This window comes from Virgisporangium aliadipatigenens, from assembly GCF_016863615.1.
GTDB lineage: Bacteria > Actinomycetota > Actinomycetes > Mycobacteriales > Micromonosporaceae > Virgisporangium > Virgisporangium aliadipatigenens.
On the sequence record NZ_BOPF01000019.1, the window covers coordinates 112,374 to 170,044 of the forward strand.

50 protein-coding genes are annotated in these 57,671 nt (G+C 71.7%); 29 read left to right on the top strand and 21 right to left on the bottom strand.

The features are described 5' to 3' along the window. The first annotated feature begins 111 nt into the window (after positions 1-111). The 8 genes from Val02_RS25095 to Val02_RS25130 all read left to right on the top strand — a co-directional run bounded on the left by Val02_RS25095 (position 112) and on the right by Val02_RS25130 (position 11,089). Entirely contained in the window at positions 112-960 is an 849-nt protein-coding gene (locus tag Val02_RS25095) for a universal stress protein (RefSeq protein WP_203901650.1), read from the top strand. A gap of 29 nt (positions 961-989) precedes the next feature. Beyond that, positions 990-3,245, top strand: coding sequence for a formate C-acetyltransferase (pflB, locus tag Val02_RS25100; protein ID WP_203901651.1), 2,256 nt, complete (start codon positions 990-992; stop codon positions 3,243-3,245). Beyond that, positions 3,242-3,988 carry a pyruvate formate-lyase-activating protein gene (gene pflA / locus Val02_RS25105; protein ID WP_203901652.1) on the top strand — a complete coding sequence of 249 codons (747 nt, stop codon included), beginning with the start codon at positions 3,242-3,244 and terminating at the stop codon, positions 3,986-3,988. The genes pflB and pflA overlap by 4 nt, the downstream gene beginning before the upstream one ends. 158 nt (positions 3,989-4,146) lie before the next feature. Further along, on the top strand, positions 4,147-5,544 hold the full coding sequence (locus Val02_RS25110) for a cytochrome ubiquinol oxidase subunit I (protein ID WP_203901653.1): 1,398 nt from the start codon (positions 4,147-4,149) through the stop codon (positions 5,542-5,544). A 12-nt stretch (positions 5,545-5,556) separates the two neighbouring features. Further along, positions 5,557-6,561 (top strand): cytochrome d ubiquinol oxidase subunit II, encoded by a 1,005-nt coding sequence (gene cydB, locus Val02_RS25115; RefSeq protein ID WP_203901654.1) that lies wholly within the window; start codon positions 5,557-5,559, stop codon positions 6,559-6,561. After that, positions 6,558-8,198 carry a thiol reductant ABC exporter subunit CydD gene (gene cydD, locus Val02_RS25120; RefSeq protein WP_203901655.1) on the top strand — a complete coding sequence of 547 codons (1,641 nt, stop codon included), beginning with the start codon at positions 6,558-6,560 and terminating at the stop codon, positions 8,196-8,198. The genes cydB and cydD overlap by 4 nt, the downstream gene beginning before the upstream one ends. Next, positions 8,195-10,063: a thiol reductant ABC exporter subunit CydC gene (gene cydC, locus Val02_RS25125; RefSeq protein WP_239153314.1), complete on the top strand. Its 1,869-nt coding sequence runs from the start codon at positions 8,195-8,197 to the stop codon at positions 10,061-10,063. The genes cydD and cydC overlap by 4 nt, the downstream gene beginning before the upstream one ends. 63 nt (positions 10,064-10,126) lie before the next feature. Then, positions 10,127-11,089: a hypothetical protein gene (locus Val02_RS25130; protein ID WP_203901656.1), complete on the top strand. Its 963-nt coding sequence runs from the start codon at positions 10,127-10,129 to the stop codon at positions 11,087-11,089. A 12-nt stretch (positions 11,090-11,101) separates the two neighbouring features. Here Val02_RS25130 and Val02_RS25135 read toward each other — a convergent pair whose 3' ends face one another. After that, positions 11,102-11,491, bottom strand: coding sequence for a MerR family transcriptional regulator (locus tag Val02_RS25135; protein ID WP_203901657.1), 390 nt, complete (start codon positions 11,489-11,491; stop codon positions 11,102-11,104). Between the two features lie 59 nt (positions 11,492-11,550). Here Val02_RS25135 and Val02_RS25140 point away from each other — a divergent pair, with 59 nt between their 5' ends. Further along, the gene (locus Val02_RS25140) at positions 11,551-12,465 is read left to right on the top strand and encodes an NAD(P)-dependent oxidoreductase (RefSeq protein WP_203901658.1); all 915 of its coding nucleotides are present in this window, start codon (positions 11,551-11,553) and stop codon (positions 12,463-12,465) included. 183 nt (positions 12,466-12,648) lie between these two features. On the opposite strand, the gene Val02_RS25145 is transcribed toward Val02_RS25140, so the two are convergent. Next, entirely contained in the window at positions 12,649-16,425 is a 3,777-nt protein-coding gene (locus Val02_RS25145; RefSeq protein ID WP_203901659.1) for a S8 family serine peptidase, read from the bottom strand. A 397-nt stretch (positions 16,426-16,822) separates the two neighbouring features. Between Val02_RS25145 and Val02_RS25150 the strand changes: the two genes are divergently transcribed. Next, a complete protein-coding gene (locus Val02_RS25150) occupies positions 16,823-17,113 on the top strand; it encodes a peptidoglycan-binding protein (RefSeq protein ID WP_203901660.1) in 291 nt (96 codons plus the stop codon). Positions 17,114-17,218: 105 nt separating this feature from the next. Here Val02_RS25150 and Val02_RS25155 read toward each other — a convergent pair whose 3' ends face one another. Beyond that, complete coding sequence (locus tag Val02_RS25155) at positions 17,219-17,908, bottom strand: hypothetical protein (protein WP_203901661.1); 690 nt, start codon at positions 17,906-17,908, stop codon at positions 17,219-17,221. 95 nt (positions 17,909-18,003) lie between these two features. Here Val02_RS25155 and Val02_RS25160 point away from each other — a divergent pair, with 95 nt between their 5' ends. Continuing rightward, positions 18,004-18,870: a GNAT family N-acetyltransferase gene (locus tag Val02_RS25160; protein WP_203901662.1), complete on the top strand. Its 867-nt coding sequence runs from the start codon at positions 18,004-18,006 to the stop codon at positions 18,868-18,870. A 3-nt stretch (positions 18,871-18,873) separates the two neighbouring features. Here Val02_RS25160 and Val02_RS25165 read toward each other — a convergent pair whose 3' ends face one another. Together Val02_RS25165 and Val02_RS25170 are read right to left on the bottom strand one after the other, a co-directional pair. Next, positions 18,874-19,743, bottom strand: a complete 870-nt coding sequence (locus tag Val02_RS25165) for a chitosanase (protein ID WP_203901663.1) — start codon at positions 19,741-19,743, stop codon at positions 18,874-18,876. 64 nt (positions 19,744-19,807) lie between these two features. Then, positions 19,808-21,232 (bottom strand): MFS transporter, encoded by a 1,425-nt coding sequence (locus Val02_RS25170; RefSeq protein WP_203901664.1) that lies wholly within the window; start codon positions 21,230-21,232, stop codon positions 19,808-19,810. Between the two features lie 67 nt (positions 21,233-21,299). On the opposite strand from Val02_RS25170, the gene Val02_RS25175 reads away from it, so the two are divergent. Then, entirely contained in the window at positions 21,300-21,914 is a 615-nt protein-coding gene (locus Val02_RS25175; RefSeq protein WP_203901665.1) for a TetR/AcrR family transcriptional regulator, read from the top strand. A gap of 7 nt (positions 21,915-21,921) precedes the next feature. On the opposite strand, the gene Val02_RS25180 is transcribed toward Val02_RS25175, so the two are convergent. The 4 genes from Val02_RS25180 to Val02_RS25190 are packed head-to-tail and all read right to left on the bottom strand — an operon-like array spanning position 21,922 to position 25,025. Next, a complete protein-coding gene (locus Val02_RS25180; protein WP_203901666.1) occupies positions 21,922-23,088 on the bottom strand; it encodes a methyl-accepting chemotaxis protein in 1,167 nt (388 codons plus the stop codon). 33 nt (positions 23,089-23,121) lie between these two features. Then, positions 23,122-23,583: a ribonuclease E activity regulator RraA gene (gene rraA / locus Val02_RS25185; protein WP_239153315.1), complete on the bottom strand. Its 462-nt coding sequence runs from the start codon at positions 23,581-23,583 to the stop codon at positions 23,122-23,124. After that, complete coding sequence (locus Val02_RS47580) at positions 23,580-23,771, bottom strand: hypothetical protein (protein WP_239153316.1); 192 nt, start codon at positions 23,769-23,771, stop codon at positions 23,580-23,582. Before Val02_RS47580 ends, rraA begins: the two co-directional genes overlap by 4 nt. 21 nt (positions 23,772-23,792) lie before the next feature. Next, positions 23,793-25,025 carry an MFS transporter gene (locus Val02_RS25190; RefSeq protein WP_203901668.1) on the bottom strand — a complete coding sequence of 411 codons (1,233 nt, stop codon included), beginning with the start codon at positions 25,023-25,025 and terminating at the stop codon, positions 23,793-23,795. Positions 25,026-25,076: 51 nt separating this feature from the next. On the opposite strand from Val02_RS25190, the gene Val02_RS25195 reads away from it, so the two are divergent. Further along, on the top strand, positions 25,077-25,631 hold the full coding sequence (locus tag Val02_RS25195; RefSeq protein WP_203901669.1) for a TetR/AcrR family transcriptional regulator: 555 nt from the start codon (positions 25,077-25,079) through the stop codon (positions 25,629-25,631). An 11-nt stretch (positions 25,632-25,642) separates the two neighbouring features. On the opposite strand, the gene Val02_RS25200 is transcribed toward Val02_RS25195, so the two are convergent. From Val02_RS25200 to Val02_RS25220, 5 genes are all read right to left on the bottom strand, one after another. Continuing rightward, positions 25,643-26,011, bottom strand: a complete 369-nt coding sequence (locus Val02_RS25200) for an STAS domain-containing protein (RefSeq protein WP_203901670.1) — start codon at positions 26,009-26,011, stop codon at positions 25,643-25,645. Further along, positions 26,008-27,060, bottom strand: coding sequence for a cobalamin B12-binding domain-containing protein (locus tag Val02_RS25205; protein ID WP_203901671.1), 1,053 nt, complete (start codon positions 27,058-27,060; stop codon positions 26,008-26,010). Before Val02_RS25205 ends, Val02_RS25200 begins: the two co-directional genes overlap by 4 nt. Then, positions 27,053-28,771 (bottom strand): PP2C family protein-serine/threonine phosphatase, encoded by a 1,719-nt coding sequence (locus Val02_RS25210; protein ID WP_203901672.1) that lies wholly within the window; start codon positions 28,769-28,771, stop codon positions 27,053-27,055. Before Val02_RS25210 ends, Val02_RS25205 begins: the two co-directional genes overlap by 8 nt. A 134-nt stretch (positions 28,772-28,905) precedes the next feature. Continuing rightward, entirely contained in the window at positions 28,906-30,303 is a 1,398-nt protein-coding gene (locus Val02_RS25215; protein ID WP_203901673.1) for an SMI1/KNR4 family protein, read from the bottom strand. A 16-nt stretch (positions 30,304-30,319) separates the two neighbouring features. Then, the gene (locus tag Val02_RS25220) at positions 30,320-32,371 is read right to left on the bottom strand and encodes an MMPL family transporter (RefSeq protein ID WP_203901674.1); all 2,052 of its coding nucleotides are present in this window, start codon (positions 32,369-32,371) and stop codon (positions 30,320-30,322) included. Between the two features lie 53 nt (positions 32,372-32,424). Here Val02_RS25220 and Val02_RS25225 point away from each other — a divergent pair, with 53 nt between their 5' ends. Together Val02_RS25225 and Val02_RS25230 are read left to right on the top strand one after the other, a co-directional pair. Continuing rightward, entirely contained in the window at positions 32,425-32,913 is a 489-nt protein-coding gene (locus Val02_RS25225) for a MarR family winged helix-turn-helix transcriptional regulator (RefSeq protein WP_203901675.1), read from the top strand. 106 nt (positions 32,914-33,019) lie between these two features. Next, positions 33,020-33,784 carry a response regulator transcription factor gene (locus Val02_RS25230; protein ID WP_203901676.1) on the top strand — a complete coding sequence of 255 codons (765 nt, stop codon included), beginning with the start codon at positions 33,020-33,022 and terminating at the stop codon, positions 33,782-33,784. Here Val02_RS25230 and Val02_RS25235 read toward each other — a convergent pair. After that, entirely contained in the window at positions 33,742-34,320 is a 579-nt protein-coding gene (locus Val02_RS25235) for a sigma-70 family RNA polymerase sigma factor (protein ID WP_239153317.1), read from the bottom strand. The two genes, Val02_RS25230 and Val02_RS25235, sit on opposite strands and share 43 nt — an antisense overlap. A gap of 313 nt (positions 34,321-34,633) precedes the next feature. Between Val02_RS25235 and Val02_RS25240 the strand changes: the two genes are divergently transcribed. Further along, the gene (locus tag Val02_RS25240) at positions 34,634-36,118 is read left to right on the top strand and encodes a S8 family serine peptidase (protein WP_203901677.1); all 1,485 of its coding nucleotides are present in this window, start codon (positions 34,634-34,636) and stop codon (positions 36,116-36,118) included. A 44-nt stretch (positions 36,119-36,162) separates the two neighbouring features. On the opposite strand, the gene Val02_RS25245 is transcribed toward Val02_RS25240, so the two are convergent. After that, positions 36,163-36,852 carry a transglycosylase SLT domain-containing protein gene (locus tag Val02_RS25245; protein ID WP_203901678.1) on the bottom strand — a complete coding sequence of 230 codons (690 nt, stop codon included), beginning with the start codon at positions 36,850-36,852 and terminating at the stop codon, positions 36,163-36,165. A 325-nt stretch (positions 36,853-37,177) separates the two neighbouring features. On the opposite strand from Val02_RS25245, the gene Val02_RS25250 reads away from it, so the two are divergent. The 10 genes from Val02_RS25250 to Val02_RS25295 all read left to right on the top strand — a co-directional run bounded on the left by Val02_RS25250 (position 37,178) and on the right by Val02_RS25295 (position 46,965). After that, the gene (locus Val02_RS25250) at positions 37,178-37,822 is read left to right on the top strand and encodes a DUF6668 family protein (protein WP_203901679.1); all 645 of its coding nucleotides are present in this window, start codon (positions 37,178-37,180) and stop codon (positions 37,820-37,822) included. Between the two features lie 2 nt (positions 37,823-37,824). Then, on the top strand, positions 37,825-38,121 hold the full coding sequence (locus tag Val02_RS25255; protein ID WP_203901680.1) for a hypothetical protein: 297 nt from the start codon (positions 37,825-37,827) through the stop codon (positions 38,119-38,121). 39 nt (positions 38,122-38,160) lie between these two features. Further along, positions 38,161-38,481: a hypothetical protein gene (locus Val02_RS25260; protein ID WP_203901681.1), complete on the top strand. Its 321-nt coding sequence runs from the start codon at positions 38,161-38,163 to the stop codon at positions 38,479-38,481. Positions 38,482-38,554: 73 nt separating this feature from the next. Continuing rightward, positions 38,555-38,872 carry a hypothetical protein gene (locus tag Val02_RS25265; RefSeq protein WP_203901682.1) on the top strand — a complete coding sequence of 106 codons (318 nt, stop codon included), beginning with the start codon at positions 38,555-38,557 and terminating at the stop codon, positions 38,870-38,872. A 10-nt stretch (positions 38,873-38,882) separates the two neighbouring features. Continuing rightward, the gene (locus Val02_RS25270; protein ID WP_203901683.1) at positions 38,883-39,653 is read left to right on the top strand and encodes a DUF8175 domain-containg protein; all 771 of its coding nucleotides are present in this window, start codon (positions 38,883-38,885) and stop codon (positions 39,651-39,653) included. Position 39,654: 1 nt separating this feature from the next. Next, positions 39,655-40,815, top strand: coding sequence for a hypothetical protein (locus Val02_RS25275; RefSeq protein WP_203901684.1), 1,161 nt, complete (start codon positions 39,655-39,657; stop codon positions 40,813-40,815). A 37-nt stretch (positions 40,816-40,852) separates the two neighbouring features. Next, a complete protein-coding gene (locus Val02_RS25280; RefSeq protein ID WP_203901685.1) occupies positions 40,853-42,346 on the top strand; it encodes an SCO6880 family protein in 1,494 nt (497 codons plus the stop codon). Continuing rightward, on the top strand, positions 42,343-44,181 hold the full coding sequence (locus tag Val02_RS25285; RefSeq protein WP_239153318.1) for a putative type IV secretion/conjugal transfer ATPase: 1,839 nt from the start codon (positions 42,343-42,345) through the stop codon (positions 44,179-44,181). Before Val02_RS25280 ends, Val02_RS25285 begins: the two co-directional genes overlap by 4 nt. Beyond that, positions 44,178-45,938: a type IV secretory system conjugative DNA transfer family protein gene (locus tag Val02_RS25290; RefSeq protein ID WP_203901686.1), complete on the top strand. Its 1,761-nt coding sequence runs from the start codon at positions 44,178-44,180 to the stop codon at positions 45,936-45,938. The genes Val02_RS25285 and Val02_RS25290 overlap by 4 nt, the downstream gene beginning before the upstream one ends. Positions 45,939-46,032: 94 nt before the next feature. After that, complete coding sequence (locus Val02_RS25295) at positions 46,033-46,965, top strand: hypothetical protein (protein ID WP_203901687.1); 933 nt, start codon at positions 46,033-46,035, stop codon at positions 46,963-46,965. An 80-nt stretch (positions 46,966-47,045) separates the two neighbouring features. On the opposite strand, the gene Val02_RS25300 is transcribed toward Val02_RS25295, so the two are convergent. Beyond that, positions 47,046-47,411, bottom strand: a complete 366-nt coding sequence (locus Val02_RS25300) for a DUF4913 domain-containing protein (RefSeq protein WP_239153319.1) — start codon at positions 47,409-47,411, stop codon at positions 47,046-47,048. A 182-nt stretch (positions 47,412-47,593) separates the two neighbouring features. Here Val02_RS25300 and Val02_RS25305 point away from each other — a divergent pair, with 182 nt between their 5' ends. Both Val02_RS25305 and Val02_RS25310 read left to right on the top strand, forming a co-directional pair. Beyond that, positions 47,594-48,850: a hypothetical protein gene (locus Val02_RS25305; RefSeq protein WP_203901688.1), complete on the top strand. Its 1,257-nt coding sequence runs from the start codon at positions 47,594-47,596 to the stop codon at positions 48,848-48,850. Positions 48,851-48,905: 55 nt separating this feature from the next. After that, complete coding sequence (locus Val02_RS25310) at positions 48,906-50,399, top strand: RICIN domain-containing protein (RefSeq protein WP_203901689.1); 1,494 nt, start codon at positions 48,906-48,908, stop codon at positions 50,397-50,399. A 3-nt stretch (positions 50,400-50,402) separates the two neighbouring features. Here the strand turns inward: Val02_RS25310 and Val02_RS25315 are convergent, their stop codons facing one another. The 3 genes from Val02_RS25315 to Val02_RS25325 all read right to left on the bottom strand — a co-directional run bounded on the left by Val02_RS25315 (position 50,403) and on the right by Val02_RS25325 (position 52,618). After that, complete coding sequence (locus Val02_RS25315; protein WP_203901690.1) at positions 50,403-50,954, bottom strand: SigE family RNA polymerase sigma factor; 552 nt, start codon at positions 50,952-50,954, stop codon at positions 50,403-50,405. Positions 50,955-51,050: 96 nt separating this feature from the next. After that, entirely contained in the window at positions 51,051-51,638 is a 588-nt protein-coding gene (locus tag Val02_RS25320) for a DUF305 domain-containing protein (RefSeq protein ID WP_203901691.1), read from the bottom strand. Next, entirely contained in the window at positions 51,620-52,618 is a 999-nt protein-coding gene (locus tag Val02_RS25325; RefSeq protein WP_239153320.1) for a carbohydrate-binding protein, read from the bottom strand. The genes Val02_RS25320 and Val02_RS25325 overlap by 19 nt, the downstream gene beginning before the upstream one ends. A 205-nt stretch (positions 52,619-52,823) precedes the next feature. Here Val02_RS25325 and Val02_RS25330 point away from each other — a divergent pair, with 205 nt between their 5' ends. Then, positions 52,824-54,365, top strand: a complete 1,542-nt coding sequence (locus tag Val02_RS25330; RefSeq protein WP_239153321.1) for a ricin-type beta-trefoil lectin domain protein — start codon at positions 52,824-52,826, stop codon at positions 54,363-54,365. A gap of 352 nt (positions 54,366-54,717) precedes the next feature. Here Val02_RS25330 and Val02_RS25335 read toward each other — a convergent pair whose 3' ends face one another. Continuing rightward, the gene (locus Val02_RS25335; RefSeq protein WP_203901693.1) at positions 54,718-57,585 is read right to left on the bottom strand and encodes an AfsR/SARP family transcriptional regulator; all 2,868 of its coding nucleotides are present in this window, start codon (positions 57,583-57,585) and stop codon (positions 54,718-54,720) included. Positions 57,586-57,671 lie beyond the last annotated feature (86 nt).

The window sequence follows — 57,671 nt, forward strand, 5'->3', positions numbered from 1 at the left end:
TGATCGGGTTCGGGTCCAAAGTCCCCCCGCCCGATGGCGGTCGGCCCTGCGGGGATCGACGCCGCCGGATCAGGCTGGAGGCGAAGAGCGCGAGTCCCGAGGGAGGACGCCATGGAGCGCAACGAGATCGTCGTCGGGGTGGACGGTTCCACCCAGAGCCGCGCCGCACTGCGCTTCGCGGCCGCCGAGGCCGCCCGTCACGACGCGGCGCTGCGCATCGTCGCGGCGTACGAGACGGACGTCCGGGCGGCCCGGTTCGGTGGGGCGGAACGGCTGGAGCAGGTCGTCCGCGAGCTCTCCGAGGAGATCGTCGCCGAGGCCGTGGCGGAGGTCCGCACCGCAACGGCCACCGGCGCCGCGATCGCGGGAACGCCCGGGCACGTGCTCCTGGACGCCTCGCGCGGCGCGCGCCTGCTGGTCGTCGGCAACCGCGGCCACGGCGGCTTCGGCAGCCTGCTGCTCGGCTCGGTGAGCCAGCACGTGGCGCTGAACGCACAGGTGCCGGTCGTCGTGGTGCGCGGCAACGCCGAACCGGCCGGCCGTCCGGTCATCGCCGGCGTGGACACGCTCGAGCGCGCCGACGCCGTCCTGGGCGTCGCCTTCGCGGAGGCTGCCGCGCGCGGCACGGGTGTCGTGGCGGTGCACGCCTACCGGGTGCCGGTGCCGGCGTGGACCATCACGTACGCGCCGATCCCGGGCGAGGCCGAGGCGATCCGCCAGGCGGCAGCCGAGGACCTGGACACCGCGCTGGCGTCGTGGCGGGAGAAGTACCCGAGCGTGCCGGTGGAGGCGTTGGTGGGCCGGGGCAGCGCCGCCCGCATGCTGGTCGACATCTCGCACAGCGGCGCCCTGGTCGTGGTCGGCTCGCGCGGCCACAACGCGACCGTCGGTGCCCTGCTGGGCTCGGTCGCGACGCAGCTGCTGCACCACTCCGACAGCCCCGTGCTGATCGCGCACTGACCCTCCACTGTGGATAGAAGGGCTGACCGATGACCGAGACCGTGACCACCGTCGCACCCACCGCCTGGCGCGGGTTCCAGGGCGGCCGCTGGCGGGACCGCGTCGACGTGGCCGACTTCGTGCGCGCCAACGTGCGCCCGTACAGCGGCGACGCGGCTTTCCTGGCCGGGCCGACCGGCCGCACGAGCGCGCTGTGGAACGCCCTCACGGCGATGTTCCCCGTCGAGCGCGAACGCGGTGTGTACGACGTGGACGCCACGACCCCGGCGGCCATCACCGCGCACGCGCCCGGCTACATCGACCGGGACAACGAGCTCATCGTCGGCCTGCAGACCGACGCGCCGCTGAAGCGGGCCATCATGCCGTTCGGCGGGCTGCGCATGGTCGAGTCGTCGCTGGCCGCCTACGGCTACGAACTGGACCCGACGCTGCGGCGCGTCTTCACCGAGTACCGCAAGACGCACAACGCCGGCGTGTTCGACGCCTACACGCCGCAGATCCTGGCCGCGCGCAAGGCCGGCATCGTCACCGGCCTGCCGGACGCCTACGGCCGGGGTCGCATCATCGGCGACTACCGGCGGGTGGCGCTGTACGGCGTGGACTTCCTCGTCGAGGCGAAGCGGCTGGAGAAGTCGGGGCTGGACGAGCGCCCGGCCATCGCCGACGTGATCCGTGACCGCGAGGAGCTGTCCGAGCAGATCCGCGCATTGGGCGAACTGAAGCAGATGGCCGCCTCGTACGGGTTCGACATCTCCGGGCCGGCGCGCACCGCGCACGAGGCGGTGCAGTGGCTGTACTTCGCCTACCTCGCGGCGACCAAGGAGCAGAACGGCGCGGCCATGTCGCTCGGCCGCACGGCGACGTTCCTCGACTGCTACCTCGAACGGGACATCGCCGAGGGGCGCCTCACCGAGGAACGCGCGCAGGAGCTCATCGACGACCTCGTCATCAAGCTGCGCATCATCCGGTTCCTGCGCACGCCCGAGTACGACCAGCTCTTCTCCGGCGATCCCACGTGGGTCACCGAGTCGCTGGGCGGCATGTCGGACGACGGCCGCACGCTGGTGACCCGCACGTCGTTCCGCTATCTGCAGACGCTCTACAACCTGGGGCCGGCTCCGGAGCCGAACCTGACCGTGCTGTGGTCGCCCTCGCTGCCGGCCGGCTTCAAGCGGTTCTGCGCCCAGGTGTCGCTGGACACCAGCGCCATCCAGTACGAGAACGACGAACTGCTGCGCCCCTACCTCGGCGACGACGCGGCGATCGCCTGCTGCGTCTCGGGCATGCGCGTCGGGCGGGACATGCAGTTCTTCGGCGCCCGGGTGAACGCGGCCAAGGCGCTGCTGTACGCGGTCAACGGCGGGCGCGACGAGGTGAGCGGCGCACAGGTGGCCCCGCCGAGCGCACCGTTGACCGGTGACGTGCTCGAATACGACGCGGTGCTGGCCGCCTACGACCGCACGCTCGACTGGCTCGCCGCGACGTATGTCGACGCCCTCAACACCATCCACTACATGCACGACAGGTACGACTACGAACGCCTCGAGATGGCGCTGCACGACTACCCCGTGCGCCGCTTCCTGGCGTGCGGCATCGCCGGCCTCTCCGTCGCGGTCGACAGCCTCTCGGCCATCCGCTACGCGACGGTCACGCCGGTGCGCGACGCGGCCAGCGGCCTCGTCGTCGACTACGTGGTCGACGGGGAGTTCCCGACGTACGGCAACGACGACGACCGCGCGGACGACATCGCGGTGTGGCTGGTGCAGGCGTTCATGGACAAGGTGCGCAGCCGCCCCACCTACCGGGACGCCATCCACACCCAGTCGGTGCTGACCATCACGTCGAACGTCGTCTACGGCCGGCACACCGGCAACACGCCCGACGGCCGGCGGGCCGGCGAGCCGTTCGCCCCGGGCGCCAACCCGATGAACGGCCGCGACCGCCACGGGCTCGTCGCCAGCGCCGTGTCGGTGGCGAAGCTGCCGTTCGAGAGCGCGCGCGACGGCATCTCGCTGACGAGCACCATCACCCCGGACGGCCTCGGCCGCACCCGGGACGAGCGGATCACCAACCTGGTCGGCGTGCTCGACGGCTACACCACCGCCGGCGGCTTCCACATGAACGTCAACGTGCTCGACCGGGAGACCCTGCTCGACGCGATGGCCCATCCGGAGAAGTACCCCCAGCTGACCGTGCGCGTCTCCGGCTACGCCGTCAACTTCGTGCGCCTCACCCCGGAACAGCAGCGCGACGTCATCAACCGCACGTTCCACGACAAGTCATGACCGCACGCACGTGGCGCGAGGTCCCGGGAGTGCTGCACTCCTGGGACCTCTCCACCGGCGTCGACGGGCCGGGCACCAGGTTCGTGGCGTTCCTCGCCGGGTGCCCGTTGCGCTGCCTCTACTGCCAGAACCCGGACACGTGGCACATCCGCGACGGCGATGCCACCAACGCCGGTCAGGTCATCGACCGCGCCGCCCGCTACGGCCCGTTCACGACCCGGGGCGGCGGGCTCACGCTCAGCGGCGGCGAACCGCTGCGCCAGCCGGAGTTCGCCGGGGCGCTGCTGACCGGCGCGAAGGAGGCCGGCCTGCACACCGCCCTGGACACCTCCGGCTTCCTCGGCGCGCGGGCGAGCGACGCTCTTCTCTCGCACACGGATCTGGTGCTGCTGGACATCAAGTCCTGGAATCCCGTCACCTACAAACGGGTCACCGGCGTCGAACTCGAACCCACGCTCGCCTTCGCCGAACGCGTCGCCGGCCTGGGTGTGCCGATGTGGATCCGGTTCGTCCTCGTGCCGGGGCTCACCGACGCGCCGGAGAACGTCGCCGGGCTCGCCCGCTTCGCCGCCGGACTGTCCACAGTGGAACGCGTGGACGTGTTGCCGTTCCACCGGATGGGCGCCGCCAAGTACGAACGCCTCGGAATACCGTTTCCACTCGAGGACGTGGCGCCTCCCCGTTCCGAGCTGATCGCCCGCGTGCGCGAACAGTTCGCCGCGGCGGGGCTCGTCGTCAGCTGACCGGGTCGCCAACCGGATCACATCAGTGACAGGCCGCGGCAGCCCCTTCGGAGGTCGCGGTCGACAGCACGGCGGTCCGTGGCGGACGGGACCTTGGTCCCGCGCCCTCGGTGCGGGTGACTCTGGGGACGGCCGCGGTCGTTGTTGATCCTGATCGGGTGGATGCCTTGGACCTGGCGCGGTGGCAGTTCGGCATCACCACCGTGTACCACTTCATTTTCGTGCCGATCACCATCGGACTGTCGGCGCTCGTCGCCGGCCTGCAGACCGCGTGGGTGCGGACCGGGAAGGTCGAGTACCTGCGGGCGACGAAGTTCTGGGGGAAGCTGTTCCTGATCAACTTCGCCATGGGCGTAGTGACGGGCATCGTGCAGGAGTTCCAGTTCGGGATGAACTGGTCCGCCTACTCGCGCTTCGTCGGCGACATCTTCGGCGCGCCGCTGGCGATCGAGGGGCTGCTGGCGTTCTTCCTCGAGTCGACGTTCCTCGGATTGTGGATCTTCGGGTGGGACCGGCTGCCCAAGAGGCTGCACCTCGCGGCGATCTGGCTCGCCTCGATCGGCACCCTGCTGTCGGCGTACTTCATCCTCGCGGCGAATTCCTGGATGCAGCACCCGGTCGGGTACCGCTTCAACGCCGACACCGGCCGCGCCGAACTGACCGACTTCTGGGCCGTCCTGACGAATTCCACCACGCTGGTCACGTTCCCGCACACCGTCACCGCGTGTTTCCTGACGGCCGGCGCGCTGATGCTGGCCGTGAGCGCGTGGCACCTGCGGCGCGGCCGGCAGCCGGAGGTGTTCCGCCCGGGGCTGCGCCTCGGCGCCTGGGTCGTCATCGTGGCGGCGATCGGCGTCTTCGTCACCGGTGACCTGCAGGCGCGCATCATGACCGAACAGCAGCCGATGAAGATGGCCGCCGCGGAGGCGCTCTACGAGACGGACAAACCGGCGAGCTTCTCCATCTTCACGATCGGCTCGCTGGACGGGCGCGAGGAGGTCGCGAGCGTGCGCATCCCGTCGCTGTTGTCGTTCATGGCGACCGGGTCGCCGTCCGGCGAGGTCGAGGGCATCAACGACATCCAGGCGCAGTACGCGGCGCGGTACGGCGAGGGTGACTACGTGCCCTACGTTCCCGTCACGTACTGGTCGTTCCGGCTGATGATCGGGTTCGGGGCGTTGGCCGCGCTGATCGCCGCGCTGGCGCTGTGGCGGACCCGACGCGGACGGGTCCACAGTGGACGATGGCTGTGGATCGCGGCGACGTGGGCCGTGTCGTTGCCGCTGCTGGCCAACTCCTTCGGCTGGATCTTCACGGAGATGGGCCGCCAGCCGTGGTCGGTGTTCGGGGTGTTCAGGACCGCGGACGGGGTGTCGCCGAGCGTCTCCCCCGGCGAGGCCGCCACGTCGCTGACCGTGCTGACGCTGCTCTACGGGGTCCTGGCCGTCGTGGAGTTCGGGCTGCTGCTGCGCTACTCGCGCGCGGGCGCGCCCGAGATCGAATCCCCGGCGGAGTCGGACGACGAGGCCGACCGTCCCCTCGCGTTCGCGTACTGAGGAGCCTTTGCGATGGAACTGACAACCGTCTGGTTCGCCCTCATCGGGGTGCTGTGGGCCGGGTACTTCGTGCTCGAGGGGTTCGACTTCGGGGTGGGCATGCTGCTGCCCCTGCTCGGCCGCGACGAGACCCGCCGGCGCGTGCTCATCAACACGATCGGCCCGGTCTGGGACGGCAACGAGGTGTGGGTGCTGGTGGCCGGCGGTGCCACCTTCGCGGCGTTCCCCGAGTGGTACGCCACCCTCTTCTCCGGCTTCTACCTGCCGCTGCTGCTCATCCTGGTGGCGCTGATCCTGCGCGGCGTCGCCTTCGAGTACCGCGGCAAGGTGGACAGTCCACAGTGGAGACGGCGCTGGGACGCGTGCATCATCGGCGGGAGCCTCGTGCCGGCCCTGCTGTGGGGTGTGGCGTTCGGCAACATCCTGCGCGGAGTCCGGCTCGACGCGCGGCACGAGTACGTCGGCGGCTTCTTCGACCTCCTCAACCCCTATGCGCTGCTCGGCGGTGCCACGACGTTGACGCTGTTCCTCTTGCACGGCACCGTCTTCGTGGCGTTGAAGACCGACGGGCCGATCCGCCGGGACGCCGCGCGCCTCGCCGTCCGCCTGGCCGGCCCGACCGTGGTGATCGCCGCCGGGTTCCTGCTCTGGACGCAGCTGCGCGACGACGACACCGGCGGCTGGATCCTCTCCGGCCTCGCGGCGCTCGTCCTGCTCGCGGCCGTCGCCGCGATCCTGCGCGAACGCGAGGGGCTCGCCTTCGTCGGCACCGCCCTGACGATCGTGCTCGCCACGGCGGCGCTGTTCGTCACCCTGTTCCCCCAAGTGATGCCGACGACGCTGCCCGGCGGCGAAGGGCTGACGGTGACCAACGCGGCCTCGACGCCCTACACCCTCACGATCATGACCTGGGTCGCGATCGTCTTCACCCCGCTCGTGCTGTGCTACCAGGCGTGGACGTACTGGGTGTTCCGCAAGCGGATCACCGTCGAGCAGATCCCGCCGGTGCACGCGTGAAGCCCCTCGACCCCCGGCTGTTGCGCCACGCCGGGGCGAGCCGCGGATTCCTGATCCTGTCGGTCGTGCTCGGCGTGACGCTCGCCGGACTCGTGGTGGCCCAGGCGAGCCTGCTCGCCACCGGCATCACCGCCGTCTTCCTGGACGGGGCGCAGGTGTCCGCTCTCGGTCCCGTGCTCGCCGGCCTCGCCGCCGTCGTCGTCGCCCGCGCGGCGGTGGCGTGGGCGCAGGAGGTCGCGGCGGTCCGGGCGAGCGCGGCGGTCAAGAGCCAACTGCGGCGGGCGTTGCTGGCGCGGCTCGTCGCGGACGGGCCGGCCGGCAGCGGTCGCAGCGGCGAACTGGCCACGCTCGCCGTGCGCGGCCTCGACGCGCTCGACGGCTACTTCGCGCGTTACCTGCCGCAGCTCGTGCTCGCCCTCGCGGTGCCGGCCGTCGTGCTCACCCGCATCGCGCCGGCCGACCTGCTCGCCGCCGCCACGATCGTGCTGACGCTGCCGCTGATCCCGCTGTTCATGGCGCTCGTCGGCATGCACACCGAGGCGACGAACCGGCGGCAGTTCCGGACTCTGGCCCGGCTGTCGCACCACTTCCTCGACGTGGTCGCGGGCCTGCCGACGCTGCGCGTCTTCGGCCGGGCCCGGGCCCAGGAGGCGACCATCCGCGAGGCCGGCGAGCAGTACCGGCGGCTGACCGTGCGCACGTTGCGGGTCGCGTTCCTGTCGGCTCTGGTGCTGGAGCTGCTCGCCACCCTTTCCGTCGCGCTCGTCGCGGTCGGCATCGGGTTGCGGTTGGTATCGGGGGAACTGACGTTGCACACCGCGCTCGTCGTGCTGATCCTGGCGCCCGAGGCGTACCTGCCGCTGCGGCAGGTCGGGGCCCAGTTCCACGCGAGCGCGGAGGGCCTGGCGGCGGCGAACGACGTCTTCGCGGTCCTCGACGCGCCCCCCGCACCCTCCGGCACCGCGCCAGCATCCTTCGGCGCAATCCGCTTCGACTGCGTCACGGTCGAACGCGCCGGGCGGGACCGGCCGGGCCTGCCACCGTTCAGCGCCACGGTGCTCCCCGGTGAGTTCGTGGCGCTGACCGGGCCGAGCGGCTGCGGCAAGTCCACGGTGCTCGACGTGCTGCTCGGCTTCACCGCGCCGAGCGATGGCGCCGTGACCGTCGACGGACGACCACTGTCCGAAGTGGACACCGCTGCCTGGCGCCGGACGGTCGCGTGGCTCCCCCAGCGTCCCACCCTCTTCGCCGGGACGATCCGCGACAACATCCGCCTCGGCGACCCGCACGCCGCCCCGCGACAGGTCCGCACCGCGGCCGCGTCGGCCGGTGCGCTGGAGTTCGTCTCCGCCCTGCCGAACGGCTTCGACACGGTGCTCGCCGACGACGGGGCGGGGCTGTCGGCCGGGCAGCGCCAGCGGATCGCGCTCGCAAGGGTGTTCCTGCGTGACGCCCCGCTGGTGCTGCTCGACGAGCCGACCGCGAACCTCGACGCCGAGACCGCCGCCGTCGTGCGCGACGGCATCCGCCGGCTCGCGGTCGGGCGTACCGTCATCATGGCCGCACACCGGCCGGACCTGATCGCGCTTGCCGACCGGGAACTCCGCGTCGGCGCGGTCGCGGAGCCGGCCCGATGACCCGACCCGTGGCTCCGCGGCAGGCGGCTGCCACCGCCGCCACGACCACTGCCCCCGACCCGGCCGGCAAGGCGAGCCCGGCGCACACGCCCGACGAGATGACAGCGAGCGGGGCAACGGCTGACCCGAGCGGGGCGACCACGGACATGAGCCCGCCGACGGTTGACGCGAGCGGGGTGACCGCGGGCGCGAGCGGGGTGACGCGTGTCGCCGGCGGGTGGGCCGGTGTGCTCCTGACCGCCGCGCGGCCGGCCGGGCCGATGCTCGTGCTCGCCGTCGTCGCGGGGGTGGGCGCGGCGGGTGCCGCGATCGGGCTCATCGCCACATCCGCGTGGCTCATCTCGCGCGCCGCGCTGCACCCGCCGGTGCTGCACCTGATGGTGGCGATCGTGGCCGTGCGGGCGTTCGGGATCTCCCGGGGCGTACTGCGCTACCTGGAACGACTCGTCGGGCACGACGCGGCGCTGCGCACACTGACCGAGCTGCGGGTGCGGGTGTTCAGGGCGCTGGCCGAGCGCGCGCCGGCCGGGCTGGCGGCGTTCCGGCGGGCGGATCTGGTGCAGCGCCTCGTCGCCGATGTCGACGCCGTCGTGGACGTCCTGGTGCGGGTGCTGCTGCCGGTGACGATCGCCGCCGTCGTCGGTGCCGGTTCGGTGCTGCTGGTGGGCTCGATGCTGCCGGCCGCCGGGGTCGCGCTGGCCGTGGGGCTGCTCGTCGTGTGCGTCGGGGTGCCGCTGCTCCAGGGGCTGGTCGCGCGGCGCGCCGACGGCCTGCTGGCGCCGCTGCGCGCCGAACTTTCCACCGGCGTCGTGGACCTGCTGCACGGCCTGCCCGACCTGATCGCCCACGGCGCGGCCGGGGCCCGGCTGGCGGCGGTGGCGGACACCGACGCGCGGCTGCGCGCCGCCGAACGCCGCTCGGCCGCGGCCACCGGCGTCGGCGCGGCGGTGACCGTGCTGAGTTCCGGGATCGGCATGCTCGTCGGGCTGGTCGCCGGCGCGGTGGCCGTGCGTGCCGGGCGGCTCGACGGCGAACTACTCGCCGTCGTCGTGCTCACGCCGCCTGCCGTGTTCGAGGCGGTCTCCGGTGTGCCCGCCGCCGCGCAGCGCCTCGCCGGGGCACGGGAGGCGTTGCGCCGCATCGCCGCCGTCTTTGCCGCACCACTGCCCGCGACCGAACCCGCCGACCCCGCGCCGCTGCCGACCGGTCCGCACACCCTGCGGCTGGCGGGGGTGCACGCCGGCTGGTCCGCCGACCGGCCGGTGCTGCGCGGGTTCGACCTGACGCTCGAACCCGGGCAGCGGATCGCGCTCGTCGGGCCGAGCGGAGCCGGCAAGAGCACCGTGGCTGCGCTGCTCGTGCGCTTCCTCGACCCGACCGCCGGCCGGATCACCCTCGACGGCGTGGACCTGCGCGACCTGCGCGGCGATGACGTGCGCCAGGTGATCGGATATCTCGGCGAGGACGCCTATCTCTTCGACACCACGGTCGAACGCAACCTGCGCGTCGCGCGCGCCGACGCCACCACGGCCGAGTTGGAGGAGGCGCTACGCGCCGCGCGGCTGCTCGACTGGGCGCGTGCGCTCCCGCAGGGCCTCGGCACCCCGGTCGGCGAGCACGGCGTGCTGCTGTCCGGCGGCGAACAGCGGCGGCTCGCACTGGCCCGTGCGCTGCTGATGCCGTTCCCCATCATGATCTTGGACGAGCCGACGGAACACCTCGACGAACGGACGGCGGCCGAACTGACCGCGGACCTGTTGAGGGCCACGCGCGGGCGGACCGTGCTGCTCATCACCCACCGTACCGAGGGTCTGTCCGATGTGGACAGTGTGGTCCACGTCGGACGGGGATGCGCGCCGAGGTAGTGCGATCACCCGACGACACGGGTCCACGTGGCGTTTCTCCGCCGCGCGGCCTACAGTTCCCGGATGCTCGACCGGCTCGGACTGACCGACCTGCAGGAACGGCTCTACCGTTCGCTGCTCGACGAACCGTCCTCAGTGGACGCTCTGGCGCGCAGGCTGGCCGTCACACCGGCGGACGTGACGAACGCCGCCGAAACCCTGCAGGACCACGGACTGATCACCCTCGACGACGGGTTCGCCCGGGCGGCTCCGCCCGACCTCGCCATCGACTCGCTGATCCTGCACCGCATGCACACGTTGCAGGAGGCCCGCGTCGAACTGCGCCGCTGGGCCGAACAGCACACCAGCATCCGCATCAGCGAGCCGGGCCTGCAGGCGGTGGTCGGCGGCCCGGCGATCCTGCGGGCGTTCGAACGGTTCCAGCGTTCGACCCGCACCGAGATGCTCGGCTTCGACCGGCCGCCGTACGCCGCGAAGCAGTACGACAACCCGATCCAGCACGAACTGCTCTCCCGCGGCGTCGTGTACCGCATCGTCTACGACCGGCGCGCGCTGGAACAGCCCGACGCCGCTACGAAGATCGGCCGCCTCGTCGCCCTCGGCGAGCAGGCCCGCGCCGCGCTCGACGTACCCTGCAAACTCGCCGTCTCCGACCGCCGCTCGGCGCTGCTGTCGTTCCCCCGGCCCGGCGCGGGCGGCGAGCCGTGGGCGCTGCAGGTGCAGGGTGACGCCTGGGTCGAGGTGCTCGTCGCACTCTTCACCCAGGTGTGGGAGCGGGCCAGCCCGCTGCGCCTGGCGCCCGCCGGCGACGCCGTCGAGGACCTGGACCGCTGGGCGGTGCCGACGCCGATGGACCGGCGCGTCCTGTCGCTGCTGATGACCGGCCTGCCGGACAAGGCGGTCGCGTCGCAGTTGGGGATGTCGCTGCGGACCGTGCAGCGCCGCCTGCGCCAGCTGATGGACGTCACCGGCAGCGCCACGCGCATGCAGCTGGGCTGGTACGTGGCGAAGAACGACTGGCTCTAGGTGGACAACTGCTCAGGCCGGCTGGCAGGCGTCGACGCGGCGGGCGGCCGGACTGCCCGCGCCGGCGATGATGGCGTCCAACACGCGGCGGGCGGCCTGAAGGTCGTCGATGGCCTCGGTCAGCCGCTCGCGGTCCTGGAGCAGGACGGTCGACAGCTCGGGGCAGGCGGGGACGAGCGCCTCGCCGTCCGTCACCATGCACGGCAACACCTCGCCGATCGTGACGGTGTTGAGCCCGGCGGCCAGCAGGGTCCGGATGTTGCGCACGGTACGCACATCGGTCTCCACGTACTCCCGGTAGCCGCTGGGCCGCCGCGCCGGGCGCAGGAGATCCTGCTCCTCGTAGTAGCGCAGGGCCCGTTCGGTCGTGCCGGTACGGCGGGCGAGTTCACCGATTCGCATGTGACCCCCAACACTGCTGATTGACTCTGACGTCCACGTGAAACTCTACGTTCACGGCCATGACCGAACCTTCCCGCTCCGGCGATGACCGTTCAGCCGTCACGATTCTCGGCCTCGGCCGGATGGGCACGGCCCTTGCCGGCGCTCTGCTGTCCGCCGGGTACCGGACGACCGTGTGGAACCGTACCCCCGGCCGCTCCGCCGACCTTGTGGCCCGCGGCGCCGCCGAGGCCGAATCCGCCACGGCCGCCGTACTCGCCAGCCCGTTGGTACTCGTCACGCTGCTGGATTACGACGGCGTCGCCGAACTCCTCACGCGCACCGCGCAGGCGCTTCCCGGCCGCACCGTCGTCAACCTCACGACCGGCACCCCGGACCAGGCACGGGCCATGGCAGCACGGTGGGAAGAGCGGGGCGCACGGTACGTCGACGGTGCGATGATGGCCGTGCCGCAGACCGTGGCCACACCCGAAGCATTCTTCCTCTACAGCGGCAGCCGGGAAGGCTTCGAATCGCACCGGCACGTGTTGGACCGCTTGGCCGCCGGCCACTACCTGGGCCCCGACCCCGCCGCCGCCGAACTGTGGGACACGGCGTTGCTCGGCAGCGGCTACGCCGCCCTCACCGGATTCCTGCACGGCGCCGCCCTGCTCGACACCGTCGGCGTCCCGGCGGCACGCTTCGTCCCGCTCGTCACGCAATGGCTCGAGGGAATCGCCGCGTTCATGACCGACCTGGCGACCGAGATCGACTCGGGCGCCTACGCGGAGAGTTTCTCGCCGGTCGGAATGAACCGGATCGCGGTGGCCAACATCGTCGGAGTCAGCCGGAGCCAGGGCGTCGACGCGGAGGTGCACGCCCCGCTGCGCGCGCTGCTTGACCGGCGCGTCGCCGACGGCCACGGTGACGACAGCTTCGCCAGCCTGTTCGAGCTGTTGCGCAGTCGGGCTGCGCCGTGGTCGGGCGGTGCATGAGATTCCCGCCGCAGCCGTGTCCACAGTGGATGGTCGGGCGGGGCGTCTCCCCAGACCGCCCCGCCCGCTTCCCCACCACCCCCTGGTGTACGGCCGGGGCGGGGCGGCCTCCCCAGACCGCCTCGCCCCGCCCCGGCCCGATGCGGCCGTCCGGGTGGCGGGGCCCGGACGGACGCCGTTCCATCAGGTCATGCGCGAACCCACCACCACCGTGATCGTGATCGGGGTGGCCGGCGTGCGTGGCGTGTCGTTGCCGACCATCACCACCGCGGTGTACGTGCCCGGTGCGAGGCCAGTGGTGTCGACCGTCAGGGTCAGGTCGGCGTGGCCGTCGGCGGGTACCGTGCCGGCGTTCCGGCCGAGGGTCAGCCAGGGGACGTCGCTGTAGGCGGGCGTGGCGCCGTCGATGCGGTACACGCTGCCGGTTTCCAGTGCGGTGCGGCGGCCGGCGAGCCAGATGTTCCCGGACGGGTCGAGGTCCATGCCGGCGGCGCTGCGGTCCGCGGGGTCCGGGTCGGCCACCGAGCCCTGCACCGCGCAGGTGTCCGGGTCCAGCGCCCAGATGCGTTCCTTGTCGGGGTCGACGTCCTGGTTGTTGGCCCACAGGAGGTGCTTGTCGGCGTTGTAGGCCAGGCCGCGCACCTCCTGCACGCCGGCCGGTTTGCAGGAGGAGAGGACCGCCCCCGGTTCGGGGTGGGACAGGCCCGCGATGCGAAGGATTGTCTGCTGCGAGGAGTCCGCGAGGTAGAACGTGTCGTCCGCCGCCCGGTACGCCAGCCCGAAGTTGAAGTCGCCGCCCCAGTCGCCGTCGAGCGTGGACACGAGTTCCAGCGTCTCCGGATTGAAGCACTGGATCGGGAACCGGAACTCGATGGTCTGGTTCACCCCGCACATCAGGTCCCGCCCCGGCACGTACGCCAGGTCGCCGAGCTTCGCCTCGAACCCGGTCTGCCCGATGCCGATGAGCTTCCCGTCGAGCGTGTACCGGCCGATGCGCCGCCACACGAACGAGTCCGGGATCCACAGTTCGCCGTTGCGGTAGGCGACGCCGCCCGCGCGCTCGATGGCCGGCACCGGCATCGTCTGCAACACCTTGCCGGGCTCGGTGGCCGGCGGCACCGGTGCGTTGATCTCCTGTGCGGTCCAGGCGGTCGGCATGCCGCCCCGGTTGTTGAGACCCACGGTGCGGGTGCGCGTCTTCCCGGCCGGAACGGTCATCGTGACGTCGGAGCCGGCGACCTTGAGCGTGCCGGCGAGCAGCGGGAGCTTCTCCTCGCGCAGCGCACCGGCCGGCACGTCGAGCGTTCGGGACAGGGTGCCGTAGCCCCGGTGGCCGGCGACCAACTGCGCCGCCCCGGCGGCAAGCCGCACCTGGAAGAAGCCCGTCCCGTCGGCCACGACCGACGACGTGGGCCCACCGGAGGAGAACGCCACGATCGCCCCGCCCACCGGCTGCCGGTCGTTCGCGTCGAGCACGGTGCCGCGCAGCAGCCCGGTGCCGGGGATGGCGAACGAGACCGCGACGTCGTCGGAGAGCACCGGCTCGTCGGCCGAGTACGTCAGCGGCCCGAACGCCGCACCGCCGCCGATCCCCACGAGCGCGCTCCCGCCCGCACCGGCACCGGTGCCCAATCCCTTGTACTGCAGGGTGATCCGGCCGTTCTCCCCGAGGATCGCCTGGATGTCGACCCGGGCCCCGGACGCCTTGACCAGCACACGGCTCCACGTGACCACGAACCGGCGGTCGGTGCCGGAGCCGACCGTACGGGTGCGTACGGACGACTTGGCGTCGAGTTTCAGCTCGTCGCGGAAGGCGTAGACGGCCGGATCGGTGTCGGCGGACGGCCCGAAGGTGAGGTAGCCGTCGGTGTGCACGGTCACCGACCGGTACGTGCCGGCGTAGAAGCTCACCGGGAACGGCAGCGCGACCGGTTCGGCGGTCGAGGAGAGCTCGATGCCGCCGCCGATCCAGTCGGCCGGCTCGACCGAAGCCGTGTAGCCGTACGGGTTCGTCTTGGCGAGAAGTGCGACCTCGACGTTCTCCGGCCCGTCGACGGTCACGTCCACCACGCGGTCGGCGAGCCAGCGCCCGTACGACACGCGCAGCGCGTGCTCCGCCTCCGGCAGCCAGATCGCGAACGCCCCCTGCGCGTCGGTGACGGCGCTGACCTCCGGATGTTCGACGGCGGCGACGGTGGCGCCGGCGACCGGCCGGCCGGCGGGGTCGCGCACCACGCCGCGCACCTGCTGCCAGGGCGCCGTCGCGGTCAGGTCGAAGGCGAGGGTGGCCGCGCCGTCGCGCCCCACGGTGACGTTCTGCCGGGCGGTGACCCGGCCGAAGAGGCTCGCCACGACCGTGTAGTCGCCGGCCGGCACGCGCCCGAGTTCGACCCGGCCGGCGGCGTCGGTGCGGCCGCCGCGGGTCACCCGCTCACCGCGCAGCGCCACCTTCACCCCTTCGAGCGGGGCGCCCGCGCCGGTCACCGTCGCGACGACCCCGTCGGGTCCGACGCTCGGCGCGCTCGCGATGAGGTCGAACGCGTTGAGCCTGCCCTCCCCGAACACCGGATTGTCCGCAGGCGTGCCGCCGCACGTGAGGTCCGCCGCGTCCGTGGCGCTGGCGTCCAGCAGCTTCCGGGTGGTCTCGACGTCGCGGCGCAGGTTCGGGACGGCCGACCACAGCAGCGCGATCGTGCCGGCGACGTGCGGGGCGGCCATCGAGGTGCCGTCCATCAGCGCGTACACGCCGCCCGGGTAGGCGGACGGGATGTTCACGCCGGGCGCGGCGATGTCCGGGCGGGTGCTGCCGTCGCGACCCGGCCCGCGCGAGGAGAACGCGGCGATCGCGCCGGTGGAGTCGTAGGCGCCCACGCCGTAGGCGAGGAGGCTGCTGCCCGGGTAGCCGGCGGTGCGGCAGCCGTTCTCGCCGTCGTTGCCGGCCGCGAAGACCGGGAAGATGCCGGCCGCGCGCCAGGTGTCGATCATCTCGTCGAACCAGGGGTTGCCCTCGTCGGGGCCGCCCCACGAGTTGTTCACGACGTGCGGGGCGAGGTCGGGGCGGGGGTTGCGGCCGTTGAGGTCGGTCGGGGCCAGCATCCACTGCCCCGCCTTGAGCAGGGCCGGGTCGCTGCACGAACGCGCCTCGCAGCCCTTCGCCGCGATCCACTTGGCGCCGGGCGCCACCCCGGGAACCGCCGCGGCGCCGTCGTCGCCGACCATGGTGCCGATGGTGTGCGTGCCGTGGCCGTTGTTGTCGCAGGGTTTCAGCGACGGGTTCCCGCACACCTTCGACGGGTCGTACCAGTTGTAGTTGTGGTCGAACGTGCCGTTGCCGAGGTTGCCCCGGTACTGGCGCACCAGCGCCTGATGGTCGAACTGCGCGCCGGAGTCGATGCTGCCGACGACGATCTCCTCGCCCCGCACACCGAAGTCGTGCCAGACCCGGTCGGCGCCGATCTGGGTCAGGTTCCACGGCAGGTCGACGTCCGATGCGCCGGCCGCCGCCACCCGCTGCGGCTCGGCGGTCATCACGTGACCCACCGGGTCGATCCGGCTCACCTCCGGCCGCGCCGCCACCTCCCGCAGCAGCGCGGCGTCGCCGGTGACCTCGATGACGTTGGCGATCCAGAACGGCGTGTACGTCGCGCCGCGCGCGTCCAGCAGCCGCCGCACGTCCCGCTGGGTCCGCTCGGCGTGGTCGACCTTCGCGCGGTACACGGAAGACGTTCGACCGGAACGCTCCGCGATGCTCGAGGCGGCACCCAGGTCCGCCTCGCCGGCGACGGTGACCAGGACGGTGGCCGTGCCCGTGGCGGCGAGATCGCGGTCGACCTCGCCCGCGACCTTGGCGGCCGGCGAGCCCTGCGGATCCTCGACGGCCGGCTCGGCACGCGCCGGCGCCGGCGCGAGAACGGCCACGGCGAGCGCGGTGACGGCGGCCGTCAGACGGCGACGCAACATGTGTATTCCTCTCCGGACGGCCGCAATGGGCACGGTCGTCGATGCGATTCTGCGGCCGGCCGCCACCGACGGCAGTACCCGGGCGCTGGCGGAACGAGGACATGGCGGCAGCGCGCCACTTTTGCTACGTGCGCGTTTCCGCCGGCGCCCTGGGCCTACTCGTAGGAAATGGCGCGCAGCACGTCCGTGCGGGCGGCGCGGACGCCAGCGTCGTGACGCCGTTGCCCCGCAACGCCCGCACCGCGGCCGCCGGTCGGCCGGAGCCTAGGAACCGGACACAACCGCCCACGCCTTGGCGGGACCCTGAGAGGTGGATCTCAGGGGACGCTCATAGGTTTCCCTGAGGTACCGCCACGCTGCGCCGACCAGACTCGGGTCAGGAAGCGAGGAGGTCGCCATGTCCGTTCGTCGCACACTCAGCGTGGTCGGTGCCGTGCTGGCCGGCACGGTCAGCGCGTCCGAGGGCGCCGCCCCGCCGGCCGATCCGGCCACCGTTCGGGCGCTGCTCAGTGAGATCGGCATGCTGCGGCGCGACGCCCGGGAGGCGGAGGTGACGGCAGCGCTGCGCCGGTTCCAGGCCGGGGTGGGGCTGACCGTCGACGGCACCGCCGGGCCGCAGACCTGCCAGGCGCTGGCCCGCTACGCCCGCGAGGCACGCGAGCTGCACGACCTTGGCCTGGCCGCGTAGCAGTACCCGGTGGTGAAGCCGAGCGCGACGACGACCGTCGCCCAGGCGACCCACCACTTCCACATGGACCGTAGTATCGGCGCCCGTCGCTGACCGCGCTGCCCCTCAGGCCCGCGCGGCGTCGTACCTGCGCAGGACGACGATGACGACGACGAGGTTCAGCACCAGGAAGCCGACCGCCGCCGCGGCCGGGACGGCGGTCAGCTCACGCCAGCCGGCCGCATCGCCGATGATGGCGAGGCTCGCGGTGATGACGCCGCCCGCCTGCACGAGGGCCAGCACGGTCGGGTTCAGCAGCCGGCCGCGGTCCAGGCAGCCGAACGCCAGCGCCACCAGCGGACCCACGGCTACCACCGGTTGGACGGCGTCCTTCATCGGCACCAGGTCGAGCCAGGTGTCGAGGACGAGGCTGCCGACCCCGAGGGCGACTGTGACACCGGCCGTCAGCATCGCCACCAGCAGCCAGTCGAAGCCGCGTCCCGGCGCCGCTTGCTTCTCCGGCGGGTCGACGGGCTCCGGGGCCGGTGCCGGCTGCTCTGCGGTGCCGGTGATGCCGAACAGCTCGACGGCGCAGGAGGCGAACGTCTCGCGCGCGGCTTCCAGCTGCGCCGTCGCGTCATCGAGCCGGCGGCACAGGTCGTCGAGCCCGTCGGCGATGCCCCGCGCGCCCAGGCCGGCGATCCCCGTGTGCAGTTCCGTCGCGTGCGAACGGGCGGTCGACGCCGCCTCGAGCACGCGTGTGAGTTCTGCCGCGGTGTCCGTCAGATCGGTCCGCAGCGTCTTCGCCGAAATCATTCGTTCTCCCCGTGATCGGACTACAAGATCGTCGATCGGCCGCCGTTCGTCAAACTCGGGTGCGCGCGGTCGGCCCGTGGTGTCTGATCGGGGGCATGTCGATCGACCGCACCGCGCCCGGTGTCGACGGGCTGCCCGACGTCGTTGATGCGATGCGCGAGTGGCAGGACGACGCGGCGCCGTTCCAGCCGCATCCGGGGGACCTGGGCTGGCTGTGGCGCTTCGGCGCGGAGGCGACGGCCGCCGCCGTGCGCACGTGGAGCCGCGCCGGCCGGATTCTGGCCGCCGGCATGCTGGACGGCTCGGCGATGCTGCGCCTGGCCGTCGCGCCGGATGTTCAGGGGGACGAGGAGCTGGCGCGGGCGCTGGTCGAGGATCTGACCCGGCCGGAACGCGGTGTGCTGGCCGCCGGCAAGGCCAACGTGGAGGCGCCGGCGGGTGCGCTGATCCGGGACCTGCTGGGTGCGCGGGGCTGGGGCGTCGACGAGCCGTGGCAGCCGCTGCGCTACGACCTCGCCGAGCCGGTGCCGGATCCGGGTGTGCGGGTCGAGGCGATCGGGCCGGATCGGGTGCACCTGCGCACCGCCGTGCAGCGGGCGGCGTTCGACAACTCGACGTTCAGCGACGAGCGCTGGCGTGCCATGGCCGCCGGGCCGGCCTATGCCGACGCGCGCTGCCTGGTCGCCTTCGACGAGCGGGGCGACGCGGTGGCGGCGGTGACCGTGTGGTCCGCCGGACCGGGCCGGCCCGGGCTGCTGGAGCCGATGGGCGTGCACCGCGAGCATCGCGGTCGGGGCTACGGCCGGGCGATCTCGGTCGCGGCGGCGGGTGCGCTGCGGGAGTTCGGCGCGTCGAGCGCGCTGGTGTGCACGCCGTCGTCCAACGTCGGGGGCGTCGCCACGTACCGCTCGGCCGGGTTCCGGCCGCTGACCGAGGTCCGCGACCGCTGCCGGCTCGCCTGACCGCTACGGGCCGGTGCCCGGTTCGATGAGGAACGGGTCGCCGTAGACCGTGAAGCGCAGCGGCGGGACCAGGGCCAGGTTTCCCTCCTCGAGGAACGCCCGCTGCACGCCGTCGACGCGGGAGGTGTCCCGCTGCTCGCCGCGATTGCGCTTCATCTGCGCCACCCGTTCGTCGAGGAACGCGCGCAGCCACTCGGCCTCGTCGCCGCCCCGGGAGGGCGGGGTCGCCCGCTGCAGCGTCGCCGCCCGGATGGTGCGCATCCCCGTCGGGCCGTGCTGCACGGCGGCGTCGTAGTAGGCGAACTGGCCCAGTGCCCGCATCCCGTCGGCCTTCGCGTCGCGCACGGCGGGGTTGAAGTACACGCGGTCGCGTTCGGCCTCCTGCGCCGCCTGGAACGCCGGGTCGGCGGCCGCGGTGCGCCAGTCGCGGGGGAAGTCCGGGTCGAGCCCCTCGTGCGACGGCGTGCCGTTGACCCGGCGCAGCGCCGGCAGGTAGCCCGCGAGCGCGTTGCCCGGCACGGCGGCGGTGTACGCCTCGACGAGCCGGAGCATGTCGCCGGTGCGCGAACAGAATCCGATGATGCCGGCCGTGTAGCCGCAGCCGTCGCCGATGTCCTCGATGTAGCCGAACTGCGCCCGCCAGTCCAGCGACGAGTTCTCCGCCGCGGAGACGAGCTTCATCGCGATCCACTTCTTCGCCGGGTCGTCGAGTCCGGCGCCCAGCAGCAGCGGGTCGGGCCCGGCGGGCGGCGCGCTCGTCCAGCGCCGGGCGACGCCGACACTGCTCCGCTCGGCCAGCAGCAGCGCGGGCGCCGCGACGATGGCGATCAGAAGGGCGGTCACGTATCCGACGACCCGCCTGGAGGGTGTCATCGCAGGGTCCCTCTGCCGGTGGACATGGGCGAGCCAGGAAGGCTACGTCAGAGTCGCGAACGTATCAATGCGCGGCCACCGGTTCGCGGGTGACGGTGCGCATGCGCAGCATCGCCCAGCCGACCAGCGCGGCGGCGATCGCCGTGAGGCCCAGCCCGGCCACGGTCACCGCGTCACGGAACTGCGCCGTCTGGTGCGCGTTCCACCGGGAGGCGAGGTCGCCGGTGAACATCGCCGCCAGCACGGTGCCGGTGAGGGCGATCCCCGCGCCGGAGGTGACCTGGGAGGCGGTGTCGACCAGGGCCGCGCCGATGGAGGTGCGGTTCGCCGGCAGGCCGCGGATGACGTTGAGCCCGGCGACGACGCCGACCACGCGCAGCCCGGCCGCCACGAGCACGAGCGCGAGCGCCACCCAGACATAGCCGAGGCGGCCGAACAGCCCGTACACGGCCAGCGCGGCCACGACGGCGGCGGCGCTGATCCAGGCCGCCCGGTCGAGCCCGACCCGTTCGACGAAACGGTTGGCGAGCGAACCGGACGCGATGAGAACGACCACCTGCGGCAGCATGCCGATCGACGCGAGCGCCGGCGACCAGCCCCAGTCGAGCTGCAGCTGCAGGGTGACCAGGTAGCCGAGGCCGGCGACCGCCAGTCCGGCGGCGGCCTTGTAGGCGAGCCCGGCGGAGACCAGGGGGCGGGCGACGAGCCGCAGGTCGAGCAGCGGGTGGCGGGTGGTGCGTTCGCGCACGACGAACAGGGCGGCCGCCGCGCCGGTGGCGAGCGTGGCCGTCCACGGCGCCCACGAGCCGCCGCCCTCGTGGACGAAGAGCGTCGGTGTGACCAGGGCGAACACGATCGCCGCCGTGCCGAGCAGCGCGCCGGGCACGTCGACGGGGTCGCGGTGCAGTTCGGCCGGGTCGTCGGCGGCGACCCCGCGCCGGATCCCGACGAACGCCAGCGCCGCGATGGGCACGTTGACCAGCAGCAACACCTGCCACGGGGCGACGGCGAGCAGGAGGCCGCCGGCCGTCGGGCCCACCGCGAGCCCGACCAGCCCGACGGTGGTGATCAGGTTGAGCGCGCGCACCCGCAGCCCGTCGGCGTCGAAGAGCCGGATCGCCAGCGCGATCGAGCCCGGGGTGGTCATCGCCGCGGCGGCACCCGTGACGGCCCGCACCGCGATGAGCTGTGCGGCGCTGCCGACGAACGCCGTCGCCAGACTCGCGAGGCCCAGCAGCACCAGCCCGACGAGCATGACCCGCCGCCGGCCGAAGCGGTCGGCGACCGCGCCGAAGCCCAGCATCAGCCCGCCGAAGACGACCCCGTACGCGCCCGTCACCCACTGCAGGGCGACGGTCGAGGCGTGCAGTTCGCGGCCGACGGTGGGCAGGGCGACGGTGAGGATCGAGTTGTCGAGCATCTCGAACAGGAACACCGCGGAGAGCCCGGCCAGGGCCACCCACGAATCCCGTAGTGATCGTGGCGTCATGGGGCTAAGTGGAGTTCACCCTAAAATTTTTGTCAACCCTAAACCTGGAGCTTGCTACTCTGATCACGTGACTGAACCCGGACTCCGCGACCGCAAGAAGGCACGCACCCGCCGGCACATCGCGGACACCGCGGCGCGCCTGTTCGCCGAGCGCGGCTACGAACGGGTCACCGTCAGCGAGATCGCCCGCGCGGCCGAGGTCGCCGAGCAGACCCTCTACAACTACTTCCCCACCAAGGAGCAGCTGGTCACCGACCGCGAACAGCAGATCCAGGAGCAGCTGGGCGAGCTGATCCGCACCCGCCCGCGGGACACCAGCCCGGCCGCCGCCATCCGCGCCTTCGCCCTCGACACGGTCGCCGCGATCCGCGACACGCCCCCGGAGAACGCCCCCGGCACGCTCGGCTACCTGGCCGCCGTCAGCCCGGCGATCAACCGGCTGGTCCTGGAGCTGATCGAACGCCAGGCCGTCGCGCTCGCCGCCGCCATCCACGAGTCGAGCGAGGTCACCCCGCAGGTCGCGCGCATCCAGGGGATCGCGCTGGCGGGGGTGTTCCGGATCATCATCAGCGAGGCGGGGCGGCGGGCGCACGAGGGGCAGGGGCCGGCGGAGATCGCCGACACGCTGCACGCCGAGGTCGAGGCGGTGCTCACGGAACTGGACCGCTGGCTGAGCCGGTGAAGCGGAGCTAGTAGCGGAACAGCGCGACCTGCTCCTGCAGCCCTCGCCCCAGGTCCGCCAGCTCCGCGGCCCCGCGCCGCACGTCGCCCACCGCCGTCGCGGCCTCCTCAGCCGCCTGCGCCACGGTCGCGATGTCCCGGGCGATGTTCTCCGAACCGGTGGCCGCGTCCGCGACGCCGTCGTTGATGACCCGGGCGGTGGCGGCCTGCTCCTCGACCGCGGCGGCGATCAGCGCCTGGATCTCGTGGATCCGCCCGACCACGCCGGAGACCTCGCCGATGGAGTGCGCCGCGTGGTCCGCGACGTCGCGGATGGTGGCCACCCGTGCGGTGACGTCGTCGGTGGCCCGGCCGGTCTGCTCCGCGAGCTGCTTCACCTCGTTCGCGACGACGGCGAAGCCCTGGCCGGCGGTGCCGGCGCGGGAGGCCTCGATGGTGGCGTTGAGCGCGAGCAGATTGGTCTGACCGGCGATGGCGGTGATGAGCGCGACGACGTCGCCGATCTCGCGGGACGACGTGGTCACCTCGCCCATGCGCCGGCCGCCCTCCGCCGTCGAGCGCACGGCGTCCGTGGCGACCACGGCGGCCTCGGCGGCGTTGCGCGCGATGTCGGCGATCGAGTCGCCCAGTTCGTGGCTGCCGTCGGAGACGTGGGAGAGATTGGTGGAGACCGAACCGGCGGCACCCGTCACGCGCGCGGCCCGTTCGCTGACGCGTGCGGCGAGCGCGCTGACGGCGTCCGCCGCCCCCTCGAACGCCCGCGCCTCGGCCGCCATCCGGTCCGCGGCGTCGTTCACGGCCGCCATCGTGGTGCCGAGCCCGACGACCATGCTGTTGAGGGCGTCGCCCATCCGGGCCACCTCGTCGCCGCCGGGCACCGTCACGCGCACCGACAGGTCACCCGAGGCGGCCCGGTGCAGCGCCTCCGTCATGATTCGCAGGCGCCGCGAGAGCTGCAGGGTGTGCGCGATGACGATGAGACACGCCGGCACGCCGAGCGCGGGAACGACCATGACGGGAAGCGCCTCCGCCAGCGACGGCGCGGCCACCCAGGTGCGCACGATGCCGATCGCCGGCAACGCGGTGATGAACCCGAGGAACGGAAGCAGGAGGCGTTTGATCGGCCAGGCGGCGAGCATGACGGCCTCCCCGTCGCGAATGAGGGTCGACGTCATATCGGGCAGGCGCCACCCGACCTGAGCGAACCGCTACAGGACGACGATCCCGTCGTCGTCGCTCCACAGTTCGGCGCCCGGCGGGAAGACGCACCCGCCGAACACCACCGGCACGTCCCGCTCCCCCGCGCCGGTCTTGGCGCTCTTGCGCGGGTTCGAGCCGAGGGCCTTGATGCCGATGCCGAGCGTGCGCAGGATCGCGACGTCGCGCACGGCGCCGTTGATGACGACGCCGTGCCAGCCGTTGTCCCGGGCGATCGCGGCGATCACGTCGCCCATCAGCGCGCAGTGCAGCGACCCGCCGCCGTCGACGACCAGGACGTTCCCGTGCCCCGGTGCGGAGACGACCGACTTGAGCAGCGCGTTGTCCTCGCGGCAGCGGACCGTCACGATTTTTCCGTGGAACGTCGTCACGCCCCCGTACTGGCGCAGTTGCAGATCGCAGGAGCCGAGCTTCTCGCCGTGCTCGTCGTACAGGTCGGCGGTGCCCGTCACGGCTGAGCCCTGCGGCGCACGCCGGCCACCACCAGCCCGACACCGGCGAGCGCCACGATCGGCCCCACCACCGCCCAGAACGTCGTCCCGCTCATCGCGCTCCCGCCGAGAATGTTCAGACCTTGCAGGGTCCACACCGCGCCGGAGAGCACCAGCAGCGCACCGATGACGATCAGCATCCATCGCATGCCGTTCAGCATGCACCAGGTTCAGTGCTCGCGGGTGCGGCCGCGGGCCCACAGTCCGGCGGCCACGGTGCCGACGCACAGCGCCACCGCGCTCAGCGCCAGCGATTGCCGCAGCCCCACCGCCGCGCCGAGCAGCCCCACGGTGAACCCGCTGCCGAAGCGCAGCCCGCCCGCGGACATGCCGTACACGCCGAGCACCCGGCCCCGCTGGGACGGCTCGGCGCGCAGCTGCACGACGGTCTGCGAGATCGTCATCGAGGCCATGGCGGCCGTTCCGCCGACGAGCAGCAGTAGCACGGCGAGCCAGATGTTGCGGGTGAGCGCGAAGGCCACTGTGGACAGTCCATAGAGGACGGTGCTGACGATGGCCGCCCGCACCGTGGGCCGGATCCGGTCGAACACCTCCAGCAGCAGCCCGCCGACGACCCCACCGGCGCCGTTGGCCAGCAGCAGGACCCCGTACGCCGCACCGGAGCCGTAGTCGCCGGCGAACTCCGGCATCGCCGACTGCATCGAGGCGCCCACGAAGAACGACCCCAGCCCGGCGAGCACGATCATCGTCATGAGCACCCGGTCGCCGGCGACGTCGCGCAGCACCCGCAGCGCGCCGAGCACACCGAGGCGGGTGGGGTTGGGCCCGCCGTGGCGGGTGTGCCCGGTGAACCGCGTCCGGAACAGGAACAGCGTCAGCGGCAGGTAGAAGAGCACGTTGACGGCGATGCCGGCGGTGGGCCCGAGGCCGAGCAGCAGCGCCGAACCGATCACCGGCCCGAAGAGCACCCCGATGCTGCGGAACGTCGCGTTGAGCCGCACCGCGCTCGGCAGGTCCTCGTTGCCGACGAAGTCGTGCAGCATCAGCTGCTCGCCCGGTCCCCAGAGGGCACCGGCGCAGCCGTGCAGGACGAGCAGCACGCACGCGTGCCAGATCTGCAGCGTGTCGGTGAGGAAGAGCACCGCCCACCCGACGGACGCCAGCATGAACAGCCCCTGCGCGGCCTGCACCACCCGCCGGCAGTCGTACCGGTCGGCGAGCGCGCCGAAGTGCACGGACAGGAACAGGAACGGCAGCCAGTGGCTGATCACCTGGAACCCGGCGAGGAACGGCGAGTGGAACGTCTCCCACAGCACCCAGTAGGTGATCACGTGCTCGATGTTGTCGGCCATCATGGCGAGCCCGGCACCGATCATGTACGGCCGCGCGTCGCGGTTGCGCAGCGCGGCGAATTTCCTGGGCGCGGTGGTGCTCGTCTCCATGATGAGAGAACCTACCAATTACGAGTCACCGTGTCTTGTTATTGTGAAGGCATGCACACCCGCAACGGACCCGGCCGCCCGCGCAGCGAACGCTGCCGCCAGGACATCCTGGACGCCGTCGACGATCTCCTCGTGGAGGTCGGCTACGCGGCCATGACGATGAAGGGCATCGCCGAGCGGGCCGGCGTCGGCCGGCAGACCGTGTACCGCTGGTGGTCCACCAAGGCGGAGGTCCTGCTGGAGGCCTGCGTCGAGGACTTCGCCGAGGAACTGACCGTCGAGGCGCACCCCGACCCGGCACAGGACCTGCTCGGCTACCTGTGCGCGCTCACGACGTTCCTGATCGGGGATCCGCCCGGAATCGCCTACCGGGCCCTGCTCGGCGAGGCCCAGCACGACGCCGCCGTGCGCGAACTGCTCCGCGACGATCCCCTGACCAGCAGCGCCGCGGCCGTGCTGCGGCGCACGGGCAGTCCCGCGGACAGCCTCGCCGTGGCGCAGTTCGTGGGGCCGGTGCTGAGCCAGGTGCTGGTCGGGCCGGCTCCCCTGGATCCCGAGGCGCTGCGCCGGCACGTCGACCTGCTGCTCACCGCCTGGCGGGCATGACCGGACGTCGTTCAGCCGGCCGACACGTCCGCGGCGTCGACGTCGGCCGGCGCGTCGATGCCGAACATCGGCGCCAGCCCGGTGTACGAGAACAGCCGCGCCACCTGCCCCGAGACCCCGACGAGCGCCAGCGAGCCGCCCGCGGCGAGCAGCCGGCGGCGCAGCCCGACCAGCGCGCCGAGCCCCGTCGAGTCGCAGAACTCCAGCTCCGACAGGTCCAGCACCACCCGGCCGCCCGGCCGGTCGGCCCACCCCACGAGCACGTCCTGCAGCTCCGGCACGGTGTCCACGTCGAGATCGCCACCGACGCGAACGGTCACCGTCGAGCCCTCCTCGGTGACCGTCAGCTCCAGGTACGGATCGTCCGGATCCTCACTCACCGGTCCACCTTTCGTGCCGGTCCGGCCCCTTCCCGGGAACGGAGCGCGTCGCGGCCGGCGTCCATCATCGCCGCCGCCCGGGGGAAGTCGTACAGCAGGTCGCGGTAGACACCCAGCGACAGGTCGACCGTGTGCAGCGGCACCGACCGCCCGTCGAGCACGTCGGCGAGCCAGTGCAGGAACCCGGTGAACAGTTCGGGGTCGTCGACGTACACGGCCGCGGCGAGGAAGTCCACGATGTAGCCGAGGTCGTCGACCGTGTGCCGCAGCTGAACGTCCGAGTAGCCGGCCATCGCCGGGAAGCGTTCCGTCAGCGCGGCGACGGCGGCGTCGACCAGTTCCGCCCGGCGCTTGACGACCAGGCGGTACTCGTCGTCGGCGAGATGGCCGGGCGCCCCGCCGAACTCCGCCGGCCCGACCACGGCCGCCTCGACCTCGGTGACCGCGGCACGCGCGTCGGCGGCCCAGCGCGTGATGCCGAGCGCCCGCGCCCAGCGCCCCTGCGGCCCGAACCCGCGCCCGCCGACCACGACCGGCGTGCCCATCCGGCGGCAGGACTCGACGACCGCGTGCGCGACCGGCAGCCGCAGCGGGACGGCGCAGCTCAACGCCACCACGTCCGGGTTGTGCTGATGCAGGTAGCCGGTCAGGTGCGCGGCCGGCACGCTCGCCCCGAGGAACGTCACCCGCCAGCCCGCCAGGCGCAGCACCTCCGCGACGATGCGCGCCGGCAGCGCGTGGAACTCCTGGTCGAGGCAGGAGACGACGACCGAGCCCCGGTCGGTGGCGTGCGGGGTGCGCGCGGCGACGGCCGCCACGGCGCGGTCGCTGATGTGCGTGGCGGCGTGCTCCTGGGCGACGTTCCAGGCGTTGGACTGCCACAGCTCGCCGACCCGCCGCTGCGCGGTGGCGATCACGTCCACGAGCACGTCGACGGGGTCGGCTCCGGCGTCGATCAGGCCGGTGACCAGGTCGACGGCGGCCCGTTCGTCGGCGGCGTGCAGGTGCCCGAGATAGGTCGCGACCCCGCGCGTGAGGGCGTCAGGCATCGGTGCCGCCGTCGGTGCTGCTGTCGGTAGTCACCGATTGGAGGTGACGTGCGGAGCGCGCCGCCGGGGCCTGCACCACGAAGACGGTCACGTCGTCGTGCGGGACGCCGCCGGCCCACGCCAGGGCGAGCATCTCCAGGCGTTCGGCGACGGCGGCCGCGGGCATGCCGGCGCAGCGGGCCAGCTCGATCGGCAGGTGCGCCGTGCCGAACATCTCCCCGCCCCGGCCGCGCGCCTCGGTCACCCCGTCGCTGACCACCACGACGGTCTCCCCCGGCCTCAGGTGAACGGTGTGCTCGACCGGCTCGGCACCGGCCGTGACACCCATCGCGAGGCCGGCGAGCGGAAGCTGTTCCACGGCGGCGTCGCGCCGCAGCACCAGCGGCGGCACGTGGCCACCACCGGCGAGCGTCACGTCCAGCCCGCCGCGGCCACGCGTCACCCGGCCCACGACACCGGTCACGAACCGCACCGTGTCGGCGTTCTCGTTCGCCTCGACGATGACGTCGTTGAGCAGGTGCACGAGGCGGGCGGGCCGGCGTTCGACCCGCCACAGGCCGCTGAGCGTGTGGCGCACCAGCGCGTTGAGCCCGGCGGCGGGAACGCCCTTGCCGCAGACGTCGCCGACGGCGAAGAGCATGCCGCCGTTCGGTTCGGCCCAGGCCTGGTAGAAGTCGCCGCCGACGCGGGCGAGATCCTGTCCGTGGCGCAGCGCGGCGCCGAGTTCGACGCCCGGGACGTCCGGCAGCGGCGGCGGCGCGGCGTGCGCCCGGAACGCCTCGGCCATCCGGCCCTGTTCGGCGAAGGTGGCCGACGCGGCGAGCGCCAGCCCGCACCGCTGGACGAACCCGTCGACCGTCGGCCAGTCCTCGAGGTCGAACGCGCCCCGCCCGTCCGGGTACCGGGCGAGCACCAGCACGGCGGGCGCGACACCGCCGCTGTCCAGGGCGACGGCCACCGCGTCCACGACGTCCTCGGCCCGCCGCCCCGCCGGAAGAAACCCGTCCAGCAGCGCCGGCGCGTCCGCGTCCCGAACGGGCACCGGCGCGGCCGCCCCGATCAGGTCCCGCAGCGCCGCCGGCAGCGCGGAAGCCCGCGACTCCCCGTGCTCGACCACCGCCCGCCCCTCGCCCGGCCGGGGGCATACCTCGGCGCGCCACCAGCGCACCCGGCCGCGCCGCCCGCGCGTCACCAGCACGGCGAGATCCGCCAGGGCCGGCACGGCGAGCCCCACGGCCACGGCCGCGGTGCGGTCCGGATGCAGCAGCACCCCGAGCCGGGCCGCGCAGTCGGCGAGGAACCGGGCCCGGAGCCGTTCGGCGAGCACCGCGTCGATGCGGCGCACGTCGTCGCTGACGTCCCGCACGAACCAGGCGCTGCGCCCGCGCGGCAGCGGCACGCGCCGGGTGCGGATGACCCGGTCGCCGGTGCGGATCTCGCCGGGCCCGTGCGCGTCCTCGACCAGCCCCAGGTCGGCCGCGGGCGCCCCGACGCGCACGGCGCCGAGCACGTCCCGCGCCTCGGCGTTGACGCCGGCGACCGTGCCGCTGGCCTCGTCCACGACGACGACGCCCTCGTCGAGGGCCTCCACGACATCGCCCCAGCCGTCCCGGTCACCGGCCGCGACGCTGCGCGGGGGAGGCGCCGGCGGGGCCGCGGCGGGCCGCGGGGCGTCCGGAGCGGCATTCGGATCGAGATCATCGACGACCATGTGCCACCCCGTCCGGGCAGGCTGCGGCGGGACGCGCCGCGGCTCTCGGCACGCCCGGGGCACGTGCCCGGGACGTCGTCACAACGATCGAGCCTAAGCGGATCTTGCCGGGGCCGCCACTCGAAGGGCGCCGCTCACCCGTGCGTGCGCAGCTGCGACGCCCACTCGATCGCCTCGGCCAGCGGCGTGTGCCCGCCGAGGGCGGCGACGGCGAGCCCGCGCGGGACGGCGTTCGCGGCGCGCAGGTGCCGCCACTGCGCCGGGCTCAGCGTCAGGACCCGCAGGGCGCGCAGGTCGCCGATCCGGTCGAGGTCGGGCACGTCGACGGCGGACAGGTCGAGGTCGTCCAGCGCCGGCAGGCCGGCGAGCGGCGCCAGCGGGACGGCGGCCCGCACCCCCGACACGGCGAGGGTGCGCAGCGTGGGATGCCCGGCGAGGGCCGCCAGGTCGGCCTCGGCCGCGTCGAGCCTGAGTTCCTCGACCGCGAGGTCGTGCGGCAGTCGCCCATGCACCCGCGCCGCGCCGTCGACCGTCACCTCCCGCACTCGGGGGAACTCCCGCAGCGCGGCCAGGTCGAGCACGGCACCCGCCTCGGCGAAGAACTTCTTCGTGCCGCCGTAGGGATCCGATCGTTCGTCCTCGGGCGGCTTGCCGATGCCGGCGCCGATCTCGAGGCGCGGGAACTCCGGCTGCGGGATCTTGTAGTCGTCGGCCTTCAGGGCGGCCACGACCTGGCGCATCAGCGCGGTGATCGAGTCCGCCACGTGGCCGGGCGGGCCGAAGTGGTCCCGCCCGTACTCGACCAGCCGTCCGGGCACCCCCTCGTCGCCGGGTGCGAGGTCGACGGCGCCGTAGTTCATCGCGGCGTCGTGGGTGAGCGTCAGCAGTCGGGTGCCGTCCAGGTCGAAGGCGCCGGGCGAATCGTCCGCGTGCCACTCCACGACCTGTTCGAGCGGCATCAGGTTCTGCGCGCCGAGCAGCCCCTCCTCCCGATCGTCGCCGATCAGGCGGTACAGGGCGCGCACGTCCTCCGGCAGCCGCAAACCGATCCGGGTCTCGGCGGCGAGGATCTCCTCCTCGGTGTGTCCCGGCGGGAACCCGGGATCGCCGCCCTTGATGCGCCGGTACTGGGCGGTGAACTCCTCGACCAAGGCGCGCACCGCGGCCAGCACGCCCGGGTCGGTCGGCCGGTCGGAGACGGTGAAGTCCGCGGGTACCTCGACGCCCGGCAGCCGGCGGGTGGCGCGGGACGGGTCGAGCACCACAACGGCCGGCGAGACCCACTCCAGCTCGAACGTGTGCGTCAGCACCGGCGCGCCGGCCGCGTCGAGGCGCAGTTCGACGATGAGGGTGCGCTCCTCCCCCGGCGGGCGCAGCCGGTCGGCCACGGCGCGCAGCGCGTCGATCGTGCGCCGGTCCGCGATCGGCCGCACGATCGACGCCCCGGGCTTGAACACGGCCTGCAGCGCGGTGTGCCCGTGCGGTGCGAACAGCCGTGCGAGTTCGGCGCCGGCCCCCGTGAGATCACTCATGCGCCGTACCGTACGGCTACACCGGCATCCTTGCCGCCCCCGCTTCACTGTCCACAGTGGACGAACTACCGGCGGGGCGGGCCGGCCACCAGAAACGTTCCCCCAGAAGAAGAGCGACCACCGGGACGACGATGGTGCGCACCAACAGCGTGTCGAGCAGGACACCGATGCCCACGATCACGCCGATCTGGGTCAGCGCGATCACCGGAAGCACCCCGAGGACGGCGAACACCGCTGCCAGCAGGACCCCGGCGGACGTGATCACCCCTCCCGTAGCGGCGAGCGCACGCAGCGTGCCGGCGCGGGTGTCGCCGCGGGCGGCGGCCTCGTCGCGGGCCCGCGCGACCAGGAAGATGTTGTAGTCCACGCCGAGTGCCACGAGGAACAGGAAGCTCAGCAGCGGCACGTTGTCGTCCAGCCCGGCGAAGCCGAACCCCGCGCGCAGCACGATCGTCGCCGCGCCCAGGCTGGCGGCGTAGCTGATCACCACGGTCAGCAGCAGCACGACCGGTGCCACCAGCGAACGCAGCAGCAGCACCAGCACCAGCAGCACCACGCCGAGGATGAGCGGCACCACGACCCGGTCGTCGCGCAGGTTGGCCTCGCGCTGGTCGAGGTCGGCGGCCGGCGGCCCGCCCACGAGCGCACCGTCGACGCCGGCGAGCGCGTCGCGCAGGCGCTGCACGGTGCGGTCGGCGTCGGAGGTGCCGGAGCCGCTGCGCAGTTCGACGGTGAGCTGGGTGAGGGCGCCGTCGTCGGAACGTTCGGGCGCGCGCACCGCGGCCACCCCCTCGACCGCGCGGGCCTTCTCCGCGACCGCCTGCGCGTCCCCGCTGCCGCTGATCACCTTGACCGGCTGCGCCACCCCGCCGGGGAAGTGCCGGGCCAGGATCTCCTGCCCGACAACCGATTCCACCTTCGTGCGGAACTGCTCCGTCTGCGACAGCCCCACGTCCACCCGCAGCAGGCCGAGGGAGAAGACGGCGAGCACGCCCAGCGCGACGGCGAGCACGAGCCCGGGCCGCCGCCCCACCGCGTGCGCCACCCTGGCCCACAGCCCCGACTCGGTCGGATCGGCGCTGCCCACCTCGGGGACCTTCGGCCAGAACACCCCGCGCGGCAGCCCCACCAACGCGGCCGGCAGCACGAACAGGCCGAACAGCAGCGCCACCAGCACGCCGAGCGCGGAGGCGACGCCGAGCGTGCGATTGCTCACGAGCACCGCCGCGAGCAGGGTCAGCAGGGCGAGGACGACCGTGCCGGCGCTGGCCACGATCGCGGGAGCGGCACCGCGCCAGGCCCTGGTCATCGCCTCGCGGCGGGACTCGGTGCGGCGCAGTTCCTCGCGGTAGCGGCTGATCAGCAGCAGCGCGTAGTCGGTGCCGGCGCCGAAGACGAGCACGGAGACGATGCCGCTCACCGAGGCGTCGGTGCGTTCGCCGAGAACGTGCGCCACCACCGGCATCAGCTTGGCGACCAGTTGGTCGGCGAGCCCGATCACCAGCAGCGGCACGATCCACAGCACCGGACTCCGGTACGTGATCAGAAGAAGAACGGCCACCACGGCGGCGGTCGACATCAGCAGCGTCACGTCGGCCCCCTCGAACGCCGCCGAGATGTCCCGCCCGAACGCCGCTCCCCCGGTCACCTTCGCGTCGACGCCGGAGGCCTGCACGGCTTCGCGGATCGCGTCGACGGCGGCGTTCGCGGTCTCGTCGTCGATCCCCTCGCGCAGCGGCACCACGAGCAGGACGGCCCGCCCGTCGTCGGCGCGGACGGGCGGCGGCCCCGGCACGACGTCGGGCACCGCGCGCAGGCGGGTCGCGAGCCGCGCCAGGGCGGCCTCGTCGCTCGTCTCGGAGACCACGATGGCGCTGGGCGTGCGCCCGCTGGGGAACCGGTCCGCCAGTTCGGTGACCCGGGTGGACTGCGCCCCGGCCGGCAGCCCGTCGGTGGGCTCGGCGGCCGGCTGTTCCGGCGACAGCACGAACGCCAACCCCGCGATCACGATCGTCGCGAGCAGCACGAGCACCGCTCCGAGCCGCCCGGTGAACCACGCCTTCCGCACAGCAGGCCCCCAACGTTTCCATCATCGAATCTTTCGACCATGGAAAAGATAAGATGTCAGCCGTGCCATCGCAACCGGAACGCGACGACGTCATGCAGCAGCTCATCGCCGCACTCCAGCAGTTCACCGTGGAGAGCGACGTGTTCGTCGACGTGTTCGCGCGGGCACACGGCCTCGGCCGCAGCGACCTCAACGCCATCATGTGGATCAGCACCGGCGCGCGCGACGGCCGGCCGCTCACCGTCGGCGAACTCGCCCAGCGGCTCAGCCTCAGCCCGGCCGCCGCCACCGCACTGGTCGACCGGCTCGAACGCGTCGGCCACGTGGAGCGCGCCCGCGAGCCCGGCGACCGCAGGCGGGTGACCGTCAAGATGAACGACAAGGCGCTGGAACTGGCGACCGCGTTCTTCGTGCCGCTGCGCGGACACATGGACGCGGCGGCCGAGGGGTTGAGCGACGAGGATCTGGCGCGCACGGCGGCGGTGGTGCGCCGGATGATGGCCGCCGTCATCGCCGCCCGCGAGGCCGCGCTCCGCCCGTAGGAGGCCGACCGACGCCACCCCGGGGTGTGAACGGCAAGTGATCTGGCCGGTGAGTGATCGCCGTCGCCAGAATCCACACACCACACGCACACCTCGGGGATGACGGATGACGCACCGGACCACGACCGGACACGTGCTCGTCGCGGACGGCGATCGCACGCACGCGGAAGCCCTTCGCAGGCACCTCGAATCGAACGGCTACCGCACGACGACCGTCCGGAACCCACGGGATGCGTCGGAGCAGATACGACGCCTCGCTCCGGATCTCGTCGCCCTGGACATCACGATGCTCACGTCGAACGACTTCGAGATCCACCGGTTCCGGCCGCGGCGGTCACCGGCGCCGGCGCTGGTGCTGACCGCGCACGCGGCCGACGACAATCTGATGCGGGGCCTGGAGTCCGGCGCGGACGACTATCTCATCAAGCCCTACGACGCGCGCGAACTGTTGGTCCGGGTGCGCGCCGTGCTGCGCCGCGTCGACCGGGTGGCCACGGGCCCGAAGCACCGCCGCGTCGGCGCCATCACTGTCGACTCCGAGAACCACACCGTCACGGTCGGCGGCCGGGAAATCGACTGCACACCCGCGGAGTTCGCGATCCTCGAAGCGATGACGCGCCGGCCGGCACAGATCTTCTCCCGGGCGCAGCTGCGCCAGTACGCCTCGGGGCGCGGCGGCGGTGAGACCAACCGGGTCATCGACACGCACGTTCTCAATCTGCGGCGCAAGATCGAGCCGAACCCGCGCCGCCCGGACCATCTGCTCACCGTCTACGGCCTGGGCTACAAACTGGTCGACGGCGGGATGCCGGCCGACGGGCCGCGCGGCTACTCGGTGCCGATCACGGCGCCCAGTGCGCGTAACGCGTAGAACGTCCGCGACTTCACCGTTCCCTCGGGAATGCCGAGACGCTCGGCGGCCTCCGCCGTGGTCGAACCGCGGTAGTACAGCTCCACGAGGACATTGCGGTGCTCGGGCGTCAGGTCCGGCAGCGCGGCCCGCACGGTCTGCACGGCGACCATCCGCTCGACGATGTCGCCGGATACCTCGTCGGCAGCGGCCAACGAGGCGATGTCGGTGAGGTAGATCTCCCGCGGCCGGGACTGGCGGGCCCGACCGGCGTCGATGGTGACGTTGCGGGCGACGGTGTAGAGCCAGGGCCGCAGTCCGTCGCTCTCGCCGGGCAGGTGTCGGATGTTGCGCCAGGCCCGCAGCAGAACCTCCTGCAGCAGATCCTCCGCCAGCTCCCGGTCGCCCAGGGTCAGCCGGAGCAGGTAGCGCAGGATGCCGGCGGCGTGCGTGTCGTAGATCGCCCGCATCCGAACTTTCGCGTCGGCGTCCGGCCCGTCCCCCGGATCGCGGACGGCACGAACGCCCGGCGCTTCTTCGCTCGGCCGCGCGGGCACAGGCGCCCCCCTTTCCGAATCACATCGCCCTCGGCCATCCCGTAGCCAATTACGCCGATCATAAGTGGTACCTCCCGGTAATGAACCGTGCCGCGCGAATAGCCGTTGTGATGACGCGCCGATGACGCACCTCGCCACCGGACGCCAATTGTCAAGACAATGTCAACGACGCCGGACGATGGAGGTTGTCAACAGAATGTCAATTCCGAGAATTTCCGTCACGCTCCGCGTCGGATTGGCGGTCACCGCGATCCTGGGCCTATTCTTCGCAGCCCTGAGCGCACCGGCGCAAGCTGCGGGTTCCGACGAATACGTGAAGTACTACACGGTGCGCGACGGCTCGGAAACCCTCTCCGCCGTCGCGCAGCGATACCTCGGGACGGGCAGCCGGTCGTTCGAGATCTTCGACCTCAACGCGGGGCGCAAGCAGCCGGACGGTGCGGCGCTGACCTCGGGGAGCAAGCTCAAGGCGGGGTGGCACCTGGTGCTGCCGTGGGACGCCGTGGGCGAGGGCGTCGATTACGGCACCCTGCCCGCCGGGAAGCCGCCCGCGGCCGCCTCGCCGCCGCCCAGCCCCCGGGCCGCCAAATCGGAGCCCCCGCGGGGCAACGCCGGCCCGGCGAGCAACCCGCCGCCCTCCTCCGCCGCGCCACCGCCGCCGTCGGCCCCCGTACCGCCGGAGGCGAACAAGTGCGTGGTGGCGACCTCGCCCCTGGCGACCGACTGGACCCGCGAGAAGCTCGGGCACGAGCGCGCCTGGGTGCGCAGCAGGGGCGCCAACCAGCTGGTGGCGATCATCGACAGCGGCGTCGACGGCAAGGCGGCCGGGCTCCAGGGCCACGTCGCGGCCGGGACGGACCTCGTCACCGGCGGCAAGGGCGACGTCGACTGCGTGGGAACGGGCACCGCGATGGCCGGCGTCATCGCCGCCCAGCCGAAGGACGGCACCCCCGGCGGGCTGGCACCGGCCTCGACCGTCCTGCCGGTGCGCCTGGTCGCCGCCCAGAGCGACCAGGCGAAGCCCGCTGACCAGGTGAAAGCCATCGAGGCCGCGGTGTCGGCCGGGGTCGGGATCATCGCGCTCGGCCCCTACGTCAACACGGCCGACGAGGCCGTCGCGAAGGCCGTTCAGGCGGCCGTCGACAAGAACGTCGTCGTGGTGCTCGGCGCGCCCGTCGGGGTGGGATCGTCGACCGCCAAGCCGGGTGTGCTGCGGGTAGGCGGGCTCGACAAGGACGGCCGGACGACCGCGGACTACCAGCCGGGCGGCGTCGACGTCGTCGCGCCGGGCGCCGACGTCAGCAACCTCGGCGGCCGCAGCAACGGGCCGCACCTCGCGGTCGCGTTCGTCGCCGGGCAGGCGGCACTGATCCGCGCGGTGTACCCGGAACTCGACGCGAAGGCGGTCACCGAGCGGATCCAGCGCACCGCCGCCAAGGTCGCCGACCGCAACCAGCCGGACCCGGCCGTCGGCTGGGGACTCATCGATCCGGTCGCCTCGTTGACCAGCCCGTTCCCCGAGGAGAACAGCGCCGCGCAGTCGGCGAAGCCGGAGAACACGTCGTCCGGTTCGGGCTCCCTGGCGGTGATGATCGTCCTGTTCCTGCTCGGGGCGGCGTTCATCCTGGTGGGCTGGCTGATCTGGCGCTTCCTGGGCTCGCGTTCGGCCGGGCCGGACGATGACGACGATGACGACGACGACGAGCACAGCCCGTCCTCGTTCGGGAAGCTGCGGCCCGCGCTGATCGGATCCGGCGCCTTCTGGGGCGACGACCGGCGCGGATCCGACGACGACTGACCGGAGTCCGTCCCGCCCGTCCCGGCGACGGGCGGGACGCTCCGCTACTGCTGCACGTTGATGTTCGAGTCGGCGTTGTAGTAGCCGAACAGCGAACGCACCATGTGCGGATACCCCTGGATCTCCCCCGGCGGGATGCCACCGGCGGTCTTCACCGCGTCGATGCCCACCCGGTACGCGACGAGCGTGAGGTCCAGCTTGTCGCCGATCACCTTCTTGTCGTTGACCAGCGTCTCCACCTGCTTGTACAGGTCGCACAGGTAACGTCCCTGCGCCCGGATCGCGTCCGTCGGGTCGTTCACCGAGGTCTTGCCGTTGCCGTCGTCGTCCTTGCCGTGCGTCGCGAAGGCGGACGTGGGGATCTGGGTGATGCCCTCGCCGTACTTCCCCGGCCCGATGTCCTTGTTGAACCGGGACTCGGCCTGGATCTGCGACGCGATGAGCACCGACCCGATCTGCGTGCACTCCTGACCGGCGTCCTCCACGGCGTCCAGGTAGTCGGCCGGCACGCGGTCGGTGAACAGCGCCTTGCGCCCGTCGCCGGAGGCGGCGACGTACAGCTGCTGGGCCATCGTCACGTCGGGCGCGGCCGTGCCTCCCGACCCGCCGCCGAAGATCGCCTTGAAGATCATCATGAGGATGATGATCGGCAGCAGCGCGGCGAAACAGATCATGAAGATGCCCAGGCCGATGATGGCGAAAGGCGACGCGGACGCGGCCCCTACCGCCCCCATGCCGGCGGCGTATTCCACGTAATAGTTTTTCCGGTCTTTCGGGGGCTTGCTTGCGCGAAGCCGCGCGGCGCCTTTACCCGCGCCGGAAGCGGCCGCAGCTGGACCCGCCATACGTCCTCCTTCAGGGTCGCCGGGGCATACCCAATATTGATTTCACGTCTCCTTGAACCGCCTCGAACGGCCGACCGTTGTTGTTTGCGTCGAGAGATCTGACACGTCAATGACAACGAAAATTTCGCTACGAAGTTCAACGTCGAAACCGGTCCACCGCCGACGGGGAGGTGAGTAACGGGTGCCCACGGCCCGTCGATTTCAACGCCGCAAAGTGTCAGCGGCACCGGTCTGGCCGGAACCTCCGGAGGAGGAGATCTCGCGCGAATGGAGTTCGGGGGACCTGCGCACACTGGGCGGACAGGAACCGCAGTTGGAGGACCGGGCGCCGGGAGGCATCGCCACCATCGAACGCCTCGAGAAGCAGCCTCCGGTCCGGCAACCGCCGACGGTCCCGCCGCCCGAGGCGAAACCCCGGCCGGAGACCGGAGGGCGGCTCTCCACACGCGGCGTCGCGTGGGTCGGCGTGCACGGGGGCGCCGGGGTGAGCACGCTCGCGAGCGTCATCGGCGGCACGGATCTCGGTTGCCGCTGGCCCGACCCCGAGGCGGGCGAACCCGCGCGGGTGCTTCTGGTCGCCCGGACCAACTCGAGCGGCGTATGGGCGTCCTCGCGCGCCCTGAACGCCATCCGCGAAGGCAGACACCCTGTGGGAATGGAGGTGGTGTCACTGGTACTCGTCGCGGACGCTCCCGGGCGCCTGCCGATGCGTCTGGCCCGCCGGATCCGGGTGCTGCGCTCGGCGGTACCGATCCACCGAATCCCCTGGATCCCGGAGTGGCGCCTCGGCAGCGAAGCCAAGCGGACACCGCGGGAACTGCACCGGTTGGCCGCCCTGGCGGACGTCGAAAGGAACTGACGATGCTGGACCTTCTCCACCCGTCGAGGGTGCTCGCCGCTTCGCCGCCGCCGGTGATTTCCAACTACTCGCCCCTGCCGGAGGCGGACAAGCTGCTCAACCTGCTGGCGTGGTGCAGTTCCGCGGCCGGGGTGGCCGGACTCCTCCTGGTCGGCATGAACCTGGCACTCCAGTTCCGGCGCGGCGAACCGGGCGAGGGTGCCACCTACTACCGGCACGGCGTCATCGTCGTGATGGCCTGCATCATCGCCTCGGCGGCCGGACCCATCGTGGAGTTCGCCGGCCCGTTCAACATCTGATCCCCTTATCCCGCAACGTCTTCAGTCAAGGGAGTACCCGTGAACAACATATCGATCTTTGTCTATGTGAAGCTGACCGACTGGCTGGGCACCGTGCTCGGGGTGCCGGTGGGCGTTCCGGAGCCGGACAAGGGTGTCGAGGTCGGTCAGCTGTCCACCATGGTGAAGAAGGTCTTCGGTCTGGTGGCGTGGGCCGGGACCGCGGCCGGCGTGCTCGGCATCCTGATCACCGGCGCGATGATGACGCTGTCCCACAAGCGCGGTGAGAGTTCGGAACATCTGTCGCGCCTGGGCATGGTGCTCGGCGGCTGCGTCCTGGTCTCCACGGCCGGACCGATCATCTCCACCCTCTTCCCGTGACCTCGGACCTCGTCGCCGGGCGGCGCGTCATGCCCGGCCGGCGACGGGGACCACACGACCCGGACGGCTACCGATGCGCGCACTGTCAACGGAAACCCTCGACGCCGTGATGACGGCGATGGCGAACGTTCCGGTCCCGAAACCGAAGCCGGAACTCGGCGGAACCAACCTCGACACGACGGCGCGCAAGCTGCTCGGCCTCCTCAGGTGGGCGGGCATGGCGTCGGGCGTCTTCGGGATCCTGGTGAGCGGAACGATGATGTCGCTCCAGTACAAGGAGGGCCAGAACCAGGAGCACGTCGGCCGGCTCGGCATGGTGCTCGCGGGCTGCGTGATCATCGCGACCGCCGCGTATCTGGTCGGTTTCGTCGTCGGCGAGCCCGTAGGGTGAAAGGACCGTCATGCTGTTCGTGAGACGACGTCGCGCCCATGACGAGGAGCCCGACACGCCGTTCTGGCAGCAGGGCGGCTGGGTGCTCTCCGCGGGCTTCTTCGTCATGGTGATCCTGATGGCCACGGTGGCCTGGTTCGCGCGCGACGACAGGTCCGCGGCCCCACCCGCTCCCGACACGGTGACCGAACCGCTCGCGGCGGCGGTGAAACTTCGCGGCGACGCGCGCCCGCAGGGCTGCCGCACGGCGGCCACCGACTCGGTCGTTCCCACGGAACAACCGGGAGATGTCCAGTGGCGCGACCTCTTCGGCGGGCGGGTGCCGGTCTCGACCGGCGCCGGCCCCACCCGGACCGAGGGCGCCCTCATGTGGTGCTACGCGCACAACCCGACCGGCGCCGTGCTGGCCGCGCACGTCATCCCCGCCCAGATGAGCGGGACCGAATGGCGCAAGGCGGCCGAACTCCAACTGGCGCCCGGCCGCTCGCGCGACGTCTTCATCAGGATGCGCGGGACCGTGCCGGACCGGCCGGTGCGCCAGGGCACCGCCGGAACGTTCGTCGGCTTCGACGTCGTCGCGTACACACCCGACGCGGCAACGGTCCAACTGCTGATCCAGGGCGCCCAGGCGGCCGGCACCGGCGGCGGCTACATGTCGACCGAGATCGCCCTGCGCTGGACCGGCGGCGACTGGAAGGTTCTGCCGCGCGACGACGGGGCGCTCTACACGCCGATGAACGCGGAGACGCGGGCCGCCGGCTACGTGATGTGGAAGGGCTGATATGAGCGGCTGTTCGACCGGCAGTCCCATCCTCGACGCGATCGCCGACATCTTCGGCATGTTCACCGATCCCGTCGGCACGATCATCAAGATGATCGCGCGCGCGGTGCTGGCCGCCGCGATGGCCCTGTTCGCCGAGATCATGACGGGCGTCCCGACACTCGCGGTCGGCACGTCGAAGAAGATCGACGGCCAGGTGCAGTGGCTCGTCGTCTACCTCGCGGTCGGCTCGCTGATCTTCGCCGCGGTCCGGATGGCGCTCGAACGCACCGGCGTGCCCGGCATCACGGCGCTCAAGGGCCTCCTGCGCATGGTGCTGGTGGCCGGCGTGGGCACCGCGGTCGTCGGCTGGGCCGCGACCGTCGGCGAGAACTACGCCGACCACCTGTTCAGCGCGGCGATGTTCGAGATCCTCGGCAGCGCGTTCGGCTGCGGTGGCGGCATCGACAACTTCCTGATGCTCGTGCTGGCCCTGCTGATGCTGCTGGCCGGCATCCTGCACCTGGTCCTGCTGCACATCCGGCTCGGCGTGATGATCATGCTGATGGGTACCCTGCCGCTGGCCGCCGCGGCCTCCATGACCGAGTGGGGCGGCACCTGGTGGCGCAAGCACATCGGCTGGATGGTCGCCTGGCTGATGTACAAGCCGGCGGCCGGGCTCATCATCTACTCCGGCGCCGCCATGGTCTACGACGGTTCGCAACCCGGCGCGAACGCGTTCGGCGGGGCCAGTCTGCGCATCGCCGGCTTCGGCGTGCTGGCGCTGTCGGCGATCGCGCTCCCGGCGATGCTCAAGCTCGTCGTCCCGGCGGTCGCCGCACTCGGCGGGGACGGCATCGGCAGCGGCATCGGTGGGATGGGCAAGATGGCCGGCAGCCTCGCGAGCGGCGCCAAGAACGTCAGCGGCGGCGGCAGCGGCGGCAGCGGCGGATCGGGCACCCGCGGCCCGTCCGGCCCGTCCGGCGCGTCGAACCCCGGCGGTTCGGGCGGGTCCGGAAGTGCCGGCGCTCCGGGTCGGTCCGGCGGCGGTTCCGCCGGGGCCGCGGGCGCGGCGGGTGCCGCCGGCGCGATCCTGGGCGCCGCCAAACAGGGCACCAAGATCGTTGCGGGCGTGGCGACAAGCTCCGTCTCCGACGCCGACGGTGACAAGGCCTGGAAATAGCACTCATGAAGCGACGTCGCGCACGAGGAGATAGATCATGACCACGGTCACGGAGACCGCGCGTACCTACGGGAACTGGCGCCGGCCGAGGCGTCCCGGGCTCGGACAGCTCGGCCTGGTCGGCACGGTCGGGGTGTTCGCCGGAATCATCATCGTGCTGGTCGCCACGATGATGTCCATCTACGTCGCCGGAGTGGCGCTGTTCCTGTTGGCGATCGCACTCGCGCCGATGGTGGTGCGCACCGCCGACGGCCGCAACCTCTACCAGATGGTGGCCGTGCGGATCGGCTGGCGGCGGCGGGTGGCGAAGAAGGAACACCTCTACGTCTCCGGGCCGCTGTCGAAGCGCCCCGGCGGCCGGTACCGCCCGCCGGGTGTGCTCAGCCGGGTCAAGGTGGCCGAGGGCCGCGACGCCTACGGCAGGCCGTTCGGCGTCATCCACCACCGCGGCGAGAACCTCTACGTCATCGTGCTCGTGTGCGAACCCGACGGTGGTTCGCTGGTCGACCCCGACCAGGTCGACACGTGGGTCGCGATGTGGGGCGACTGGCTGGCCCAGCTGGCGCACGAGCCGAATCTCAAGGGCGCGTCCGTCGTCGTGGAGACCGCGCCGGATCCGGGCACGCGCCTCGCCAACGAGATCCTGCCGCGGCTGCGCGACGACGCCCCACCGGCCGCCCGCGCGGTCATGCAGGAGGTCGTGGCGAGCTATCCGTCGACCTCCTCGGAAATGCACACCTACGTCACGCTGACCTACGGCGTTCCGACCGGAAAGAAGAAGACGCAGGAAGAGGTCATCACCGACCTCGCCATCCGGATCCCCGGATTGATGAACGGACTCATCGGCGCCGGTGGTGGTTCCGCCGAGCCGGTCTCGGCCGAGGGCATCGCCGACATCGTGCGGGTGGCGTTCGACCCGGCGGTCGCGGCGGACGTTCTCGAGGCGCGGGTCGAACACGGCCGCACCGGCATCAAGTGGGCCGACGCCGGCCCGATGGCGGCCATCGAGACGGTCGACGCCTACAAGCACGACTCGGGTGTATCCCGCAGTTGGATGCTCACGGTCGCGCCCCGCGGCACGGTGCGTTCCGGCGTGCTGCGCGGCATCCTCGAGGACCTGCCGGGCACCCGACGCAAGCGGGTGGCGATCCTCTACCGGCCGGTGGACGCGGCGACAGCGGCGAAGATCGTGGAGTCCGACCGGAAGGCCGCCCAGTTCATGGCGACGGCGTCCGGCGGAATGGTGCGCGCCCGCGCCTCGGCCGAGATCGAGGCCGCCGAGCAGACCGCCTCCGAGGAGGCGACCGGGGCCGGCCTCGTGGAGTTCTCGCTGATGCTCACCGTGACCGTCGACTCCCCGTCGGAGCTGCCGGACATCTCGGCCGCGATCCGCAACCGGCTCGGCGCTTCCCGCCTCTCCGTGCGGCAGGCCGACCGGATGCAGGCCATGGCGTTCGCCTGCACCCTGCCGGTCGGGATCCTGCCGTGGAAACTCACCCTGCTTCCGCAGGAACTTCAGGAGGCGATGTGACCAGCAAGCTCAAGCGCCGGATCCGCCTGCTCGATCTCGGGGCGGGCTTTCCCAAAAAGGCTTCGGGGGAACGCAATGCGCTCACCGGCGTTCCTTTGCAGCCCGACGGCCTCATCGACGACGTCACGGGACAGCGCGTGTCGAAGAAGCAACGCCAGCAGGCGCGTGCCGAACGGCAGAAGAGCGCGCGGGCCGCGAAGCGCGAGGCGGAGCGGCTGGAACGGCGGCGCAAGCACCTCGAGAAACGCGGCCAGGCGATCCCCGACGACGACGGCCGTCCCGACGACGCCATCCCGAGCAGCCGCGGCTGGGCCGGACCCGGTGGCGGCCGGGTCGGCTACATGGACGCACCCACCATGTGGCGGGCCACGACGGTTCAGGCGTGCGGGCTGTGGCCGTTCGCGGCCGGCTCGGGTGCGCCGATGAGCGGGGTGCCGCTGGGACAGCACATCTACACCGGCGCCACGGTGTGCGGCGATCCGATGTCGTGGTTCCTGCGGGCGAAGTACATCTCGAACCCGTCGCTGTTCATGCTCGGCATGCCGGGTCTCGGAAAGTCGACCCTCATCAACCGGATGCTGATCGGCCTGTCCGCCACCGGAGTGATGCCGCTCGTGCTCGGCGACCTCAAGCCCGACTACGCGGACACCGTGCGCGCACTGGGCGGTCAGGTCATCACCATCGGGCGCGGCGTCGGCGGCATCAACGTGCTCGACCCGGGCGCGATGGGCATCGCGGCGAAACGCATCGGCGGTGAGGCCGGCGCCGCCCTCGAGGAGGAGACGCACGGCCGCGTGCTGAACATGGTGGCCGCGCTGCTGACCATCGTTCGGGCCGGGCCGGTGCACGACCACGAGCAGTCCGTGCTCTCCGCGTGCCTGCGCGAGCTGCGGCAGAACACGCCCGCCGGCCGGGCCCCGCTGCTGCCGGACCTGTTGCAGGTGCTCACGGACGGCCCCGAATCGGTCCGCCGCATCACACTGGACCGCGGCAGCGAACGCCGTTACCGCGACGCCGTCGACCCGCTGCACCGTTCGCTGCTGGGCATCCTCGACGGGCCGCTCGGTGGCACGTTCGGCGGAAAGACCTCCACCAAGGTGGACATCAACGCGACCGCGGTCTGCATCGACATCTCACGCATCGGTGAATCCGACACCCAACTGACCGCGGCGGCGATGCTCGCGGCCTGGTCGGAGGGGCTCGGTACGGCCGCGGCCTCGCACGCGCTCGCCGACGCCGGCGTCACACCGCGGAAGTGGTTCTTCACGGTCCTCGACGAGATGTGGCGCCCGCTGCGCGCCGCGTCCGGCATCGTCGACCGGATCGACGCGCTGACCCGACTCAACCGGACGCTGGGTCTGTCCGACGCGAAAATCACCCACACGCTCAAGGACGCCGAGGCGATCGGCACCGAGCAGGACCGCGCGAAGGCCCGCGGTTTCGTGGAACGCGCCGGCATGGTCGCCTGCGCCGGGCTGCCCAAGGCCGAGATGGAGGAACTCGGCAAGGTGGTGGGCCTGACCCGCCGCGAGATCGACCTGGTGTCCTCGTGGTCCTCGCCGCCCGGCTGGGCCGCGACAAAGGCGACCGACGAGCCACCCGGCCGCGGGCGCTTCCTCATCAAGGTCGGTGGCCGGCCCGGCATTCCCATCAAGGTGGCCATCACCGACACCGAACGCCACCTGCACGACACCAACCAGCGGTGGGTGCAGAACGGCGTCGCCGAGCGCCAGGCGGAGGAACGCGCGGCGCTGGAGGATGCGCTGCGCTCCGGCAGCCTCGAACCCGGCGACATCGACCCGGGGTTCGAGCCGATCGACGAGTACGCGGTATGACCGGCGGGGACGAACGTCACGCGGAGGCGATCTGGAAGGCCGTCCTCGCGCTGATCGGATTGAACGTGCTGGTGTTCACCGTCATCTGGGCCGGCGGCACGCTCGGGGCGGCCGTCAGCGGCGCGGGCTGGAATCCCCCGCCGTTCACCGCCTCGACCTACGGAAAGCTGGCGAGCGAGGGCGTCGCGGCGGTCTGGCCGGGCAGTTCGCCGTTCGTCGTGTGGACCGTCGTCGCATTCGTCTTCGCGCTGGCCGCCGCGAGCGCGCTGCTCGGCTACCTGTGGGTGCGGGAGAAGTTCCGCAAGCCGGAGGGTCTGGCGCGCCGCAAGGACCTGGAAGTGCTGGCACGTAAGGGAATCACCGCCCGCGCCCGGGAACTGCGCCCCTCGCTCAAGGGAAAGGAGCAGCTGCACCCGGACGAGACCGGCAACCTGCTCGGCAACCTGGAGCCCTCCGGCGTGGAACTGCGCTCCTCCTTCGAGGACGTCGAACTCGACCTGATGGCACCGCGCGCCGGAAAGTCCACCGGGATCGCGATCCCCCGCGTACTGCGGGCCCGCGGCGCGGTCCTGCTCACGTCCAACAAGTCCGACGTCTTCGCCGTCACGCGGGCCGCCCGCGCGAAGAAGGGGAACGTGTGGACGTTCGACCCGCAGGGCATCGCGCACGCGCCGCGCGAGATGTGGTGGGACATGCTGGCCACCTGCCACACGATCGAGGGTGCGCGCCGGCTGGCCGGTCATTTCGTCGCCTCCGTCAACGACGACAGTTCCAAGAAGGACTTCTGGATCTCGGCTGCGCAGAACACACTCACCGCCCTGTTCCTCGCGGCGGCGCGCGGTCACGCCTCGCTGAACGACCTGCTGGGCTGGCTCGCCGACCCCGCCGACCGCACGCCGATCGACCTGCTGCGCGACGGGCGAATGGCAGCGATGGCCGAACAGTTGCAGGGCACCGTGCGCGGCGCGGTGGAGACCCGTGACGGCATCTTCGAAACCGCCCGGCAGTGCGTGGCGTGTCTGCTGGACCCGGAGATCCTCGCGTGGCTCACGCCCGACCCGGACCTTCCGGAGTTCCGGCCGGAAGAACATGTGTTGAGTCGGGACACGTTGTATCTGCTGTCGAAGGACGGCGGCGGATCGGCGGCCGGTGTGATCGCCGGCCTGGCGGACGCGACCCTGCGTGCCGGCATCTCCGCCGCCGAACGCATGGGCGGACGCCTCGACCCACCGATGACAGCGGTCCTCGACGAGGCGGCCAACGTGTGCCGTATCTCGGATCTGCCGGACCTGTACAGCCACCTCGGTTCGCGCGGAATCAACGTCGTCACGCTCCTGCAGAGCTACAAGCAGGGCTCGCGGGTGTGGGGCGAGGCCGGCATGGACGCCATGTGGGGCGCGGCCACCATCAAGCTTCTCGGCGCGGGCCTCGATGACGCGGACTTCGTCGAGAAGGTGTCGAAACTGGTCGGACAGCACGATGTCAGCACCGACAGCGTCTCCCGCAGCAAGGACGGGACGTCGCGGTCGGTGTCGTATCGACAGGAGTATGTGCTTCCGGCGGACCGGATCCGGGCGCTGCCCAAAGGGACGGCGCTGTTGCTGGCAACCGGAATCCGGCCCGCACTCATCCGGCTTCGACCCTGGTACAAGGAGCCGAACGCGTCGACGATTTCCGCTCAGGCCAAGCGGGAATTCGAGGCGATCACGGCACGGGCGGCATTCAAGTGGGACACCACGAAATCCAGCAGGACCTGACGTGAGCAATTCCTGCGGCTTTCGCTGAACCCACCGACCCGACCGATCGTTGTTGATTTCGTCAGGCAGCTCCCATCAATGAAGGAGTTCGACAGTGACCTACAACTATCCTCCGCCGGACCAACGGAGCCAGTACAGCCAGGGCAGCAACGGCAGCCAAGGCTATGGCGGTCCGTCGATGCCGTCTTCGTCGCACCCTGGTCACGGCGTGGATTTCACCACGCCGTACTACGGCAACGTCACGCCGCCCGGTGGCCAGTCGCACCATGTCCAGCGGACGCAGACCGAGATGTACCCTCCCGCACCGGAGCAGGAAAGGACCCACGACTACTACGCCTGGCAGAGCCACCAGGCCCGCAGCCATTGGAGCCGTGCCATCGACGCCGGCTCGCAGGCCGCGGATTACGCGGCCGGCGTCGGCGGTGTGGGCGGCGCCATCTCAGGCCTGGCCCAGCAGCCGATTGCCCAGGCGACCATGAACTCGATCGGTGCCGCCGGCGGCCTGAAAGACGCCTACACCTCGGCCGCGGACATGAACGCGTTCGGGACGCAGGGCCCCCGGAGACTGAGCCAGGAGGGTGACTCCACATTCGTGGTCGGGGCCCGGAAGGCCGCCACCGCGGTAGCCGCGGCCAGCAGCATCGCCTCCGGCGGCTTGTCCATCGCCGGCGAATACACGAAGAATGACACTCTTAAGATGGCCGGCGGCGTGGCCGGGCTGGCCAAGCCGGCACTCTCCACCGTCCTGAAGGTCGGCCCCACTCACTACGACATGGTGCGGGACGAAAAGTTCCTGCGGGAGAACTGGGACAAGTTCCCGCGGAGCGCGCAGGACACGATGAACACCTTCTATACCGAGCGCAACCGCAAGGCGGTTGAAAAGCTGAAGAAGAAGGATCCTCAAACCGCGATCGAACTGGGCTACATGGGCGGTCAGCCCTCAGGCGCCGGAGACTCGCATGGACAGAGCGGTCGCCACGGCAAGAAGAAGCAGAAGAATGTAGTGGCGCCGGGCAGTGCGAGGTAACTGCCCCGGGGTGCGTTGAGCGACGCGCATAGCAATATCGGGTCGTCCGGCAATGCGACGCGCCGGACGACCCGATATCGTCAGGAGAATTGCTCGGGCGGGAAGATCTCCGCGTACGGCGCTTCCTTCTCCCGGTGGCCGGCCTTGCATCCGGCGAAGGGACCGGTCGGGCTCCGGATCGACTCCATGGTGGGTATCAGGTAGTCGCGGTGGAAGTTGGCCGGTCCGGTGAGTTTGCAATCGGGTCCGGTCAGGTCGGACCACGCCATCCACAGCCCGTAGAGCTGCGCGACCGCCTCGCGGTGTTCCCACCAACGCGAGCACCACGGGGCCTGGCTGCTGACCTCGCGCCCGTACGCCGGCATCAGCACGTGATGCACCCAGAGGCTCAGCCGGTGCAACGCGTCGAAATACTGTTCGCCGTCGAGGTAGATGATGAACGGCAAGCTCTGCTGCTGCGGTGGGGGTGGTGGTTCCTGATCCGGTGTATCGGCAGTGGAGTCGTTCACAGCCGATACGACGGACCATCACGACTGTCGGTTCAGGGCGATCCGTTGAACCCGACATCCAATTCGTTCGTTGTTGACGGCGACAGGTGTTGGCAGCGCGCAGCGATGGGAGGCACCCGATGGCGCCGGCCGGATCCGACGTTCGCCCGACGGTCGAGCACAAGGTGGAGCGCGACGTCAACCGCACGGTCGATGCCCACAACGACCTGCAGGACAGACTGCGGGAGTTCGCGCGGCTGCGGGAGCTGCCGGATGACCACCCGGTCGTCGAGTTGTCCAACGTGCTGCTTCAGTACCAGCTCGCCGAGGAACTCGACCGCAATGTCAGGCCCGCCGAACAGCGACAGCGGCAGCGGCTGCAGAAGTCGCCGGGTTCGCCGGCCCAGACGCAACAGCCCGAAGACGCGGTCGAGAACATCGTCGCGTTGATCCTCGAACGACTGCAGCGGTACCTCCAGCAGCCGAGCGGCCCTGACCAGTCCGGCGACCGGGGCACGGGCCAGGCAGGCGGCCAGGCCATGTTCGGCAACGCTCAGCAGCCCCTGAACGTGAGCCCTCATCAGGCCCGCCCCCACTCGCCGCGCCGGCCCGGCCACGAGGAACGGCTGGCCAAGGACAATCCGTTGCTGGAGATGCTGAACAGCGACGCATGGAAGTCCGCGAACGAGCCGCAGCGCCGTCAGATGGCACGTCAGATTGACCTCAACAAGGTCCAGAGCGACCTGGTGGCGGCCGTTGGTGCGATGGAGCGCAAGCACGGACCGACGGTCCTCATGCGGCCGGTGTCGCCGCCCGAGCGCCAACGCGAGAACGCCAGTCCCGCGCAGGTCGATCCCTCAAGAACGCAGATCGAGAACGGCCGGAGCAGTTCACCGCAGCTCGTCGACCCGTCCCGACCGGAGCGGCAGCTGGAGGCGCCGAGCCCCAGGCGCCCCTGGCAGGAACGGACAGCCCAGCAACTGACCGACAGGACCGACCTGTATTCGTCGTCACCGCCGGTCGAGCGCAGTATCTCCGCGCCCCTTCCGGACAGACTGAGCGCGTCCTCGCCCGGACTGGAGCGGATCGAAAGAGAGCACTTCGCCGGACGGGAGAGCCTCGTGAGCACTCCGCAACGGCAGAATTCGCCGGTCCAGGACCTGTCCATGGTGCCGGTCGAGTTCAGGCCCCCGTCGTCTCTCAGCATGACCTCGCTCAACATGACCTCAATCCGGCCCATCGGTTCCCATGCCCAGAACACGCTGTTCGCCGGCGGACTGAGTGATGCGTCGAGGCGCGGCGGTAACACCGAGGTTTCCTTCGTCGACCGCACCCGCCGCAGCGCCGCAAAGGTAGCCCAGGCGCAGCAGGCGAAGCAGGCGGCCGGTGGTAAGTAGCGCCAACCGTTCCAGGTTCTCCGCACGACGTCGTTCCCGATCCGAAGGACCGATCATGAAACGAGTCACCCTCAAGCCCCGGGCCCGGCGCGCCCTCGTCGGCGGTGTCGCGGCGGCCGTCATCGTGGCGGTGGCGACGACGGCCGGGGTGCACATCGCGTCGGCGGAGCCGGAAGCCAAGGAGGGCAAGCCGGTTCCGGCCGACGCGCTGCCGTTCGTGGTCTCCGCGGCGCGCTCCTGCTCGGCGCTGAACCCGGCGCGGGTGGCCGCACAACTCATGGCGAACTCGGAGATGGGCGCCGCCACGCAGAACGTCGCCGGCGGAGAGGGTATCGCCGGGCTCGACGGCGACGTGTGGAAGCGCTGGAACCCGTGGCCGAAGGCCGAACGCGCGGATCCGCACGCCAGCATCAAGGCGTTGGCCCATCACATGTGCGACCTCGTCGGCCAACTGCGTCAGGCGAATGTCTCCGGCGAGCCGTGGCGCAACGCGCTCGCGGCGTACCGGGTGGGGGTGCCGGAGGTGAAGCGGGAGAAGGGCATCCCGACGGCGGCCGACGACTACGTGGAGACGACGGCGGCGTACGCGCTGTGGTACGCGCAGCAGCCGGAGTTCGGCGGCGCCGGCACGTCGCCGAAGGCCTCTGCGAGCAGCCCCGGAACGGCCGCCGCGAAGCCGCTGCCGGACGAGTACGTCGCGCCCGTCAAGGCGGCCGGCGCCAAGTGTGAACCGGTGACCGCGCCCATCGTGGCGGCCTATCTGGTGAGTGTTTCCGGCTTCAACCCGAACGCCCTCGGCAAGGACGGCGAGCAGGGGATCGCCCAACTCCGCCCGGACATCCGGGAGCGGTTCGCCGCGCCGGGAGAGTCGGTGTGGGACGCCGGCGTGTCGATCGAGATCCTGGGCCGGGCGATGTGCGAGCTGCACACCGAACTGACCCCGCTCGGCAGCGACGCGATGAACGCGACGCTGGTGACGCTGCGGTTCGGCCAGGACACTGCGCGGCGGGCCCGCAACCGGGTCGACGCCGACGCGAAGGCCTTCACCGATCAGGTGCGCGCCCTGGAGGCGGCGTACCGCAAGGATCAGCGCATCGCCCCGCCCGCCCCGTCGCCGTCCCCCAGCCTCTCCCCCACGTCGCCGCGGCCGTCGCCGTCCACGTCCGGTCCCGCGGTCCCGACGGTGGCGGTCGCCGGCAAGCAGTCCGGGAAATGCCTCACGAGCGGCGGCGAGGGCAGCACCGTCACAGTCATGCCGTGCAAGAACGCCGCCGAGCAGAAGTGGGCGTTCCACGACGACGGTACGATCCGCTCCCGCGGGCTCTGTCTGGACCTACGCGACGTGTCGGTCGGTCCGACGGGTGAGATCGCCGTTCGGGCGTGTCGCGGCGACTCGCCCACCCAGGAGTGGCGCTACGAGCGGGAACGCATCGTCAACGTGCGCACCGGGCTGTGCGCCGACGTGAAGGACCGGCTGAGCGCCGACCGTACCCCGCTGGTGCTGTGGCACTGCGTGGAGCAGGACAACCAGCTGTTCCACAAGAAATAGCGTTCAATCGAAATCCGGAGCGGCGCCGAGCAACCGACGCAGCCGGGCCAACGACCGCATGCTCTGGCTCTTGACCACCGCGACGGAAAGGTCGAGCATCTCGGCGACCGCCTGCACGCTGTGATCCTCCCAGTACCGCAGGACCACGATCGCCCGGTCCCGTTCGGACAGTGCCCGCAAGGCCTCGAGGAGTGTGACCCGCAATTCGGGGTCTCCGGACCCGTCGGCGGACTCCGGCATCCGCGGCCGCGGCACGGCCACCTCGCCGCTGCTGCGCCGCCGCCGGTGGTCGAAGAGCGCGTTCACCAACACCTTGCGGCTGTACGCCTCGACGTCGACGCTCCGGCCGATGCGGTCCCAGTTGACGTACATGCGGGTCAACGTGACCTGGGTCAGGTCCTGGGCGAGGTGCCAGTCGTGGCACATGAGATACGCCGTGCGCCACAGCCGCGGCGCCGCCGCGTCGGCGAACGCCTCGAACTCGCGCTCGAGGGTGCGTTCGGCGCGGCGGGACCGCTGGGCGGGCAGGTATCCGGCCACGCCGACGACTGCCATTCGACCCTCCCGATCGTCGTCCTCACTTCGCTGGACGCCGCCGGGACATGATCAGGTTCTCGAATCGCGCATGAATTTTCCCGGCCGGGTCGCGGGTCAGGCGTTCATCAGCCTGATCATCATGGCGACCTGGCCCTGCCGGGCCTTGCCGATGCGCTCGGCGAGCTCCCTGGTCTGCGGGTTCTGCCCGCCCGACGTCACGAGACCCACCATCTCCACGGCGGCGCCCTGGTGTCCGGCCATGAGGGCCAGGAACTCGGTGTCGAAGGCGGTCCCGGACATCCCGGCCAGGCCCGCGACCTGCTCCGGGCCGACCGCCGGCTGCCCGCCGTGGTTGACGTGTCCGTCGTGGGTGTCCGGGGGAACGTCCGGTCGACTCCACGCCGCCAGCCAGGCGGTCATCATTCTGACCTCCTCGGACTCGGTGACGCGGATGGCGGCGGCCAGTTCCTTGACCTCGGGGCGGACGGCCCGCTGCGCCGCGAGGGTGGTGAGTTGCAGGCCCTGTCGATGGTGGCCCACCATCATCTGCAGAAACATCACGTCGGTGTCGTTGTGTGCCGTGTCCGCGGTCGGTATCGGGTTCGGGGCCGCTTTCTTCGGTTCGTCGGAACATCCGCCGAGGAGCACCGCCGCGACCACGACCGCGATGACGGCACGCAGCCTCATGAGACGGGCAGCCACAGCGCGAGCGTGTAGATCGACGGTTCCCAGCCGGACAGCGACGTGTGCGCCTGGCGGCAGGTGTATCGCTTCCCGCCGTGGGTGACCTCGGCGCCGACGGCGTAGGGCGTGTCCGGCGCCCACGCGCCCTGTTGCCCGCCCGGCTGCGTGGCGGTGCCCTCCTGGGGGGTGTTCTGCTTCACCGGCAGCCACAGTGCCAGCGTGTAGGTCGACGGCGCCCACGACGTCTGCGAGGTGTGACCCTGGCGGCACTGATACTTCTGTCCCTTGTAGGTCACCACGTCGCCGGCCCGGTACGCCTTGTCCGGCGCCCACTCCGTGGCGGGCTTGTTCGGATCGTTCTCCACGTTGGCGGGAGGAGACGCGGGAGGCGACGCCGGCGGGCTCGTCTCGTTCTGCTGCTGTCCCTGCTGCGGCGGCGGGTCGTTCGTCACGGGCGGGGACTCGTTGCCGCCGCCGCCGATGACGACGTCGACGCAACTGTAGAAGGCCATCGCCGTGTCGCCGATGTTCCAGATCGCGAGAACGGTCTTCCGTCCCGAGTAGCCGGTGAGATTGACGGTGTGCGTCACCGACGTGTTGGTCTGGGCCGAGTTCGCGGCGTCACCGGCGTCCATCTTGGCGATCAATTTGCCGTCGATGAAGTATTCCCAGTTGCCCGTCCGGTGCCGGATGGTGAACACCCAGTTGAACGTCACCGAGGTGCCCACCGACTTGGCCGGCCAGTTGCGGCTGTTGTCGTCCAGGGTGGCGAAGTCACTCGCGCCGCCGCTGCAACTGCGCGCGCCCTTCGGCGCCTCGACGCTCTGTGGCTCGTAGATGACGCGACCGCAGTCGGGAACGACACGCTGCGCGCACAACGCCTGACGACTCGGCGGCGAGGCGACGTATCCGTGTGCGGCAGCGGCCGTCGCGGTGGCGAACACGCACGCGGCGACCGCGGATACAACCACCACCGGATAGATCAGAATCCGTCGCATGACCCGACGGTAGACCCACCCGCGCGCCGAGCGCGAGAAACCGTCAACCAAAAGGGACTCCGGCAGTCTCGAAGAGGGTTCACCACATGCACCGGGCGGCGACCCGAAATTGTCAAGAATGTCGATGAAGGGTCTCGTCGACAAGCAACACGTACCGGAAAAGGGACGATGTTCCATCCAGCGACATAATTCTATGTTGCGGACCATGAAACGCATTGGTATCGCCGTCCTCGCGGCCGCCGCCGCCCTGTTCGCCGTGCAGTCCCCGGCATCGGCCAGGGCGCCCGTGCCCACACCCGACATCCCCACCGACCCGGCGATGCGGGCCGCGATGAGCCGCGATCTGGGGCTCGACGACGCGGGCGTCACCGCGCGACTGCGGCTCGACGCGACCGCCGCTACCACGGAGCAGCGGCTGCGTGCGGTGCTCGGGGACGCGTTCGCCGGTGCCTGGATCCCGGAACGCGGCACGAGGCTCACCGTCGCCGTGACCGACCCGGCCGCGGCCCCGGCCGTAAGAAGAGCCGGCGCGGACGTCACCGTGGTGAAGCGCGGCGCGGCGGAACTGGACGCCGCGAAACGTGCCCTGGACGAGAATGCGAAGGACGCCGGCCCGGCGGTGCGCGAGTGGTACGTCGACCCGGCCGCCAACGCGGTCGTGGTGCGGGTGGACCCGGCGGCGGTGGCCGGCGCCCAGGGATTCGCGGCGAAGGCCGGCGTCGCCGACAAGGTGAAGGTCGTCATCGAGGCCGCACCGGCGCGGCCCGCAGCCGATCTGCGCGGCGGCGACCTGATCTGGTTCTCCCGCGACGACACGCTGTGGAGCGGCTGTTCGGCCGGCCTGCCGGTGATCGGCGGCATGCTCGCGGCGGGCCACTGCGGCGGCGTGGGCCGGCGGGTCCTCGGCCCGAACTCGGTGGATCTCGGCACCGTCGAGGCGGCGAACTTCGGCCCGAACGACTACAACTTCACGCGCACCAACGGCAACTGGTACGCCGGCCCCTGGATCAACAACTACGCGGGCGGGGTGAGCACGATCGCCGGTTCGCGCACGGCGTCGATCGGCGCGTCGGACTGCCGTTCGGGCAAGACGACCGGCTGGCGCTGCGGCACCGTCACCGCCCAGAACGTCACCGTGCAGTACCAGGACGTGACGTTCACGGTCACCGGCCTGACCCGCACCTCGTCGTGCTCGGAGCCGGGCGACTCCGGCGGCTCGCACGTCTCCGGCGACCAGGCCCAGGGGATGCACTCCGGCGGCTCGGTGCGCACCTGCGGCGACGCGAACGACTACAGCTACCTCCAGCCGGTCAACCCGGTCCTCGGCAAGCTCGGCACCCACCTCGTCACCACGCAGAGCGGCCCGATCACCACGATCGTCAGCAACTGGCACAACCGCTGCGTCGACGTGCCGAACGGCAACTTCGCCGACCGCCAGCAGCTGATCGTCTGGGACTGCTGGAACGGCCCGATGCAGCGCTTCGAATGGGCCACCGACCGTTCCCTGCGCATCGGCGGCAAGTGCCTCGACGTCGACGGCGGCTCGACGGCGGCGGGCGCGAAGGTGCAGTTGTACGAGTGCAACGGCACCGGCGCGCAGCAGTGGGTCCTCTCCGGCGCGGGCGACCTGGTCAACCCGCAGGCGAACAAGTGCGTCGACATCAAGGACTGGGTGCCGGACAACGGCGCGGTGCTGCAGCTGTGGGACTGCACCGGCGGCGCCGTCCAGAAGTGGCGGCGCGGGTAACGGACCCTGGGCTCACCTTGCTAGAGTTCCGCAAGCCCTGCCGGCACACGAAAACCGGCCTCATGGGCACAGGTTCGCATATTTAAACTTAAGCGGATTTAAGGCTCCGAATCGCCTTGTGTTGGCGCGCTCGATGCACAATGATCAGGCCGTGCCACATGAATTTGTTACGAAATTTGAGGACATAATCGAGCCCGCCGTCGTGGCCTGTTGGTACACGTGGATGAGCTTCGTTCTGCCGGCGGCCGAGACGGTCCTCAGCATTTTCACCTGACCCGACAAAAAGCGAAGCCCGGGCTCCTATTCGGGGCCCGGGCTTTTCTACGGGCCGCCGTCGGCGCCGCACCCGCACTCAATTGCCGCGATACTCTCCCGCCGGGCCGACGCCGACATCCGTCAGGCGGGTACGCAGCGGTGCGGCGTCCGTCGCGGGAAGCCGTTCGATCGAACGCCACGCCTGTGCGCGCACCGGGCCGGCACGTCCGGTGAGCCCGGCCGCCGCGAGGGCACCCGCCAGCGCCACCAGCGCCCGACTGAGGCGGATCGGATCGTCGAGGCGTTCGGCGAGGGAGAGGGCCGCCTCGGCCGAGCGCACGGCCGCGTCGGCCCCGGACAGCGCGCGGGCGATGTCCGCCGCCGTCGTCGAGGCGTCGCAGCGCACCAGGTCGTCGTGGATCCGGGTGGCGATCACGCGGGCGCGTTCGCAGTGCTCCCGGGCCCGTCCGGGATCACCGGCGTCGAGGAACAGCAGCGCGAGTTCGTGGTGGGTGGCGCCCTGACCGCGAAGGTCGCCGACGCGTTCCCGGACGGCGAGGGCCTGTCGCAGGTGCGCCGCCGCCTCCGCGTGCCTCCCGAGCCGGCGGCACGCCATGCCGAGCCGGTGCAGGGCGGCGCTCTCGCCGACGACGTTCCCCGTGCGGCGGCACACCGCCAGGCCGGCGGTGTACACGTTCGCCGCGGCGGCGAAATCGCCCGTTCTGATGTGGAATGAGGCGATGTTGTGCAGGCCGGCGGCCTCCGCGTCGGCGTCGCCGACCCGCCGGGCGAGTGCGACCGCCTCGTGGAAGCTGCGCGCCGCGGCCTCGTCCTCCAGCAGCGCGAACAGCGCGGCGCCCTGAGTGAGCAGCGTGCCGATCAGGCCCTCCGCGTGGTTGTCGAGCCGGGCCGCGGACACGGCGACCCGGGCGAGTTCGAGGAACTCGTCCTGCCGGCCCCGGTTGAACACCTGGAACGTGGTGCCGGCCAGTTGCCAGCCGTGCCGGGGAAAGCCCGCCGACGCGGCGAAGCGGCACAGCACCGCGATGGTGGCGCGTTCGGACTCGCACCAGCGCAGCGCCTCCTCCTCCGAGCCGGCCGCGGAGGAGTCGAAGCGCAGCGGCACCACGGGTCCCGGCACCGGCAGGTCCGGCACGGGCGACTGCTGCGGGGCAAGGACGCGCGAGGCGTTCGCCGCCGTCAACAGGTACCAGGTGAGCAGGCGACCCAGCGCCGCCGCGCGGTCGGCGGGCGGTTCCTCCGCCGCGGCGCGTTCCGCCGCGTAGCGCTGCAGCAGGTCGTGGAACCGGTACCGGCGACCGGTGTCGCGGGTGATGAGGTGCGCGCGGGCGAGCGTTCCCAGGAGAAGCTCCGCCTCCCCGACCTCGACGGCTGCGAGGGCCGCCGCGGCCTCGGCCCCGATGCTCAACCCGGGCAGGAGGCCGACGAGGCGGAACATGCGGGCGGCCGCCGAGGTCAGAGCGGTATAGGACCAGGCCAGGACCGACTGCAGGCTGGCCTCCTCGTCCTCGTCGGTGACGCTGAGGAGGCGGTCGTTCAGCTCGCCGGCGAGGTCGGCCACCGAGGCGCGGTCCCGCTCCGCCACGCGCTCGCCGATGATGCGCAGGACCAGCGGAAGTCCGCCGGAGAGGCGGGCGAGTTCGGCGACGCCGGCCGGCTCCGAGGACGCGCGTCTGGCCCCGATCACCGAGCCGAGGAGCGTGCGGCACTCCGGCTCGGGCAGCGGCGGCACGGTCAGGCAGCGGGCGCCGTCCCGGATGGTGAGGCCGCTCAGCCGGTTGCGGCTGGTCACCAGCGTCACGCAGGACGCCGAGTTGGACAGCAGCTGCCGCACCTGTGTGCTGTCGCGGGCGTTGTCCACCACGACCAGGACGGCGCGGTCAACGACGAGGTCGTCGAACAATTCGCGGCGTTCGTCGGTGTCGCGCGGGACGCGGTCGGCCGGCACGCCGAGCGCGGTCAGGAAACGGCGCAGGGCCGCGTGCGGCTCGACGGGCGGTCCGGCGCCGAAGGCATTGGCGTTCACAAATATCTGGCCGTCCGGGAAGCGACCCCGGCGCAGGTGCGCCCAGTGGACCGCGAGCGTGGTCTTGCCGACGCCGGGCATCCCGGAAAGGACGATCAGGTTGGTGTCGGCCTCGTCCAGTTCGACCAGAAGCTCCTTGCGGCCCGCGAAGTCGAAGATCGACTTCGGTAGCTGCCGCGGTACGGGCGCCGGGTTTCTTCCCCGGACCGTCGCGGGCGGGAGGTCGACCGTGGGTTCCAGCCGCATCCGTTGCCGGTATCTTCGGCGGAACGTCGCCAGGAAGGCCCGCGCCTCGTCGTCCCGATCCAGGGCGCACAGGGCCTCGATCCAGTGGCGGGCGATCGTCTCGTCGACGGGATGCTCCCGCACCAACGGATCCAGCAGCGCGAACGCCCGCTCCGGCAGCCCGCCGCGCAGCTGGCTCTCGGCGAGCAGCTTCTGCGCCCCGAGCCGCTCCTCCGCGATGCGGGTGCGCAACGCCTCGGCCCGCGCACCACGCAGGTCGGCGAGCGGCTCGTCCCGCCACAGCGCCACGGCCTCGCCCAGCAGCGCGACGGCGGTGTCGTGGCGGCGGCGCGCGGACGCCTCCCGCGCCCGCGCGACGAGCCGGCCGAACCGGTGGAAGTCCACGCTCTCCGGCTCCACGGCGAGGCGGTAGGCGCCGCTGCCGGGGATGCGGGTCAGTGCGTTGTCCAGCCCGACCTCGGCCAGAACGCCGCGAATGCGGCTCACCAGCGGGTACAGGGCCTGCGGGGTGCCGCGGGCGCTCCAAAGGTGTTCGACCAGGGTGTCGATGCGCACCGGCGCACCCAGGTGGTAGAGCAGGACGGCGAGCAGCGCGCGCTGCTTGGCGACGCCGAGCGGCACCTGTTCGCCGTCCACGTACAGGGCCGTTCGGCCGAGAATGACGAACTCCACCGGGACCACCCCCGCATCGAGTCTCACTGCGTAGTCGAACGACTCCAAGGCGTATTTACACATTGCGCTAGATCTGACAGGACGCC

Coding starts and splice junctions, on each gene's coding strand:
- Val02_RS25170 (WP_203901664.1), bottom strand. CDS start 21,232: ATGACGCCACGATCACTACGGGATTCGTGGGTGGCCCTGGCCGGGCTC.
- Val02_RS25150 (WP_203901660.1), top strand. CDS start 16,823: ATGTCCGTTCGTCGCACACTCAGCGTGGTCGGTGCCGTGCTGGCCGGC.
- Val02_RS25325 (WP_239153320.1), bottom strand. CDS start 52,618: ATGCGACGGATTCTGATCTATCCGGTGGTGGTTGTATCCGCGGTCGCC.
- Val02_RS25275 (WP_203901684.1), top strand. CDS start 39,655: ATGAGCGGCTGTTCGACCGGCAGTCCCATCCTCGACGCGATCGCCGAC.
- Val02_RS25225 (WP_203901675.1), top strand. CDS start 32,425: ATGTCAGCCGTGCCATCGCAACCGGAACGCGACGACGTCATGCAGCAG.
- Val02_RS25330 (WP_239153321.1), top strand. CDS start 52,824: ATGAAACGCATTGGTATCGCCGTCCTCGCGGCCGCCGCCGCCCTGTTC.
- pflB (WP_203901651.1), top strand. CDS start 990: ATGACCGAGACCGTGACCACCGTCGCACCCACCGCCTGGCGCGGGTTC.
- Val02_RS25165 (WP_203901663.1), bottom strand. CDS start 19,743: ATGACACCCTCCAGGCGGGTCGTCGGATACGTGACCGCCCTTCTGATC.
- pflA (WP_203901652.1), top strand. CDS start 3,242: ATGACCGCACGCACGTGGCGCGAGGTCCCGGGAGTGCTGCACTCCTGG.
- Val02_RS25095 (WP_203901650.1), top strand. CDS start 112: ATGGAGCGCAACGAGATCGTCGTCGGGGTGGACGGTTCCACCCAGAGC.
- Val02_RS25270 (WP_203901683.1), top strand. CDS start 38,883: ATGCTGTTCGTGAGACGACGTCGCGCCCATGACGAGGAGCCCGACACG.
- cydB (WP_203901654.1), top strand. CDS start 5,557: ATGGAACTGACAACCGTCTGGTTCGCCCTCATCGGGGTGCTGTGGGCC.
- Val02_RS25190 (WP_203901668.1), bottom strand. CDS start 25,025: ATGGAGACGAGCACCACCGCGCCCAGGAAATTCGCCGCGCTGCGCAAC.
- Val02_RS25230 (WP_203901676.1), top strand. CDS start 33,020: ATGACGCACCGGACCACGACCGGACACGTGCTCGTCGCGGACGGCGAT.
- Val02_RS25210 (WP_203901672.1), bottom strand. CDS start 28,771: ATGGTCGTCGATGATCTCGATCCGAATGCCGCTCCGGACGCCCCGCGG.
- Val02_RS25280 (WP_203901685.1), top strand. CDS start 40,853: ATGACCACGGTCACGGAGACCGCGCGTACCTACGGGAACTGGCGCCGG.
- Val02_RS25145 (WP_203901659.1), bottom strand. CDS start 16,425: ATGTTGCGTCGCCGTCTGACGGCCGCCGTCACCGCGCTCGCCGTGGCC.
- Val02_RS25135 (WP_203901657.1), bottom strand. CDS start 11,491: ATGCGAATCGGTGAACTCGCCCGCCGTACCGGCACGACCGAACGGGCC.
- Val02_RS25160 (WP_203901662.1), top strand. CDS start 18,004: ATGTCGATCGACCGCACCGCGCCCGGTGTCGACGGGCTGCCCGACGTC.
- Val02_RS25180 (WP_203901666.1), bottom strand. CDS start 23,088: ATGACGTCGACCCTCATTCGCGACGGGGAGGCCGTCATGCTCGCCGCC.
- Val02_RS25130 (WP_203901656.1), top strand. CDS start 10,127: ATGCTCGACCGGCTCGGACTGACCGACCTGCAGGAACGGCTCTACCGT.
- cydC (WP_239153314.1), top strand. CDS start 8,195: ATGACCCGACCCGTGGCTCCGCGGCAGGCGGCTGCCACCGCCGCCACG.
- Val02_RS25155 (WP_203901661.1), bottom strand. CDS start 17,908: ATGATTTCGGCGAAGACGCTGCGGACCGATCTGACGGACACCGCGGCA.
- Val02_RS25315 (WP_203901690.1), bottom strand. CDS start 50,954: ATGGCAGTCGTCGGCGTGGCCGGATACCTGCCCGCCCAGCGGTCCCGC.
- Val02_RS25265 (WP_203901682.1), top strand. CDS start 38,555: ATGCGCGCACTGTCAACGGAAACCCTCGACGCCGTGATGACGGCGATG.
- Val02_RS25140 (WP_203901658.1), top strand. CDS start 11,551: ATGACCGAACCTTCCCGCTCCGGCGATGACCGTTCAGCCGTCACGATT.
- Val02_RS25245 (WP_203901678.1), bottom strand. CDS start 36,852: ATGGGGGCGGTAGGGGCCGCGTCCGCGTCGCCTTTCGCCATCATCGGC.
- Val02_RS25215 (WP_203901673.1), bottom strand. CDS start 30,303: ATGAGTGATCTCACGGGGGCCGGCGCCGAACTCGCACGGCTGTTCGCA.
- Val02_RS25290 (WP_203901686.1), top strand. CDS start 44,178: ATGACCGGCGGGGACGAACGTCACGCGGAGGCGATCTGGAAGGCCGTC.
- Val02_RS25205 (WP_203901671.1), bottom strand. CDS start 27,060: ATGCCTGACGCCCTCACGCGCGGGGTCGCGACCTATCTCGGGCACCTG.
- Val02_RS47580 (WP_239153316.1), bottom strand. CDS start 23,771: ATGCGATGGATGCTGATCGTCATCGGTGCGCTGCTGGTGCTCTCCGGC.
- Val02_RS25305 (WP_203901688.1), top strand. CDS start 47,594: ATGGCGCCGGCCGGATCCGACGTTCGCCCGACGGTCGAGCACAAGGTG.
- Val02_RS25310 (WP_203901689.1), top strand. CDS start 48,906: ATGAAACGAGTCACCCTCAAGCCCCGGGCCCGGCGCGCCCTCGTCGGC.
- Val02_RS25255 (WP_203901680.1), top strand. CDS start 37,825: ATGCTGGACCTTCTCCACCCGTCGAGGGTGCTCGCCGCTTCGCCGCCG.
- Val02_RS25195 (WP_203901669.1), top strand. CDS start 25,077: ATGCACACCCGCAACGGACCCGGCCGCCCGCGCAGCGAACGCTGCCGC.